At 70.2% G+C, this 57,540-nt stretch carries 48 protein-coding genes and 1 pseudogene (2 of these 49 cut by a window edge); 24 read left to right on the forward strand and 25 right to left on the reverse strand.

The features are described 5' to 3' along the window. Window positions 1-167, forward strand: partial view of a geranylgeranyl reductase family protein gene (locus J7E87_RS04545; protein ID WP_215090127.1) — the 3' end only. The gene continues 1,051 nt to the left of window position 1, outside the view; only the last 167 of its 1,218 coding nucleotides appear in the window; its start codon lies off the left edge, out of view; its stop codon occupies window positions 165-167. Window positions 168-639: 472 nt separating this feature from the next. Here J7E87_RS04545 and J7E87_RS04550 read toward each other — a convergent pair whose 3' ends face one another. Next, entirely contained in the window at window positions 640-1,089 is a 450-nt protein-coding gene (locus J7E87_RS04550) for a nitroreductase family deazaflavin-dependent oxidoreductase (RefSeq protein WP_215090128.1), read from the reverse strand. Window positions 1,090-1,257: 168 nt separating this feature from the next. Between J7E87_RS04550 and J7E87_RS04555 the strand changes: the two genes are divergently transcribed. Both J7E87_RS04555 and J7E87_RS04560 read left to right on the forward strand, forming a co-directional pair. Further along, window positions 1,258-2,487, forward strand: a complete 1,230-nt coding sequence (locus J7E87_RS04555) for a sensor histidine kinase (protein WP_215090130.1) — start codon at window positions 1,258-1,260, stop codon at window positions 2,485-2,487. Beyond that, window positions 2,484-3,149: a response regulator transcription factor gene (locus tag J7E87_RS04560; RefSeq protein WP_215090132.1), complete on the forward strand. Its 666-nt coding sequence runs from the start codon at window positions 2,484-2,486 to the stop codon at window positions 3,147-3,149. The genes J7E87_RS04555 and J7E87_RS04560 overlap by 4 nt, the downstream gene beginning before the upstream one ends. Here the strand turns inward: J7E87_RS04560 and J7E87_RS04565 are convergent. Together J7E87_RS04565 and J7E87_RS04570 are read right to left on the reverse strand one after the other, a co-directional pair. Beyond that, a complete protein-coding gene (locus J7E87_RS04565) occupies window positions 3,110-3,385 on the reverse strand; it encodes a DUF6332 family protein (RefSeq protein WP_215090134.1) in 276 nt (91 codons plus the stop codon). The two genes, J7E87_RS04560 and J7E87_RS04565, sit on opposite strands and share 40 nt — an antisense overlap. 78 nt (window positions 3,386-3,463) lie before the next feature. Continuing rightward, a complete protein-coding gene (locus tag J7E87_RS04570; RefSeq protein ID WP_215090136.1) occupies window positions 3,464-4,951 on the reverse strand; it encodes an MFS transporter in 1,488 nt (495 codons plus the stop codon). An 87-nt stretch (window positions 4,952-5,038) separates the two neighbouring features. Between J7E87_RS04570 and J7E87_RS04575 the strand changes: the two genes are divergently transcribed. Continuing rightward, complete coding sequence (locus J7E87_RS04575) at window positions 5,039-5,440, forward strand: MarR family winged helix-turn-helix transcriptional regulator (protein WP_215090138.1); 402 nt, start codon at window positions 5,039-5,041, stop codon at window positions 5,438-5,440. A gap of 14 nt (window positions 5,441-5,454) precedes the next feature. Here J7E87_RS04575 and J7E87_RS04580 read toward each other — a convergent pair whose 3' ends face one another. The 3 genes from J7E87_RS04580 to J7E87_RS04590 all read right to left on the reverse strand — a co-directional run bounded on the left by J7E87_RS04580 (window position 5,455) and on the right by J7E87_RS04590 (window position 7,865). Beyond that, entirely contained in the window at window positions 5,455-6,198 is a 744-nt protein-coding gene (locus tag J7E87_RS04580; protein ID WP_215090140.1) for a maleylpyruvate isomerase family mycothiol-dependent enzyme, read from the reverse strand. 22 nt (window positions 6,199-6,220) lie between these two features. Beyond that, window positions 6,221-6,568 carry an SCO4225 family membrane protein gene (locus tag J7E87_RS04585; protein WP_215090142.1) on the reverse strand — a complete coding sequence of 116 codons (348 nt, stop codon included), beginning with the start codon at window positions 6,566-6,568 and terminating at the stop codon, window positions 6,221-6,223. Between the two features lie 73 nt (window positions 6,569-6,641). After that, a complete protein-coding gene (locus J7E87_RS04590) occupies window positions 6,642-7,865 on the reverse strand; it encodes an MFS transporter (RefSeq protein ID WP_215090144.1) in 1,224 nt (407 codons plus the stop codon). A gap of 75 nt (window positions 7,866-7,940) precedes the next feature. On the opposite strand from J7E87_RS04590, the gene J7E87_RS04595 reads away from it, so the two are divergent. From J7E87_RS04595 to J7E87_RS04615, 5 genes are all read left to right on the forward strand, one after another. Beyond that, entirely contained in the window at window positions 7,941-9,152 is a 1,212-nt protein-coding gene (locus J7E87_RS04595) for an ROK family protein (RefSeq protein ID WP_215090146.1), read from the forward strand. 68 nt (window positions 9,153-9,220) lie between these two features. Next, entirely contained in the window at window positions 9,221-10,072 is an 852-nt protein-coding gene (locus J7E87_RS04600; protein WP_215090148.1) for a YhjD/YihY/BrkB family envelope integrity protein, read from the forward strand. A gap of 368 nt (window positions 10,073-10,440) precedes the next feature. Further along, window positions 10,441-10,746 carry an SHOCT domain-containing protein gene (locus tag J7E87_RS04605; protein ID WP_215090150.1) on the forward strand — a complete coding sequence of 102 codons (306 nt, stop codon included), beginning with the start codon at window positions 10,441-10,443 and terminating at the stop codon, window positions 10,744-10,746. Further along, complete coding sequence (locus tag J7E87_RS04610) at window positions 10,743-11,504, forward strand: ABC transporter ATP-binding protein (RefSeq protein ID WP_215090152.1); 762 nt, start codon at window positions 10,743-10,745, stop codon at window positions 11,502-11,504. The genes J7E87_RS04605 and J7E87_RS04610 overlap by 4 nt, the downstream gene beginning before the upstream one ends. Before the next feature lie 16 nt (window positions 11,505-11,520). Next, window positions 11,521-14,070, forward strand: coding sequence for an ABC transporter permease (locus J7E87_RS04615; RefSeq protein WP_215090460.1), 2,550 nt, complete (start codon window positions 11,521-11,523; stop codon window positions 14,068-14,070). A gap of 72 nt (window positions 14,071-14,142) precedes the next feature. Here the strand turns inward: J7E87_RS04615 and J7E87_RS04620 are convergent, their stop codons facing one another. Then, window positions 14,143-14,634 (reverse strand): ATP-binding protein, encoded by a 492-nt coding sequence (locus J7E87_RS04620; protein ID WP_215090154.1) that lies wholly within the window; start codon window positions 14,632-14,634, stop codon window positions 14,143-14,145. A gap of 181 nt (window positions 14,635-14,815) precedes the next feature. Further along, window positions 14,816-15,139, reverse strand: coding sequence for a hypothetical protein (locus J7E87_RS04625; protein WP_215090156.1), 324 nt, complete (start codon window positions 15,137-15,139; stop codon window positions 14,816-14,818). Between the two features lie 200 nt (window positions 15,140-15,339). Here J7E87_RS04625 and J7E87_RS04630 point away from each other — a divergent pair, with 200 nt between their 5' ends. After that, entirely contained in the window at window positions 15,340-16,473 is a 1,134-nt protein-coding gene (locus tag J7E87_RS04630) for a PLP-dependent cysteine synthase family protein (protein ID WP_215090158.1), read from the forward strand. Window positions 16,474-16,488: 15 nt separating this feature from the next. Here J7E87_RS04630 and J7E87_RS04635 read toward each other — a convergent pair whose 3' ends face one another. The 3 genes from J7E87_RS04635 to J7E87_RS04645 all read right to left on the reverse strand — a co-directional run bounded on the left by J7E87_RS04635 (window position 16,489) and on the right by J7E87_RS04645 (window position 18,439). Continuing rightward, window positions 16,489-16,971 (reverse strand): SRPBCC family protein, encoded by a 483-nt coding sequence (locus tag J7E87_RS04635; RefSeq protein WP_215090159.1) that lies wholly within the window; start codon window positions 16,969-16,971, stop codon window positions 16,489-16,491. Window positions 16,972-17,032: 61 nt separating this feature from the next. Next, complete coding sequence (locus J7E87_RS04640; protein WP_215090161.1) at window positions 17,033-17,587, reverse strand: SRPBCC family protein; 555 nt, start codon at window positions 17,585-17,587, stop codon at window positions 17,033-17,035. A gap of 6 nt (window positions 17,588-17,593) precedes the next feature. Beyond that, window positions 17,594-18,439 (reverse strand): DeoR/GlpR family DNA-binding transcription regulator, encoded by an 846-nt coding sequence (locus J7E87_RS04645; RefSeq protein ID WP_215090163.1) that lies wholly within the window; start codon window positions 18,437-18,439, stop codon window positions 17,594-17,596. A 223-nt stretch (window positions 18,440-18,662) separates the two neighbouring features. On the opposite strand from J7E87_RS04645, the gene J7E87_RS04650 reads away from it, so the two are divergent. Further along, window positions 18,663-21,203 carry a hypothetical protein gene (locus tag J7E87_RS04650; RefSeq protein ID WP_215090165.1) on the forward strand — a complete coding sequence of 847 codons (2,541 nt, stop codon included), beginning with the start codon at window positions 18,663-18,665 and terminating at the stop codon, window positions 21,201-21,203. On the opposite strand, the gene J7E87_RS04655 is transcribed toward J7E87_RS04650, so the two are convergent. The 4 genes from J7E87_RS04655 to J7E87_RS04670 all read right to left on the reverse strand — a co-directional run bounded on the left by J7E87_RS04655 (window position 21,173) and on the right by J7E87_RS04670 (window position 25,780). Then, window positions 21,173-23,563 (reverse strand): right-handed parallel beta-helix repeat-containing protein, encoded by a 2,391-nt coding sequence (locus tag J7E87_RS04655; protein ID WP_215090167.1) that lies wholly within the window; start codon window positions 23,561-23,563, stop codon window positions 21,173-21,175. The genes J7E87_RS04650 and J7E87_RS04655 overlap by 31 nt on opposite strands. 125 nt (window positions 23,564-23,688) lie before the next feature. Beyond that, the gene (locus tag J7E87_RS04660) at window positions 23,689-24,297 is read right to left on the reverse strand and encodes a hypothetical protein (protein WP_215090169.1); all 609 of its coding nucleotides are present in this window, start codon (window positions 24,295-24,297) and stop codon (window positions 23,689-23,691) included. 162 nt (window positions 24,298-24,459) lie between these two features. Then, on the reverse strand, window positions 24,460-25,284 hold the full coding sequence (locus tag J7E87_RS04665) for an MOSC domain-containing protein (RefSeq protein WP_215090171.1): 825 nt from the start codon (window positions 25,282-25,284) through the stop codon (window positions 24,460-24,462). A gap of 37 nt (window positions 25,285-25,321) precedes the next feature. Continuing rightward, window positions 25,322-25,780, reverse strand: coding sequence for a DUF6643 family protein (locus J7E87_RS04670; protein WP_215090173.1), 459 nt, complete (start codon window positions 25,778-25,780; stop codon window positions 25,322-25,324). Window positions 25,781-26,019: 239 nt separating this feature from the next. Between J7E87_RS04670 and J7E87_RS04675 the strand changes: the two genes are divergently transcribed. Beyond that, window positions 26,020-27,324, forward strand: a complete 1,305-nt coding sequence (locus J7E87_RS04675; protein ID WP_215090176.1) for a TerD family protein — start codon at window positions 26,020-26,022, stop codon at window positions 27,322-27,324. Between the two features lie 15 nt (window positions 27,325-27,339). Here J7E87_RS04675 and J7E87_RS04680 read toward each other — a convergent pair whose 3' ends face one another. Next, window positions 27,340-28,548, reverse strand: a complete 1,209-nt coding sequence (locus tag J7E87_RS04680; protein ID WP_215090178.1) for a glycosyltransferase — start codon at window positions 28,546-28,548, stop codon at window positions 27,340-27,342. Between the two features lie 58 nt (window positions 28,549-28,606). Here J7E87_RS04680 and J7E87_RS04685 point away from each other — a divergent pair, with 58 nt between their 5' ends. Together J7E87_RS04685 and J7E87_RS04690 are read left to right on the forward strand one after the other, a co-directional pair. Further along, on the forward strand, window positions 28,607-29,380 hold the full coding sequence (locus tag J7E87_RS04685; protein ID WP_215090179.1) for a glutamate racemase: 774 nt from the start codon (window positions 28,607-28,609) through the stop codon (window positions 29,378-29,380). A 116-nt stretch (window positions 29,381-29,496) separates the two neighbouring features. After that, window positions 29,497-30,057: a hypothetical protein gene (locus J7E87_RS04690; protein WP_215090181.1), complete on the forward strand. Its 561-nt coding sequence runs from the start codon at window positions 29,497-29,499 to the stop codon at window positions 30,055-30,057. A 15-nt stretch (window positions 30,058-30,072) separates the two neighbouring features. Here J7E87_RS04690 and J7E87_RS04695 read toward each other — a convergent pair whose 3' ends face one another. After that, window positions 30,073-31,152, reverse strand: coding sequence for an O-antigen ligase (locus J7E87_RS04695; RefSeq protein WP_215090183.1), 1,080 nt, complete (start codon window positions 31,150-31,152; stop codon window positions 30,073-30,075). A gap of 226 nt (window positions 31,153-31,378) precedes the next feature. On the opposite strand from J7E87_RS04695, the gene lnt reads away from it, so the two are divergent. From lnt to J7E87_RS04715, 4 genes are all read left to right on the forward strand, one after another. Beyond that, the gene (gene lnt / locus J7E87_RS04700) at window positions 31,379-32,992 is read left to right on the forward strand and encodes an apolipoprotein N-acyltransferase (RefSeq protein WP_215090185.1); all 1,614 of its coding nucleotides are present in this window, start codon (window positions 31,379-31,381) and stop codon (window positions 32,990-32,992) included. Window positions 32,993-33,069: 77 nt separating this feature from the next. After that, window positions 33,070-33,552, forward strand: a complete 483-nt coding sequence (locus J7E87_RS04705; RefSeq protein ID WP_215090188.1) for an NUDIX domain-containing protein — start codon at window positions 33,070-33,072, stop codon at window positions 33,550-33,552. 55 nt (window positions 33,553-33,607) lie between these two features. Continuing rightward, on the forward strand, window positions 33,608-34,432 hold the full coding sequence (locus tag J7E87_RS04710) for a 3-hydroxybutyrate dehydrogenase (RefSeq protein ID WP_215090190.1): 825 nt from the start codon (window positions 33,608-33,610) through the stop codon (window positions 34,430-34,432). Window positions 34,433-34,552: 120 nt separating this feature from the next. After that, window positions 34,553-36,493: a GAF domain-containing protein gene (locus J7E87_RS04715; RefSeq protein WP_215090192.1), complete on the forward strand. Its 1,941-nt coding sequence runs from the start codon at window positions 34,553-34,555 to the stop codon at window positions 36,491-36,493. An 84-nt stretch (window positions 36,494-36,577) separates the two neighbouring features. Here J7E87_RS04715 and J7E87_RS04720 read toward each other — a convergent pair whose 3' ends face one another. Then, window positions 36,578-37,960: an MFS transporter gene (locus tag J7E87_RS04720; protein WP_215090193.1), complete on the reverse strand. Its 1,383-nt coding sequence runs from the start codon at window positions 37,958-37,960 to the stop codon at window positions 36,578-36,580. Window positions 37,961-38,350: 390 nt separating this feature from the next. Beyond that, a complete protein-coding gene (locus tag J7E87_RS04725; protein ID WP_215090194.1) occupies window positions 38,351-38,767 on the reverse strand; it encodes an ATP-binding protein in 417 nt (138 codons plus the stop codon). A 173-nt stretch (window positions 38,768-38,940) separates the two neighbouring features. On the opposite strand from J7E87_RS04725, the gene J7E87_RS04730 reads away from it, so the two are divergent. Then, entirely contained in the window at window positions 38,941-39,708 is a 768-nt protein-coding gene (locus tag J7E87_RS04730; RefSeq protein WP_215090195.1) for an IclR family transcriptional regulator, read from the forward strand. Window positions 39,709-39,752: 44 nt separating this feature from the next. Beyond that, window positions 39,753-41,267: a glycerol kinase GlpK gene (gene glpK / locus J7E87_RS04735; RefSeq protein ID WP_215090196.1), complete on the forward strand. Its 1,515-nt coding sequence runs from the start codon at window positions 39,753-39,755 to the stop codon at window positions 41,265-41,267. Window positions 41,268-41,589: 322 nt separating this feature from the next. On the opposite strand, the gene J7E87_RS04740 is transcribed toward glpK, so the two are convergent. Together J7E87_RS04740 and J7E87_RS34800 are read right to left on the reverse strand one after the other, a co-directional pair. Further along, window positions 41,590-43,089, reverse strand: a complete 1,500-nt coding sequence (locus J7E87_RS04740) for an MFS transporter (protein ID WP_308312854.1) — start codon at window positions 43,087-43,089, stop codon at window positions 41,590-41,592. A gap of 164 nt (window positions 43,090-43,253) precedes the next feature. Further along, window positions 43,254-43,349, reverse strand: a pseudogene (locus J7E87_RS34800) (transcriptional regulator); the annotation flags it as partial. Window positions 43,350-43,887: 538 nt separating this feature from the next. Here J7E87_RS34800 and J7E87_RS04745 point away from each other — a divergent pair. Further along, on the forward strand, window positions 43,888-47,904 hold the full coding sequence (locus J7E87_RS04745; RefSeq protein WP_251016993.1) for a bifunctional nitrate reductase/sulfite reductase flavoprotein subunit alpha: 4,017 nt from the start codon (window positions 43,888-43,890) through the stop codon (window positions 47,902-47,904). Window positions 47,905-48,000: 96 nt separating this feature from the next. On the opposite strand, the gene tnpA is transcribed toward J7E87_RS04745, so the two are convergent. Beyond that, the gene (tnpA, locus tag J7E87_RS04750) at window positions 48,001-48,429 is read right to left on the reverse strand and encodes an IS200/IS605 family transposase (protein WP_215090198.1); all 429 of its coding nucleotides are present in this window, start codon (window positions 48,427-48,429) and stop codon (window positions 48,001-48,003) included. A gap of 23 nt (window positions 48,430-48,452) precedes the next feature. Here tnpA and J7E87_RS04755 point away from each other — a divergent pair, with 23 nt between their 5' ends. Then, entirely contained in the window at window positions 48,453-49,733 is a 1,281-nt protein-coding gene (locus tag J7E87_RS04755; RefSeq protein WP_215090199.1) for an RNA-guided endonuclease TnpB family protein, read from the forward strand. A 164-nt stretch (window positions 49,734-49,897) separates the two neighbouring features. Here J7E87_RS04755 and J7E87_RS04760 read toward each other — a convergent pair whose 3' ends face one another. The 3 genes from J7E87_RS04760 to J7E87_RS04770 all read right to left on the reverse strand — a co-directional run bounded on the left by J7E87_RS04760 (window position 49,898) and on the right by J7E87_RS04770 (window position 53,240). Further along, window positions 49,898-51,844 carry an ABC transporter permease gene (locus J7E87_RS04760; protein WP_215090200.1) on the reverse strand — a complete coding sequence of 649 codons (1,947 nt, stop codon included), beginning with the start codon at window positions 51,842-51,844 and terminating at the stop codon, window positions 49,898-49,900. A 91-nt stretch (window positions 51,845-51,935) separates the two neighbouring features. Continuing rightward, on the reverse strand, window positions 51,936-52,745 hold the full coding sequence (gene modA / locus J7E87_RS04765; protein ID WP_215090201.1) for a molybdate ABC transporter substrate-binding protein: 810 nt from the start codon (window positions 52,743-52,745) through the stop codon (window positions 51,936-51,938). 99 nt (window positions 52,746-52,844) lie between these two features. Further along, on the reverse strand, window positions 52,845-53,240 hold the full coding sequence (locus J7E87_RS04770) for a molybdopterin-binding protein (protein ID WP_215090202.1): 396 nt from the start codon (window positions 53,238-53,240) through the stop codon (window positions 52,845-52,847). A gap of 518 nt (window positions 53,241-53,758) precedes the next feature. On the opposite strand from J7E87_RS04770, the gene J7E87_RS04775 reads away from it, so the two are divergent. Together J7E87_RS04775 and J7E87_RS04780 are read left to right on the forward strand one after the other, a co-directional pair. Beyond that, entirely contained in the window at window positions 53,759-55,753 is a 1,995-nt protein-coding gene (locus J7E87_RS04775) for an amino acid transporter (RefSeq protein WP_215090203.1), read from the forward strand. 165 nt (window positions 55,754-55,918) lie between these two features. Further along, window positions 55,919-57,540, forward strand: partial view of a lamin tail domain-containing protein gene (locus tag J7E87_RS04780; protein ID WP_215090204.1) — the 5' portion only. It continues 784 nt past the right edge of the window; 1,622 of the gene's 2,406 nt are visible here — the first part of the coding sequence; its start codon is at window positions 55,919-55,921; its stop codon lies beyond the right edge, outside the window.

Raw genomic sequence — 57,540 nt, forward strand, 5'->3', positions numbered from 1 at the left:
CCCTCTTCGAGCGCCGCCCGGGGCTGCTGCATGCGGCGATCACCGGCTTCAGGCCCGCGTGGAAGGCGTTCGCGGACATCGCGCGCGGGTCGACGACGCTGGCGGGGATTGTGAGTACGCACGGGATGGCGCGGCGGGCGCTGGAAGCGATGGACCGGCGCGCCTAGCCGGGCGGCGCGCGTGGGGCGGGGCGTCCGGGGCTGGGCGCTTGGCTGAGCGGCGCGGTCGGGGAGCCTGGCTGGACGCTGTGCCCGGCCCAGCAGGCGTACCGGGCAGGCGCGCGCCCCAGTCAGGTACTTGTCAGCGGCGCGCTCAGCCGGGCGGCGTGCCTGGGGTCGGTGCCTGGCCGAGCGGGGCGCCTGGCCTTGCGGGCGCCTGGGGCTCTGTGCCTGGCCGGGCGGCCTCACCGAACGGCATGCCTCGGGTGGCGTGACTGGGTGGGGGCGCCTGGCCGAGCGGCGCGCCTGGCCGGGCGGGCGTCCCAGGTCGGCGCGCCCGGGTCGGGTGGCCTGTCTGAGCGGCGCGCTCAGCCGACCGGTGCGCCTGGGGCGGGGTGCCCAGGGCGATGCGCCTGGCCCTGCGGGGCGCTGGGTCCATGGCCACCGCCCCGCGCCACTCGGCGCGCTCGGTCCCCGCGGCTCACTTGGTCACGGTGATCCGGAAGACGGGGTGCTTGGGCGCCGCGGCGAGTAGCTCCTCGTCCGTGGACTTGGCGTTGATCTCCCCGAAGAACCGGCCGACCTCCCAGCCCCAGCGCTCGAGGTAGTTGCGCAGCAGGGCCGGCTTCTCCTCGTCAGGCAGCTCCACCGCGGTGAACTGCCGGGTCTTGCGCCCCACTTGAAGCTTCCCGCCGCCCGCCGCGCGCAGATTGCGCACCCACTGGGAGTGGCCGCGCGCCGAGATCAGGTAGGGGCCACCCTCGTAGGGCAGCGGGTTGACCGGGATGCGCCGCCATTCGCCGCTGGTCCGGCCGCGTACGGAGAGCTCCGCGGTGCCCATCAGGCTGACGCCGCGGCGGGCGAGCCAGCCAATGGCGCCGTTGACGATGTTGTCGAACCGGCCGGGCTTGATGTAGTGCGCCTGAGGCATGGCGATCTCCCTGCGTCAGCTGGTGCCGGCGAGCGGCGCTCGCGGTTGAGAGCAGTGTGCACCGGGTCGACGTCGACCTCGCCCTGATCTCCGTACTGCGCAGGGAGTACGTGTGATCGCCACGCCTGGCTGACGCCCGCGGGCCCGCGCCGGTCTAGCGTGGTCGTTATGGATGAGCAGCGCGCCGGAATGTGCGGTGGTCCCCCCTGGGCACGGGGCGGACCACCGCGGCTGCGTCAATGGGAGGCGCGGCGGAACGCCTCCAGACTGCCGTGGCCGTCGACCCTCGCCGTGGCCGTGTTCGTCATGGTGGGATCGGGGTTCGCGGCGCACGGCCAGCCGGACCGCGAGCCGATCGACGCCTTCGCGCGGGTGCTGCTGGTGGCGGGCCCCGCGATGCTTCTGCTGCGCAACCGATGGCCGGTCGTCTCCGTCTTCGGCGTCTCGGTGGTGGTGCTCATCTACTTCGGTGCGGGCTATCCCTACGGACCTGTCCTCTTCGTCCTCGCCGTGGCCGCTTTCGCGGCCGTTGTCTCCGGGCACCGGTGGGCCGCCTGGTGGGCCGTCGGCGGGTTCTGGGTGGGGCAGGTGCTGATCGGGCACTGGCTCTACCACTATCTGCCGCCCGATAAGGACGATGCCACGCCCTGGGGGCAGGACCTGTTCATCGCCGCCTGGGCGGTGGCGATCCTCGCGGCCTCGGAGCTCGTACGCGTACGACGTGAGGTCTGGGCCCGTGAGCGCGAGGAGCGGGCCGCCGCCGAGAAGCGCCGCGCCGACGAGGAGCGGCTGCGGATCGCGCGCGAACTGCACGACGTCCTCGCGCACTCCATCTCGGTCATCAATGTCCAGGCGGGCGTCGGCCTCGCGCTCCTCGACACGAACCCGGAGCAGGCCCGTACCGCGCTCACCACCATCAAGGCGGCGAGCAAGGAGGCGCTGGGCGAGGTGCGCCAGGTGCTCGACACGTTGCGTACGCCCGGAGACGCCCCGCGCGCCCCCGCTCCCGGTCTCGACCGGCTGCCCGAGCTCGTCGAACAGGCCGCGAGCGCCGGACTGAATGTCGAGGTCGTGACGGAGGGCGAGCCCTTGCCGCTGCCGCCCGGCACGGACCTGGCCGCGTTCCGGATCGTCCAGGAGGCCCTGACCAACGTCGTACGGCACTCCGGATCACGCACCGCGCGGGTGCGGATGGCGTACGCGCCCGGCCGGCTCGGGCTGCGGATCGACGATGAAGGCCCGGCCACCGCGGCAGACACGGGCGGCAGCGGCAACGGCCTCGTCGGAATGCGGGAGCGGGCCGCCGCCCTCGGTGGCACGATCGAGGCCGGTCCAAGGCCGGACGGCGGCTTCAGGGTGTGGGCCGATCTCCCTGTGCAGCCTAAGGAGACGATGTGATCCGGGTACTGCTCGCTGACGACCAACTGCTGGTCAGGGCAGGGTTCAGAGCGCTGCTCGATGCGCAGCCGGACATCGAGGTGGCGGGCGAGGCTGCCGATGGCGGGGAGGCGGTGCGGCTGGCGGGTGAACTGCGCCCCGATGTCGTGCTGATGGACATCCGGATGCCGCTGCTGGACGGCCTCGCCGCCACCCGCCGGATCACCGGGGACGAGCGGCTGGACGGTGTGAAGGTGGTCATGCTCACCACCTTCGAGCTCGATGAGTACGTCTTCGAGGCGATCCGCTCCGGCGCGTCGGGCTTCCTGGTGAAGGACACCGAACCGGAGGAACTGCTGCGTGCGGTACGGGCGGTGGTGGAGGGGGACGCGCTGCTGTCCCCAGGCGTGACGCGCCGGCTGATCGCGGAGTTCGCGGCCCGCTCCAAGGCGCCCGCGCGCGCCGAGCGCCTCGGCAAACTCACCGAACGGGAGCGTGAGGTGATGGCTCTGGTCGGCATCGGGCTGTCCAACGAGGAGATCGCCCGCAGACTGGTCGTCAGCCCGCTCACCGCCAAAACCCATGTGAGCCGCACCATGGTGAAGCTCGGTGCCCGGGACCGGGCCCAACTGGTCGTGCTGGCCTACGAGTCGGGGCTGGTGCGGCCGGGCTGGCTCGGCTGACCGGGCGCCCGGGAAAAGCGCCACAGCACGGTCACGACGCGCACGGCGAAGACGATCCCGGCCGCCGCCAAGCCCGCGAAGAGCAGCCCGCGTTCGGCTGCGTACGGCATGGTGAACATCAGCTTCGGTCCCGCGATCGCACCGAAGGTCAGTGCCGCGACCAGGGTCGCGCTGATGAGCGCGTAGCCGATCTCGACCGTGATGGCGTCCCGGTCCGCCTGTGTACGTCGCCCCATGCTCCGAAGTGTCACAGGGGCGGTGGCCGACGGGCAAGGAGTCCCGCCGACCGCCGCCCCTCCGGAGCGCGGCGTCGGTCAGTCGCCGACCGCCACCCGCTCGGGCTCGGAATCCGGTACGGACTTCGCGACCAGGACCGTCTTGTGGTGGCCGGCTCCGCGCCGGGTGCGCAGTCCCGTCAGTGTGATGAGCAGTCCTGCCGCCGCGATCACCGTCACCACCACCAGGCCGGGCCGGAAGCTGTCCAGCACCTCCTGCGGGGAGCCGCCCTCGCTGCCGCCCGCGGTGATCACCGCGGTGACCACCGCAAGGAAGATGGCCCCGCCGACCTGGATCGAGGTGTTCAACAGGCCGGAGACCATGCCCTGTTCATGGTCCTGGACACCATTGGTGGCCTGGATGTTGAGCGAGGGGAAGACCAGCGCGCAGGCCGCGCCGAGCAGCAGCATCGACGGCAGGATCACAGCGGCGTAGCTCGGCGTGAGGTCTATCCGGAGGAAGAGTCCGTACGCGACCACCATCAGCGAGAAGCCGACGGCGATCACACGGGGCGTGCCGAACCGGTCGACGACTGAGCCGATCTTCGTCGAGGAGAGCGCGACCAGCGCGCCCGCCGGGAGGAAGGCCAGCGCCGTCTGCAGTGCCGACCAGCCGAGCAGGGACTGCATGTATTGCGTGACGAGGAACTGGAAGCCGATGTAACTGCCGAAGAAGAAGGCCGCGCCGAGATTGGCCCGGATCTGGCTGCCCGCGCGCAGCACGCCCAGCCGGATCAGCGGGTGCGAGCTGCGCCGTTCGATGCTGACGAAGGCGGTGAGCAGTACGGCAATGGCCAGGAAGGACAGCAGGGTGCGGGCCGAGGCCCAGCCGGCCTCGGGGGCCTTTACGACGGTGAAGACGAGCAGCAGCATCGAGGCGGTGCCGGTGATGGCGCCCGGTATGTCGTAACCCTTGCCGGAGTCCTCACGGCTGCTCCGCGGGATCAGCTTGAGGCCGGCCACGAGTGCGATCAGGGCGATGGGCGCGGGCAGCAGCATCGTCAGTCGCCAGCTCACTTCGGTGAGCAGCCCGGACAGCACCAGGCCCATGGAGAAGCCGGTGGCGGCGCAGGTGGTGTAGATGGCCAGCGCGCGGTTGCGCTGCGGTCCCTCCTTGAAGGTGGTGGTGATGATGGAGAGCCCGGCGGGCGCGGTGAACGCGGCGCTCAGTCCCTTGATGAAGCGGCTGGCGATCAGCAGCGGTCCGGAGTCGACGAGTCCGCCGAACAGCGAGGCCAGAGCGAAGACGGCGAGTGCGATCAGGAACACCCGGCGCCGACCGAGGAGGTCGGCGGCCCGGCCGCCAAGGAGCAGAAGGCCGCCGTATCCAAGGATGTAACCGCTGACGATCCACTGCAGGGTCGAGGTGGACAGCTCGAGATCGGTGGCGATCGAGGGCAGGGCGACGCCGACCATCGAGACGTCGAGGGCGTCGAGGAACATCGCGGCGCAGAGCACGAGCAGTGTGCCCCACAGCCGTGGGCTCCAGCGCTCCTGCACTACCGGGTTGGTGAGCGGAGAGGTCATGGGGAGGACAGTACATGCACATGCATTCAATGCAAGTGCATTTAATTCCGATGCAACAAAGTGCGCATTCTCTGCTAACGTGCGTTCATGGCGGCGAAGAAGTCCGAGCGAGCGCTCGTGGATGAGTGGCGGGACGTCCTGGCGCTGCACGCCCGTACGATCTGCGAACTCGACCGTGAGCTGCATCAGCACGGGCTCGGCGCCAGCGACTTCGAGGTCCTCGATGTGCTCGCCGAAGAGCGGGCGGACGACGGCGGGTCTGCCTTCCGCGTCCAGGAGCTGGCGTCCCGGGTCCATCTCAGCCAGAGCGCCCTGTCGCGACTGGTCGCGCGGCTGGAGAAGGACGGTCTTGTCACGCGCGGGATGTGCAGCGAGGACCGGCGGGGTGTGCGGGTCGCGCTGACCGAAGCCGGCCGGGCACGCCATGCCGAGGTGCAGCCTCTCCAGCGCGCGGTGCTGTCCCGGATGCTGCCGGGCCCGTCCGCGTAAGTCCGTCCGATCGTCTAGGACCAGGTGACGGCGGACTGCTCGCGCCACAGCTCGGCGAGTTCCGCGTCGCCCGTGACGGACACCGCGGTCTGCGGCAGCCGGTTCCAGAGCGTCAGATAGAGCTGCTCGGCCGTGCCGCTCAACTCGCAGTCGGCGGGGCCCTCTTCGCTGGGCTCGGTGCGGGGCGCGTCCGTCGACACCCATACGGTCCACACGTCATCGGTGTCGACCGGCCGTATGCGCAGTGAGCGCGGCGCCTCGGAGCGCACCCGGCTCCGGGAACGGCCGTGGAAGCCGGTCAGCAGCTCTTCGATGCCGTCGACCGCGAACTCGACGGCGATCGGACCGGGTATACCGCCCAGCGCCGACTCGACGTCCGTGCGGTGGATCGTGGTCTCGTGCGCCTGCCGCCGGGCCCAGAACGCCAGCGGTGACGGTGCGGGCAGGAAGGTCCAGCACTCCACGTCCGCGGGCGCCTCGCTCAGCGCCGCAACCAGCAGACCGTGCCCGTCCCTGAACCACTCCACCAGCTCGTCACCGTCCAGCTCGGAGCCCTCATCGGCGGGGCGGAAGCGGAGGTGCCCCTCGGTGATGAAGGCCGTCGCCCAGCGGTGGACCATGCCCGTGTGCCTGAGCACGTCCCGCACCTGCCAGCCGGGGCATGTCGGCACTGTCGCGCCGGGGCCCGCTTCGACGGCTGCCGCGGCCAGCAACCGGCCCTCTCGGACGAGGGATTTGATCAGCTCGGCGGTCTCCATGCGGAAGATTGTGCCACTGGGCTCAAGCCCCCTGGGGGTGCGCGGAGCGCGGGCGTCCGCGCAGCAGTCGCACGAAGAAGCCGAGGGCCACCGACTGGATGAGCACCGACATCACCAGTGCGGTGTACATGAACCACGCGGCTGAGGAGACCGCGTCGCCGAACATCGAGCCGACGAAGAAGAAGCCGAACACAGTCGGAGCGGCCAGCAGGAACAGCCATATGCCGGCGAACGAGGCGTCCTCGTGATGGACGAAGACAGTGTCGATCGTGACGTAGACCGTCGCCGCGGCGACCAGCGCCAGATACGCCTGGGAGGCGCGATTGCCGAAGGCGAGCTGCGTCAGCGTGCCGAGCCGTTCAGAGTTCATGTCCTTCTCCCCGCGTGGACGTCATTGCTCCCATGGTGCGTCCGGGGCGGCGGACCTGCCTGAGTACGCCTACTCAGTTGCCCCGCGGCGCCGACGCATTGCGGGCCGTGTACCCGATGAGCGCCGCGCCACCCGCGAGGGCGGCCACCGTCGTCAGCGCCACCGGCAGCGAGAACCAGTCGGCGAGGAAGCCGATCGCGGGCGGCCCGAGCAGCATCCCGCCGTAGCCGAGCGTGGACGCGGCCGCGACCCCGCCGGGGCCGGCCAGCGCGCCCGCCCTGGCCACCGCCACCGGGAAGATGTTCGCGAGTCCCAGACCGGTGACGGCGAAGCCCAGAAGCGCGAGCCACACACTGGGCGCGAGCGCGCCGAGCAGCATGCCGGCCGCGGCCGTCGTCCCGCCCGCGACAAGGGTGCGGGTCTGGCCGAGTCGCTCCAGCAGGGCCGTGCCGGTGAGTCGTCCGCCCGTCATGGCCAGCGCGAAGAGGGAGTACCCGGCAGCGGCTACGCCGGGGTGTGCGTGCAGATCCTGTTCGAGGTGGAGCGCGCCCCAGTCGGCCATCGCGCCTTCTCCGTACGCCGTGCAGAGCGCGATCACGCCGAAGAGGACGACGAGTCGGCGCGTACGCCCCTTCAGCCGGCGCGGTGCCGGCGCATTTGCCGCGGGCCCGGCGGGCGGCGCCGGGTGGCGCAGCAGTACGGGTCCGGCGACGGCGGTGACCAGCAGGCCGACAGCGGTGAGGGTGAGCAGATGCGTGACGGGGGAGAGGCCGCCCGCCACCAGGCCGCCGAGTCCTGCGCCGATCATGCCGCCGAGGCTGAACGCCGCGTGGAAGGTCGGCATGACGGGCCGTCGCATGGTCGCGACGAGATCGACCGCCGCGCTGTTCATCGCGACATTGATGCCGCCATAGGCCGCACCGAAGACCAGCAGCACAAGACCGAGGGCGAGCGCCGAGTGCGTCAATGGGGGGAGCGCGATGCTCAGTGACAGCAGTAGGGCACTGGCCACGGTGACCGGATGGCTGCCGTACCGGCGGCACAGCCGGCCGGTCAGCGTCATTGTCACCACGGCGCCCGCCGAGACGCCGAGCAGTGCCAGGCCCAGATCGCTCGCCGACGAGCCGGTCTGCTGCTTGATGGCGGGGATTCGGACCACCCAGCCGGCGAAGAGGAAGCCGTCGAGGGCGAAGAACACGGTCAGCGCGGTACGGAGGCGGAACAGGGAGGTTGGGGCGGGTTCTCCGCCAGGTCCCCCCGGAGCGGCCGTCCGTAGTAGTTTGTTTAGGTGCGGCACAAACTCAGCATAGGGCCAGGCCCCGATCCCGACAAGACGGCTGCTCAGCGCCCGGATCATGGGAGACTCGCCACCATGAACGGCAAGGCGACGACCACCAAAGCAAGGCTGGAAAGGGGCCGCAGCGCGCTCGGCCCCGCGCTGGAACTGGTTCATACGGGCCGTGCGCACACCCGCGCCGTGCTCACCGCCGAACTCGGCGTCACCCGAGCCACCGCCGGAGCGGTGGCCGCGGAACTCGAAGCGCTCGGTCTCATCCGGGTCGACTCCCGGCCCGCCGCCGTCGGCTCCCAGGGGCGACCCTCGCACCGGCTCTCCGTCGACGACACGGGCCCCGTCGTCCTCGCCGCCCAAGTGCACGCCGACGGATTCCGCGCCGCGCTGGTCGGACTCGGCGGCCGCACCGTCGCCACCGCCCCCGGCTGCGTCACCGTCTCCGCCGACCCCGCGCAGGTGCTCGGCGAGGTCGTCGACGCGGGCGCCGCGCTGCTGCGCGAGAGCGGGCGACGGTGCGTGGGCGCGGGTCTCGCCGTGCCCTCCGCTGTCGCAGAGCCGGACGGCACCGCCCTCAACCCGCTGCACCTCGCCTGGCCCGCGGGCGCCCCCGTCCGGGACATCTTCGCCGGGCAAGTGCGGGCGGCGGGCATCCAGGGCCCCGCCTTCACCGGCAACGATGTCAACCTCGCGGCGCTCGCCGAGCACCGGCACGGCGCGGGCCGCGGCGCCCAGCATCTGCTCTGCGTCGCCACCGGGCACCGGGGCGTCGGCGGCGCACTCGTCCTCGACGGCCGTCTGCACACCGGCAGTTCGGGCCTCGCCCTCGAGGTCGGCCATCTCACCGTCAACCCCCAGGGCCGCCCCTGTCACTGCGGCAGCCGCGGCTGCCTCGACGTCGAGGCCGACCCGCTCGCCTTCCTCACCGCAGCGGGCCGCGACCCGGGTCCCGAGGTCTCGCTGCTGCAGCAGTCCCGGCAGTTGCTGCGTACGGAGTACGACGACCCGGCCGTACGCAACGCGGGCGAGGAACTCATCGACCGCCTCGGCCTCGGGCTCGCCGGCCTGGTCAACATCCTCAACCCCGACCGGATCATCCTCGGCGGACTGCACCGCGAACTCCTGGACGCCGACCCCGAGCGGCTGCGCGCCGTGGTCGCCGACCGCAGTCTGTGGGGCCGCAGTGGCGGAGTGCCGATCCTGCCCTGCACGCTGGAGCACAACAGCCTGGTGGGAGCGGCGGAGTTGGCATGGCAGCCGGTACTGGACGACCCGCTGGGCGCTCTCGGCTGACACGCGACGGCACCCGTCCGGGGGCACGATGGACGCTTCGTGGCGACATTTCGGGTAGGCGACGACCTATGACCCATAAGCCCTCCGGCGCGGAGCATCATGCGCACCGGCTCCAGAACCTGTACAGCAGGATTCTTGCGTCACCCCTCGGGCTCGCCTGGAACCGCGGCCGCGCGATGGAACTGATGCACCGCGCGATGGGTTTCGCCGCACTCGGCTTTCTGACGCTTGTACCGCTCCTGATCGTCGTCGCGTCGGCCGACCCGGCGAGCGGACAGGGCTTCGCCCGCTGGCTGGGCCAGGCGCTGGGGGTCTCGGAGCCGTCCCTGGACGAGGTCGAGCGGCTGTTCGGGGTGCCGGGGCAGGCGCTGCAGCGCACGACCGCGTTCGGTCTCGCCGCGCTCACCGTCTTCGGTCTGACCTTCGGCTCGGCGGTGCAGACCGGCTACGAGAAGGTCTGGGACCTGCCGACGGCCCGCTGGCACACCATGTGGCGCCATGTCGTCTGGCTGGCCCTGCTCGTCTTCTCGCTGGTGGTATTCGCCAGCACGCCCGTGCCCACCGACGCCCTCTGGGAGACGATCCTCGGCGCTCTGGCCGATCTGATCGGCACCTTCATCTTCTTCTGGCTGTCCCAGCGAGTGCTGCTCGGCGGCCGGGTCCGCTGGCGGGCCCTGGTGCCCGGATCGATGGCGACGGCCCTGGGCATGCTCGGCCTACGGGTCTTCTCGCAGCTCGTCTTCTCACCGCTGATCGCGTCGAGCGCGGTCACCTACGGCCCGTTCGGGACCGTGCTGGTCATTCAGTCCTGGCTCGTCGGCGTCGGCGTGGTCGTCTACGGCGGGGCGCTCGTGGGACGCCTCATCCACGAAGACCGGGTGCGTCGTCGGCTGCGACGCGAGCCGGAACACTCTCTCTAGGCTCAGCCGACGTCTCTGGGCACAGCCGACGGCGATGGCGCGGGCCCAACCTGCGCGCGGGCACGTTCCCGAGGACCGGGCGGGCATCGCGGAGGGTGCGTGCCCTGCGGGCATCGCGGACGGTGCGTGCCCTGCGGGCATCGCGGACGGTGCGGACGGCGCGTGCCCTGCGGAGTGCGGACACTACGGACGGATGCGGAGCGTGTGCTCGGGCGGCGCCCGGGAGCAGCCGCGGAAGCCCTGAATACTCCCGGGGTGGTATGCGCAGTGCCGCTGCCCGTACGACGACTTCGACCCCCTCCCGGCGGGAGCCTCAAAGGCGACAAGCAACCTACGCACCACCATCGCCACCGAGGAGCTGAGCCGATATGAACACCCTGGCGCACGCCGACGGGCCAGGCCCGTGGATTCTCTTCTTCCCGCTGATCTGGGCGGCCGTCGTCGTCGGCGTTGTCACCTTCCTGCGCCGCACCGGAGTGTGGCGCGGCCGCCGCGGCCCCTGGCAGGGACTCCGCCCGACCGGGGGGCCCGGCTCGACGCACGGCGAGAACTCGCCGATCGCGCTGCTCGGCCGCCGCTTCGCCGTCGGTGAGATCGACGAGGACGAATACTGGCGGCGGCTGTCCGTGCTGGACGAGCAGTTCGGCCATGCGGGCAAGGGCGGTGCGGCATGACCGCCACCGTCACCCGGACCCGCACCGCGGCCCGAGTCGTCGACGCCGTGAAGATCTACGGCAAGGGCGACACCGAAGTGAGGGCCCTGGACGGGGTGAGCGTCGACTTCCCCGTCGGCCGCTTCACCGCGATCATGGGGCCCTCGGGCTCCGGCAAATCGACGCTGATGCACTGCGCCGCCGGACTCGACACCCTCACCTCGGGCTCCGCCCTCATCGGCGACACCGATCTCAGCGCGCTCGACGACCGCAGGCTCACCCTGCTGCGGCGCGAGCGCATCGGCTTCGTCTTCCAGGCGTTCAACCTCATCCCCACCCTGACCGTCGCCGAGAACATCACGCTCCCCATGGACCTTGCCGGGGAGCGGGCCGACCGGGAGTGGCTCGACGCCCTCGTCGACACCGTCGGACTGCGCGACCGGCTGCACCACCGGCCCAGCGAACTCTCCGGCGGCCAGCAGCAGCGCGTCGCCGTGGCCCGCGCCTTCGGCGGCCGGCCCGACGTCGTCTTCGCCGACGAGCCGACCGGCAACCTCGACTCCCGCTCGGGCGAAGAGGTGCTGCGGCTCCTGGGCCGCGCGGTACGCCAGACGGACCGCACCGTCGTCATGGTCACCCACGACCCGGTCGCAGCCGCCCACGCCGACGAGGTCGTCTTCCTCGCCGACGGACGCCTCGTCGACCGGATGGAGGCCCCCACCGCCGATCGCGTCCTCGACCGGCTGAAGGCCTTCGACGCCAAGGGGGCGAGGACATGAGCGCAGTCGCGCATCCCTGCGCATCAGCCTCAACTCGCTGCGCGCCCACAAACGCCGCTTCGCCGGGACCTTCACCGCCGTCCTGCTGGGCGTCGGCTTCCTCGCGGGCACTCTCGTCATGGGCGACACGCTGCGCGGCAGCTTCGACACCATGTTTGCCGGCGCCAACAGCGGCACCGACGCAGTCGTCCGCAGTTCCAACGTCATGACCGTCTCCGGCGAGAGCCAGGGCACCCGGCAGCCCGTGCGCACGGATCTCGTCTCGAAGATCGAGAAGACGCCCGGTGTCGCGGCCACCGTGCCCAACATCCAAGGCGCCGGACAGCTGGTCGGCTCCAACGGCAAGCCCATCGGCGGGCAGGGTCCGCCAACCGTCGCCGGCAATTGGATCGACGACCCGGAACTCAACCCGTACCAGCTGGCCGAGGGACGTACCCCGGCCAGGAGCGGCGAGGTCGTCGTCAACCGTGGCGCCGCCGACAAGGGCGGGCTGAAGATCGGCGACCGTACCGTGCTGCGCACCCCCGACCCGGTGAAGGTCACCGTCGTCGGGCTGGCCACCTTCGGCGGCGAGGACGGCATGGCCCAGGTCACCTACACCGGAATGACCCAGGCCGACGCCGAGAAGTACCTCACCCCGAAGCCGGGCGAGGCGGCGTCCATCCAGGTGCGGGCCGGACCCGGCACCAGCCAGCAGGAACTCGTGGACGCGCTGACGCCCGTACTCCCCAAGGGAGTCGAGGCGATCACCGGACAGGAGTCCACGGAGGAGAACCAGGACATGATCTCCGGTCAGTTCCTGAATCTGTTCACCACTCTGCTGCTGGTCTTTTCCGGCATCGTGCTGCTTGTCGCGACCTTCTCCATCTACAACACCTTCGCGATCGTCATCGCCCAGCGCACCCGGGAGAACGCGCTGCTGCGCGCGCTCGGCGCATCCCGCCGTCAGATCGCCGGATCGACGCTCGCCGAGTCGGCTGTCGTCGCACTGGTCGCGTCCGCCGCGGGCCTGCTCGGCGGCATCGGCATCGCCGCCGGGCTGCAGGCGCTCTTCCCCCTCATCGGTTTCCCCTTCCCGGAAGGCAGCTTGGTGATCAGCGGCGTTTCGATGCTGCTGCCGCTCGCAGTCGGCCTGCTTGTCTGCATCGGCTCTGCCGTGATGCCCGCGGTACGTGCCGGGCGCACCGCCCCGCTGGCGGCGCTGCGTGAGACGGGCGTGGATCACTCGGCGGCCTCGCGGACACGTGCGTACGCCGGAACGGGCGTCGTGCTGGCCGGTATCGGCATCATCCTGGTCGGCGTCGTCGCCTCCCCGTCGATCTGGCTCGCCGCCGCGGGCGCGGTGCTGACCCTGGCCGCCTTCGTGGTGCTCGGTCCTGTCGCCTCCTCGCTCGCCGTACGCATCCTGGGCAGGCCGCTCGACCGGCTGCCCGGAGTCTCCGGCAGCCTGGCCAAACGCAACGCCCTGCGCAGCCCCAAGCGCACCGCCGCCACCGCCACCGCGCTGATGATCGGCGTCGCCGTCGTGTCCCTGTTCACTGTCTTCGGCGCCTCGCTGAAGGCGACCATGGACCAGACGGTCTCCCGGTCCTTCGCGGGCGATGTCGCGGTCAGTGCCCCGGCGTTCGGCGGGGGCGGCAGCGGACTGAGCCCGAAGCTCGCCCCGGCCATCGCCGCGCAGCCCGAGGTGCGGACCGCGGTCGGTCTCGGCAAGGGCATAGCGGAGGTCGACGGCGCGGGACGGCAGCTCACCGTCACCGACCCGGTCGCGCTCGGGAAGGCATTCGACCTCGGCACCGTGCGGGGCTCGCTCGACGGGCTCGGCACGGACGGCATGGCCGTGGCGGACACCGAGGCGGACAAGCGGGGCTGGCAGGCAGGCTCCACGGCCGAACTCGCCTTCGCCGACGGTCAGAAGCGGACGTTCACGGTCCGCGCGGTCTTCGAACAGTCGGAGCTTGCGGGGGACTATGTCATCACCCGCGACGCCTGGGCACCGCACCGGGGACAGGATTCCGACACCCTGATCGCCGTCAGCTTCAACGACGGGGTGTCCACCGCCGATGGCACGGCTGCGGTGGAGAGGACCGCGGCGGCGTACGGCAATCCCGAGGTGCAGACCCGCGACGAGTACGCCCAGGCAGCGGCCGGAGCCATCGACATGATGCTCACCCTGGTCTACGCCCTGCTCGCGCTCGCCGTGGTGATCGCGCTGCTCGGCATCGCGAACACCCTGACCCTCGCGATCCACGAACGCACCAGGGAACTCGGCCTGTTGCGTGCCGTCGGACAGACCAGAAGCCAACTGCGCTCCATGGTGCGCTACGAGTCGGTGCTGGTCGCCGCGTTTGGCACGGCGGGCGGCCTGGCACTCGGCGCACTGCTCGGCTGGGTGCTCGTGAAGGCGTCCGAGGGCGCAGGCGACACCGCCTTCGCGTTCGCCGTACCGCCGGTGCAGCTTCTGGTGGTCGCCCTGGTCGGGCTGGTGGCCGGAGCGGTCGCGGGCCGGCGGCCCGCGCGCCGCGCCGCACGCCTGGACGTGCTGCGCGCCATCGCCACCGAATAGTGCGGCTGTCCTGCCTACCGAGGTGGGGGCCCTCCATGCCCGAAGGGGCTGGGGGCCGGGGCGGAGCCCCGGTCAGCGCGTCAGTGTTGACCGCACGGTGGCGTGTTCGCGCAAGGGGCCGTCGGGCGTCGCCCCGTGCACCACCGGATACGGCGGAAGCGCCAAGGGCGAGGGGGCCGAGAGGGTGAACCAGACGATCTTCCCGGTGTCGCCCTGGGGCCGTACGCCCCAGCTCTCGCTCACCGCCGCGATCAGCGCGAGGCCGCGGCCGGAGGTGGCGTAGAGGTCGGTGTCCCCGACAGTCGGGATACGTGGATCGTGGTCATGAACCGAGACCGTGAGCCGGTCGAGCAGCAACTCGATCTCCACCGTGCACATCTTGTCCGGCTCGGCGTGCCGGTGGACGTTGGTCAGCAACTCGGTGACGCCGAGCGCCGCCTGGTCGATCAAGGGATCGAGATGCCAGTAGCGCAGTTGCGCCGAAATGATTCTGCGGACCTGACCGATCCGCGACGGCAGGGCATGGAGCTCCACCGTGCAGTGCCTGCTTGGCTGGCTGATCACGGCTGCGACTCCCCGAATGAGGTCCGGAAGAAGACGAAGGATCGGATCCAGCAGTTGGCTGGCTGCTGATTTGTCCGGCGGAACTAACCACATCGTGACCGCCGGTGCACCCTGAGTGATGTGAGACCAGCGTGAACCATTGACCACGGTCCCGCAACTCGCGGCATCCGGGCAGGGACTCTCAGCTCCTGGCGCCGCCGGCGCCGCGCACCGCATCGAGGAAGCGCCCGGCCAGCGCCCGTCCGTCAGGCCTGCGGCTGCGCTGCCCCATCGTGAGCCGGTACCTCTTGCCGTTGACCGTCGCCACCGTGCTCGCCTCATCGGCGAACCAGGGCTTGCCCGCCCTGACCCCGCGGACAGGAGCACTCTCGATCACCCGGCCGTAGCTGGTGAGCAGCGCCAGCCTGCCGTCCTTGATCAGCACTTGTCCGGCCTTCGTCAGCGAGCGCGGCCACCGCTCGATCCGGACGCCCGTAGCGCTGAATTCCGGCTCTGCCATCCCCATGGACACTCCGCCCCCTTCAAACCGTTTCCTGCTGGCAAGTCTGCACAACTCCGGCCGTACGCACCAGTGCGTGTGGAAGGACCCGGGCAAGTCCAGCCCTGCAAGTGACCCCTATGGATGCCCAAAGTGAAGGTTTTTGCAGGTGAGGGGCTTACTGTGGCGGGTGGGGGCTGGAGTCGGCAGGAGGAGGAACGGCGCGCATGAGCACCAGTGGGAAGCCTGTGACGGGCGAGGCGATGCCGACCGTCGATGTGGATCGCAGCGATCCGGAGTACCGGGCCTGGCTGAAGGAGGCGGTGCGCAAGGTGCAGGCCGACGCCAACCGCTCGGCCGACACCCACCTGCTGCGATTCCCGCTGCCCGAGGAGTGGGGCATAGACCTCTACCTCAAGGACGAGTCGACCCATCCGACGGGCAGCCTCAAGCACCGACTCGCGCGGTCGCTGTTCCTGTACGGCCTGTGCAATGGCTGGATCCGGCCGGGCAAGCCGGTCATCGAGGCGTCCAGCGGATCGACCGCGGTGTCCGAGGCGTACTTCGCCAAGCTGATCGGCGTCCCGTTCGTCGCGGTGATGCCGCGCACCACGAGCGCCGAGAAGATTCGGTTGATCGAATTCCACGGCGGCCAGTGCCACTTCGTCGACGACTCGCGGAAGATGTACGAGGAGTCGGCGGCGCTCGCGGACCGGACCGGCGGTCACTACATGGACCAGTTCACCTACGCGGAACGGGCCACCGACTGGCGCGGCAACAACAACATCGCCGAATCGATATACCAGCAGCTGAAGTTGGAGCGTTATCCCGAGCCCGCGTGGATCGTCGCGACGGCCGGCACCGGCGGCACCTCGGCGACCATCGCCCGCTACGTCCATTACATGCAGCACGACACCCGCATCTGCGTCCCAGACCCGGAGAACTCCTGTTTCTTCGACGGCTGGACGCTCCATGACCCGCACGCCGCCAGCGACTGCGGCTCCCGCATCGAGGGCATCGGACGGCCGCGCATGGAACCGAGCTTCGTGCCCGGGGCCATCGACCGGATGATGAGAGTGCCGGACGCGGCGAGCGTCGCCGCCGTACGGGCCCTGGACGCCGCCATCGGCCGCAAGGCGGGCGGCTCCACCGGTACCGGCCTGTGGAGCGCACTGAAGATCATCGGTGAGATGGTGGCCGACGGGCGCAAGGGGAGTGTGGTCACGCTGCTCTGCGATCCGGGCGACCGCTACCTCGACAAGTACTACTCCGACGCCTGGCTGGACGAACAGGGCCTGGACATCGCGCCGTACAGCGCGGCGATCGAGGAGTTCCTGGACAGCGGTGTCTGGCGCGGCTGACCGCGTCGGTTCAGGTCACTGCGCGGCGGACCGGGTGAGCCTGCGGTCGAGATTGCGCACCGCGCCGCGAAAGGACGTGGCCAGCCCCGCGCGGCTCAGCTTCAAAGCGGCCAGCATCGGCGCCGGGGCGTCCGCCGCGAAGGTCCACCGCACCCTGGCGTCGTTCGCGGCGGGGGTGATCCGCCACTCCTCCAACAGCGCACGAAGGCCCGGTGCGTTGGTCTCGTCGACGCGGTAGGCGTACCGCTCGCCAGGGTCCGTGGCCAGGATCGTCTCGCGGAAGAGGACGCCGCCCCTGAGTCTTATCTCGCGGCCCGCGCCCCCATGGGTGGGCCTGGCCGAGCTGACAGCGCTGAACCACGAGGTCCAGCCCGCGACATCCTCGGCGAGTGCTGCGTACACGGCCTGGGGCGAGGCCGACACTTCGGCAGAGAAGACCAGGCGCAGCGGGGCTGACTCGACGAAGTCGAGTTCCACGGGACGGAGTCGGCGTGCCATGGACTGTACCTCCGGCTGGAGAGGGGTGGGGCGGGGCCCGCACACCATAGCTGGCAGACCGTCAGTTGTCCGCAGCACCGGCAGCATCGGCAGCATCGGCAGCATCCGTGGCCGTCGGCCCCGGTCGGTTGAGGAGTCCGTCCAGCGCGCGGCCGAACACCAGCCGCGCCACCCGGGCGACCAGCGGGTCCAACAGCCGTGGAACCAGCCGGATATGGAGTTCCTCCACCCATACCACCACGGCGCCGGGCCCTTCCGGGAGCACCTCGATCTCCGCCCAGCCCGTGATCACACGGCCGCGCTTCTCCAGTCGGCACAACCCCGGAGCGCCGCCATCGGGAGGCCGCCAGTGGACGACCTCCATCGGATCGTCGAAGCCGAAGCGGCCGAGCTCGGGGCGGCCGAGCCGGGAACGGCCAATTCTGGAACGGCCACTTCCGGAGCGGCCAATTCCAGAACGCGCCACGAACACCGTGCCGACCCGGGTGGGCGACGGCGTCACCGAGGACACGATTGTCAACGGCACCTGAGCGGCGTGCCCCCGCCAGTCGGTGACCCGCAGCCATGCCTCGTCGGCGGGCAGTGTGACGGCCCGTGAGATCCGGAAGACGGCCACCGGCCCTCAGCCGCCCTGCCCGTCGGCGACCTCGGGACCGCCCGCCACCACCAGGCCGGGCAGATACTCCGCGATCTCCTCACGCGCCTCGGCAGAAAGCCCCGCATCCGTCACCAGCGTGTCGACCTCCGCGAGCCGGGCGAACGAACTCAGGCCCACCGTTCCCCACTTGGTATGGTCGGCGACCACCACGACCCGGCGCGCGGCCTGGACGAAGCGACGGTTCGTCTCGGCCTCCGCCAGATTCGGCGTGGACAGCCCGGCCTCCACCGAGATGCCGTGCACCCCGAGAAACAGCACATCGAAGTGGAGCGAGCGGATCGCCTGGTCGGCGACCGGGCCGACCAGCGAGTCGGAGGGCGTACGCACACCGCCCGTGAGGACCACCGTCGCGGCGCCGGAACGCTGGCCGCCCGCCGCACCCGCCCGCTGCGCCGCGTGGAATACATCCGCCACCCGCACCGAGTTGGTGACCACCGTCAGGTCCGGCACCTCCAGCAGATGGTGCGCCAGCGCATAGGTCGTGGTGCCACCGGACAGCGCGATCGCGCTGCCGGGCACCGCCATCTGCGCCGCCGCCCGCGCGATGTCCTCCTTGGCACTCAGCTCCAGCGCGGACTTGGCCTCGAACCCCGGTTCGTGTGTGCTCGCCTCCACCACCGGCACCGCGCCGCCGTGGACCTTCTCGATGACGCCCTGCCGGGCCAGGGCGTCCAGATCCCTGCGCACCGTCATGTCGGAAACATTGAGCTTGCGGGTGAGCTCATTGACCCGCACCCCGCCGCGCCTGCGCACCTCGTCCAGGATCAGGGCACGCCGCTGCTCCGCGAGCAGATTCTGGTTGTCGGTCACTGCCGGGGCCGGTCCTTCCGTCTCGTCGTACACCGCGCGTACACCGCTTGTCCTGCACCGCCTGTGACGAAGGTGGCTCATCCTCGCACGGGCTACGCGGCACGGGCTCGGGGAGATTCCGTGAGAGCCGTGCGGTGAGCTGCCATGATCCGGGATTCTGGTCATGAACTGCCGCGCGGCCGCGCACTGATCGATCCTCCCATCGAGAGAGCGAGTCACAGAAGTGTCCCCTGCCACTCCGGTCCCGCAGAGCGGAGGGCCCGCGCTGGAACTGCTGGTCCACGGCGTCGGCGGCGCCACCCCGCAGGACATGCTCGGCGACCCACGTACCGTCCGGATCTCCGGCGACGAGAAGGCCGCCGTGTTCCGCCGCACCGACGACGAGGAGGCGGAGCGCCACCCCGAGCGATATACGGACCGGCCCATTCCCGAGGCGTACTGCTGGTCCAACCTCACCTCGGGCAACGGCGCGCGGGCCCTGTGGCTGCTGCTGCTCCCCTTCATGGTGGTCAATCTCGCGCACTGGATGCGGCCCCGCGCCAAGGGCCGCGCCAGGACGACCCGGTTATACGGAGTGCTGGTGCGGCTCGTCGCGCTCAGCCTCACTGTGCTGCTGACCGCCGCCGCCTGCGAGGTCGCGCTGGACCTGCTGGCGTGGCAGTGCGCGGGCTCGCCCGACTGCACCCGGGAGAGTTCCTGGCTCGGCTTCCTGTCGAGCGCTCAGGGCGGCTGGTGGTCGCAACCGGGCCGCCGTCTCGCGCTCGCCGCGGTGGTTCCCGCCGCGCTGGTGGGGCTGCTGTGGTACCTCTCCAGCCGCACCTGGAGCGCGTACGAATCCCAGCGACCGCCGACCGGCGATGACGTGGGGGAGGGCGAGGCAGGCCCGGGGGAGGACACGGACGAGGACGCCGACGCGGGCGAGGGCACGGACAAAGGCGCGGGCAAGGGCAGGGACAAAGGCGAAGGCGAGAGCTCGGACAAAGGCAAGGGCAAGGGCACGGACAAGGGAGAGGGCGAGGGCGCGAGCGAGGCCAAGGGCGGCAAGGAGCCGGTCGTGCGGCCCGCGCTCGGCAGGCCCGGATTCTGGTACGGCCGCAGACTGGTCGCCCGGCTGCGCGCCGCGCACACCGCCGCCGGATTCCTGACCGTCTCCGCCGCGGTCGCCGGAGCGGCCGCCCGCCACGACCGCCGAGCTGCCGGCACGGCGCTGGAAGTCTGCGGCCTCCTGCTGGAGGCAGCTCTCGTCGTGGGGCTGCTCGCCGTGCTGTGGGTCGTCATCCGCAGGGGCCGCAGCGAGCGGCGGATCGACGCCCGCATCGACCGCGCGGCCGTCCGCCTTCTGCCCGGCGGTGCCCTCGTACTGCTCGCGCTGTCCCTGCTGTACGCCTCCTGGTCCCGCCCCGGCTGGGTCTCCACCGCCACGCTCCCCGGCGATGTCACCTTCCGCGTCATCGCCCTCGTCCAGGGCGCCCTGGTCGTTTCACTCGCCGTGGCCGCATGGCTCCTGCACCGCCGCGCGCGCCACCCGCGTACCGCCATGACGGGCCTCGGCGGGCCCGCCGTCGCGATGCTGGCCTGCGCCCTCGGCGGGGTGATGACCGGTGGAGTCGCCCAGCGTGTGGCCGACTGGCTCGACGGGTCCGGCACGCCGGGCATGGACGGCGAGGGTTCGATTCCCGGGCCTCCGGTGCTGCTCAGCTGGCAGGCCTCGGTCATCCCCGTGCTGCTGATCGTCCTGTTCGTCCCCGCCGTCGTCCTTGCCGTGCGGACCTGGCTGAAGGCCCGCCGTCTCGCGGGCCCGGTGGAGGCGGACTACGACGAGGCTCGCCCGGACACCGTCCGCACCCGGCGGATCGCGGGCACCCGCGCCCGGGCCGCCCTCACCGACGCCGCCCCCTGGATCGTCGGCATCGTCTCCGGCGCAACCCTGCTCCTCGGCGCGGGCGCGGTCGCCGGCGCCTGGGCGAGCGGCGAAGTGCCCGGCAAGGCCTTCGGCAACAGCGCCGGATTCGTCGAGTCCGCAGCCGAGGCCGCGCAGTCCGTCGGCTCCTGGCTGATCGGCTTCGGTTTCATACTCTTCGTCACCTGGGGCCGACGCGCCTACCGTGACGCCTCGGCCAGGCGCACCATCGGCATCCTCTGGGACGTCGGTACCTTCTGGCCGCGCGCGGCACACCCCTTCGCACCCCCCTGCTACGCGGAGCGCGCCGTCCCCGACCTCACCTGGCGGATGTGCACCTGGATCGGGCTCACCGGCGGACGGCTCGTCATCTCCGGCCATTCACAGGGCAGTGTGCTGGCCGCGGCGGCTGTCTGGCAGCTGCCTCCCGCCACCCGCCGCCGGGTGGCGCTGCTGACGTACGGATCACCCCTGGAGCGGCTCTACGGCCGCTGGTTCCCCGCGTACTTCGGACCCGTCGCCCTGCGCGAACTACGCAGCGAAGTGAACTGCTGGCGCAATCTGTGGCGGCGCACCGACCCCATCGGCGGGCCGGTGCTGGTCCCCGCGGAGGGCGGCCACCTCGCGGTGGACCGGGACGCACTCAAAGACCCGGTGGTGTACGGGCGTTCGGAACGGCACCCGCTGCCCGAACCGATCCTCGGCCATTCGGAATACCAGGCCGACAAAGCCTTCGACAAGGAACGCCGGGAGCTCCTCGACCGGCTGACGCCGGCCGTCCCCCGACAGGTCCAGGCGCAGGTCCAGGCGCAGACCCAGACGCAGACCCAAGATCAGGGCAGTTCGGGCAGATCGTCCGGGTAGAGCAGGGTCAGGTCGTCGGTGTTCGCCTCGGCGAGCTCGGCGACCCGGCCCGCGTGCCGTTCCACCATCGACTCGAAGGTCTGACGGGCGGTGCGTCCGTTGCCGAAGGCGGGACCCTTGGGCAGCGCGGTGAAGTACTTCAGCAGCGCCTCGCCGGTGCCTGTGCCCAGCCGGTACTCATGCTCCTCGGCCTGCTGCTCCACAATCCGCAGCAGTTCCTCGGGCACATAGTCGCTGAACGTGATGGTCCGTGAGAAACGGGATGCCACACCGGGGTTGACGGACAGGAACCGCTCCATCTCCGCGGTGTACCCGGCGACGATCACCACGACGGCTTCCCGGTGGTCCTCCATCAGCTTCACCAGCGTGTCGATGGCCTCCTTGCCGAAGTCCCGCCCGGAGTCCTCGGGAGACAGGGCGTACGCCTCGTCGATGAAGAGGACCCCGCCGCGGGCCTTGTCGAACGCCTCCTGGGTGCGGATCGCCGTGGAGCCGATGTGCTCGCCGACCAGGTCCACCCGGGAGACCTCGACGAGATGGCCGCGCTCCAGTACCCCGAGCGAGGCCAGGATCTCGCCGTACAGCCGTGCCACGGTCGTCTTGCCGGTGCCGGGGGAGCCGGTGAAAACCAGGTGCCGGCGGGCGGAGGCGGCCTTCAGTCCCGCCTCCTGGCGGCGCCTGCCGACATCGATCATGTTGGTGAGCGTGCGGACCTCGCGCTTGACGCTGTCCAGGCCCACCAGCGCGTCCAGTTCGCCGAGGACCGCGTCCGAGGTGCGTACAGGCTCGTCCGGCGCGGCCTCGGGAGCGCGCTGGTCGGGGATCGCGCCGAGCAGTCCCGGCGACTGGGTTGCGGTCAGCACAGCCGTCGTCTGCTCGGCCCCGGGCCGTACACCGCTCTCGTCGCTGGTGCAGTCCTCCACGACCGACCCGTCCTGCGCCAACTCGTAACCGCCGCGCGCACAGCGCTCGGTGCGGCAGCGGCTCAGCGTCGTGCGGCAGCCCTCCATCACATGGAAGCCGTAGCCTCCGCTGCCCGTGACCTGGCAGCCGCGGAAAGTGCCGCGGCCCTGTGCCGACACATAGAAGCCGGCCTCGGCGGGCGAGATGACCGTGCAGCGCTCGATCAGCGGATCGGCGCCCTTGGTGACGATCACGCCGGTCTGCGCGGCGTCGATGGTGCAGCCGTTCAGCGTGCCGCCGCTGCCGTGGTCGCGGAACCAGGCGCCGGTGGAGGCTTCCCTGATCCGGCAGTCGTCGAGCTGCGCCGTCGCGCCGTCGCTCACCGACACCGCGGTGTTGCGGACCTGGGAGAGATCGCTGTCGACGACATCGGCGCGCGAACCGCGGTCGAGTACGAAGATCGCGTCGGGGACGTCGTGCACACGGCACGAGTCGAGCACGACGGTCGCGCCGTCGCTGACCCAGACGGCTGGATAGTCGCCCGTACTGTCATGGATCTCGCACTGGTTGGCGTCCACCCGCGTGCCCGGGTCCCAGACGGACAGGCCATTTCGCCCGAAGCGGCGCACCGTCGACCGCGTGAGCGTGAGCACGGACCGGGAGCGCAGATCGATCGCGTTCTCCGGGATGTCGTGGATGTCGCAGTCGGCGAGCGTGAGCACGGCGTCCGTGTCGAGCGTGATGCCGTCGGCCGAAGTGCGGTGCACGGTCGAGTCGGTGAGATGGGCGCTCGCACGGGAGGCGATCTGGACGCCAGTGCCCTTGATCTCGTACACCTCGCAGCCGATCGCGTCGAGGCCACTGCCCTCGCCCGTGACGCTGAGGCCCGCGCCCGAGGTGTGATGCACCCGGCAGCGCTCCAGCCTCGGATGCGCGCCGCCGCGGACGGAGACGCCGGACTGACCGGCCGAGACCACCTCGCACTCCTCGAACACCCCGCCGGCGCCGTCCAGTACGCCGATACCGACCCCCGCCGGATTATCGACGGTGCAGCGGCGGACGGTGGGGCGGGCCCCGCCGCGCACTTCGAGACCGGCAGCGGAACGGGTCACGATCCGCAGATCGATCAACTCGGGAGTGCCGTCCTCGACCAGCAGCGCGGGCGCAGCCGCGTCCTGCCCCTCCACATGGAGGTCCTGGACGATGGCGGAAGCGCGCACGGTGAGCGGCACTCCGTCGGCGGGCGCGATGCGCACCGAGCCGACCGCGCCCTCGGAGCCGCGCAGCGTGACCGCCCTCTGGACGACGAGATTCTCGCGGTACGTCCCCGGCGCGATGGTGAGGACGTCACCGTCCCCTGCGGCCTCCAGGGCTGCGGCGAGTGAGGGGTACTCGCCCGTGCGGCGCCGCCACCGCGATGTGCCGGTGTGCGTCACCTGGACCGTGCCCTGTGCCATGGTGCTGCTCTGCCCCCACCTCGTGATCTGCTCCGCCGCGTCTCTGAGGGGGACGCCCCCTGACCCCCGAGGGGATTGCCCAACCGTAGCGCGCGCGACGAGCGGGGATTGACGAGACGTGACGGTCAGCTGCCGGCGCCCGTACGACCCCAGTCGGGGCCCGCCGCGGCCCAGCCCCGGTCGAGGCGCGCGTATCTGCGTCGAACGAGTCGCCAGACGACCAGCCGTCTGGCGCATTCGACGAGCCCCGCGGCGGCGAACGCGGCACCGATCCCCGCCAGGACGGCGTGCACACCGGCGGTCGCCGCGTCCATCGGGCGATTGACGATCCGGCCCGCCGGGTCGGTCCAGATGGTGAACGTGTCGCCGGGCCGGACGGTCCGCAGCACGGTGGAGACGGTGCCGGTGTGCCGACTGCCGTCCGCCGCCGTCCACTTCGCGACGACCGGCCGGCGCTGCTCGCCGGCCGCGGAGGACTCGGGGTCGTACGGGGCGGGCTTGTGCGGCGGGGCCGGTCTCAGCACCGTCGCGGTGACCGCATGACGCTGCTGGCGCTGCATGCGCACCGACTGGCGCAGCGATTCGTCGGTCAGGTTCGCGGTGATCCAGCCGACGGCCGGGGCCGCGGTGACGAGAAGTACGGCGGCGACCAGCGCCACGCACGCCTCGAAGAGATCGGTCGCACGGCGCAGGGGATTGTGGCGCCAGCGCCAGACGCCTGTGGCTGTTCGCACTGTCCTGCACCCCCTTCCGCGTCCGTCATAGCCCTGTACGGCGGGGCATAAGCACGGGTGTCGCGAAGAGAGAGGAAAGTCACCCCCCACTCATCCCGCCACCAGTCCAACGCGTAGGTCACCGCGGGGTGTTCCCGCTTCCGGCAGGTTCTGGTCGGGGGCCTAGGCGAGGACGGTGACTGCGTCGCCGACTCGGATGACGCCGGTCCGCTCCGGCACCAGGCACTGCCCGAAGACCAGCTTTTCCCCGACGCGGCGGTGCCTGGCGAGGGTGCGCAGCGGCTCCTTGCCGCGCTCGGCGGTGCGCTGGTCGGTGGTGGTGATGACGCAGCGGCCGCAGGGCTTGGCCACCCGGAAGGTGACCTCGCCCATCGCGATCCGCCGCCAGTCGTCCTCGGCCCAGGGCGCTGTGCCGTCGACGACGACATTCGGCCGGAACCGGGTCATGGGCAGCGGACCCTCGTCGGCGTGATCACCCTGTGCGATGAGGGAGTTGAGCGCGTCGAGTGAGGCGAGGGTGGTGACCAGCAGCGGATACGCGTCGCCGAGATGGACGGTCTCGCCGGGGAGCGCGTACTCCGGGTCAATGGGGCGCCGATTGGCCGGGTCGTCGAGGTGGACGAGCCGCACTTCGGCATCGAGATAGTCGCTGAACCAGTCGTCCGCGGGCCCCCCGACAGGCACCGTCTCGACCTTGTCCCCGAAAATCTCGACCGCGACAGTCCCGACCGGCTCGGGAACGGCGACGGTCAGAGACTCGTGCCCGGGCGCCGTCAGCCGGATCCCGCCGTCCGGCATCGTCTCGGCACGGGCCAACGCCAGCCGTGGCTGCTGGCGTTGGGTGACCACCTTGGCCGAGGGGTCGATCAGCGTCCACCGACGGTCCCCCGCGAGTCCCCACGGCTCTACGGCCGTCTCGCCGAGTGCGTACCCCGCCACCGATTTGACCGGGTGGACATGGATGGAGCGGATGGTTGGGTTGGTCATACAGCCATAGTGCCAGCCACCACTGACACCCGGCCGGTCAGTACCCCCGGCCTTGGTACGGACGGTTGTACGGGTCGTCGTATGGGGCGGGCGCCGGCGCGGGGCGCGCCGCTGCGGGGCGCATCGCCTCGTATCCGGTGGGCACCGGACGCTGCTGCTGCTGGGGCTGGGGCCCGGGGTACCCGCGCGGCACCGATGCCTGCTGAGGGATGTACGGCGCGGGCGCGTGCTGCAGCGGCATCGGCTGCTGCATCTGCTGCTGCGGGTAGCCGTACGAGCCGTAGGAGGGAGCGGACGAGGGGCCTGCCGGGAGGGCGGGCATGGCCGAGGGGAGCGCCGGCAGATAGCTGTTGCCGGTGTCGTACGCGGCAGGCACTCGGATCGGGGCGATCTGAGGCGTGCCCCGCTCCGCGACCAGGGAGTCGTAGATCGGGGTGTCGGGGAACGACGGCGCGGAGTAGTAACCGCCGCCGTAGGTGGCGCGGGGGGAGGTCATGGCACATAAGTTAAGCCCACGATGTGCTGGTTGGGGAGCCCGATAAGAGGGTTGTTTCGGTAGATGCGAGTGACGCCAGATCCCCAATGCGAGCGAATCCGGGGAAAACGGTCGCCGGGAAGCGCATAGATCGTGTAAAGGGCAAGCTGAGAGCGGGTTACCCACGGATCGGTCCGGGCGCCGCAGGCGCCCTGGGGATTAGGTTGGCGGTAGATGAATTCTTGTCAGACCCACTCGCGATGGGGGCGAGCATGTCCATGCTAAAAGGGGCCAATACTCCGGTGCCGACGCAGCACGTCCGCGTCGAATTGGGATGGCGTTCAGGCCCGGGTGCGCCGGATGTGGACGCTTCGGCGCTCCTCCTCGCATCGGGAAAGGTCCGCTCCGACGCGGACTTCGTCTTCTACAACCAGCCGGCGCACGCCTCGGGAGCCGTACGCCACGAGGGGAAGCAGAACGCGCCGGACAGCGTGACGGATCTGCTGTCGGTCGACCTCGCGCGCGTGGAGCCCGCGATCGAGAAGATCGTGCTGGCCGCTTCGGCCGACAGTGGCAGCTTCGGGCAGGTGCCCGGCCTCTACATCAAGGTCCTTGACGCGAAGTCCGGCGCCGAGATCGCGAGATACGACAGCCAGGACGCGACGGTCGAGACGGCCTTTGTGCTCGGCGAGCTGTACCGGCGGCAAGGCGCGTGGAAGTTCCGTGCGGTGGGCCAGGGCTACAGCACCGGACTCGAGGGCCTGGCGACGGACTTCGGCATCTCGGTCGACGAGCCTGCGCAGGCTGCCGCGGCTGCCGGTCCGGCGGCTCCTGCCACGCGCCCGGCCCCTGCCGCTCCCGCCACGTCCGCGGCGCCGGTCACCCCCGTGAAGCCCGCGTCTCCGCCGCCGTCGCCTCCTTCCGCTCCCGTACGTCTGAGCAAGGTGACGCTGACGAAGGAGACCCCGTCCGTCTCCCTGACCAAGCAGGGCGGCACCTCCGGCGCGATGCGCGTCAACCTCAGCTGGCAGGTGCGCAAACAGTTCCAGAGCTGGGGCGCGAAACTCGGCCGGGCCGTCGCCATGCACGCCGACCTCGACCTCGACCTGTGCGCGCTCTACGAACTGACCGACGGCCGCAAGGGCGTCATCCAGGCCCTCGGCAACGCCTTCGGCTCGCTCCAGCAGCCCCCGTACATCCATCTCGACGGTGACGACCGCACCGGCGGGACGTCCGGCGAGAACCTCACCATCAACCTGGACCACAAGGACCGGCTCCGCCGCGTCGTCATCTTCGTGACCATCTACCAGGGCGCGCGAAGCTTCGCCGACCTGGACGCGACGGTCACCCTCCAGCCACAGAACGGCGCCGCCATCGACTTCTCGCTCGGCGAGTGCACCGTGCCGTCGACCGTCTGCGCGCTCGCATTGATCACCAACACCGGCTCGGATCTCGTCGTCCAGCGCGAAGCCCGCTTCCTGGTACCGGAGCGTGGTGTGAGCCCCCAGCGGACGATCGACCACGCGTACGGCTGGGGCATGAACTGGACGCCCGGCAGGAAGTGACGCCCGTCGGGCAGGTCACCGGTCCGGCGCGGCCTCGGGACGGGCGTACGTACGCCCCTTCCAGGCCGCGCCGCGCCCGCGGTAGTGCTGCACCGCCGAATCGACGGTCATCAGCAGATAGAGCAGCGCGGTGAAGGGCAACAGGGGCGCGAGCAGCAGCGGCTGCCGGTAGTAGCGCAGCATCGGCAGATACGTCCCCGTCATCACGGCCCACGCGAGCCCCCCGGCCCAGCCGGCCGCCGCATCGTGCCCCCACACGCCGGCGCACAGCGTGACGGGCGGCGCGAGATACACCAGCGCGAGCCCCGCCACGGTCCCGGTCAGGAGCAGAGGACTGTGCAGCAGTTGGGCGTACGCGCTGCGCGACACCATCCGCCACAGGTTCGCCAGCCGCGGGTACGGCCGCACGCTGTCCACCCGGTCGGCCAGTCCCAGCCAGATCCGGCCGCCCGTGCGCTGCACGGCCCGCGCCAGCGACACATCGTCGATCACCGCCTGCCGGATCGACTCCGGAACGCCCGCCCGCTCGGCCGCTTCCGCGCGCAGCAGGACGCAGCCGCCCGCCGCGGCCGCCGTCCGCGCCCCCGTGCGGTTCACCCACCGGAAGGGGTAGAGCTGCGAGAAGAAGTAGACGAAGGCAGGCACGATCAGCCGCTCCCACCCGCTCGCGACGCGCAGCCGCGCCATCTGGGAGACGAGATCCAGCCCGTTCGTGCGGGCGGCGGCCACCAACTCGCGCAGACTGTCCGGCTCATGCGCGATATCGGCATCGGTGAGGAGCAGATACTCGGAACCGTCCGCCCGGGCCGACGCGATGCCGTGCCGGAGCGCCCAGAGCTTCCCGGTCCAGCCGGGCTCCGGCTCGCCGGGGGAGACCACGCGCAGCGGGAGGCCCCCATGACGCTCGGAGAGGGAACGGGCCAGTTCCCCCGTGCCGTCGGTACTGCCGTCGTCGACCAGCACGATCTCCGCGCGGCCGGGATAGACCTGCGCCAGCAGCGAGGGCAGGCTGACGGGCAGCACCTCGGCCTCGTCCCGCGCGGGGACGACAACGGCGACATCCGGCCAGTGATCGGGAGCCTCTCCAACGGCGACATCCGGCCACTGGTCCGGTGCCTCGCGCCGGGGCAGCCGCTGGTCCGTACGCCAGAAGAAGCCCTGCCCGAGCAGCAGCCACCCCCATGCGGCCAGCGATCCGACGGCGATCCAGGCAACGGCGCTCATTCGCCGCAGTCTGCCCCACCGCGCCAGTACCGCAAGGGCAGTCGACTATGGTGACCGGGTGAAGATCGCGCTCATGGACTCCGGAATCGGCCTGCTCCCGGCCGCCGCCACGATACGCCGGCTGCGGCCCGACGCGGATCTCGTCCTCTCCTGCGACCCCGACAGCATGCCTTGGGGCCCGCGTACGCCCGACGATATCGCCGCGCGAGCACTCGCCGTGGCCAGGGCGGCGGCCCTGCACAGCCCCGACGCCCTGATCGTCGCCTGCAACACCGCGTCGGTGCACGCCCTGCGCGCTCTGCGCGCCGAGCTGGAGCCCGGGATCCCGGTCATCGGCACGGTCCCCGCGATCAAGCCGGCCTCGGCCGGCGGCGGCCCCGTCGCGATCTGGGCCACTCCCGCCACCACGGGCAGCCCGTACCAGCGTGATCTCATCCGGGACTTCGCCGACTCGGTCGCCGTCACCGAGGTGCCCTGCCCCGGGCTCGCGGACGCCGTGCAGCTGGCTGACGAGAGCGCCATCGACGCGGCCGTGGCTGCCGCGGCCGCTCTCACCCCCAGTGATGTAAGGGCCGTTGTCCTGGGCTGCACCCATTACGAGCTGGTCGTCGACCGGATCCGTGCCGCTGTCGGAGACGCGGTGGTTCTGCACGAGTCGGCCGGGGCGGTCGCGGCGCAGGCACTGCGCCGTATAGGCGAGAAGCCGGCTCCCGACGCCGCGCCGAGCGGCCGGCTCACTGTGCTGCTCAACGGCCGCGAGTCCCCCCTGCCCGAGCAGGCGCTCAGCTATCTGGAAGGCATCCTGCTGCAGGCAGTGAGCCCCGCGCACTGATCGTGACAGTGCCAGCTCAGAGCGCATCCGGAAGCCCGCAAAAGGACTGCTCGTCAGCCCTGATCCACATGGCCGAGACCATGCCCTGCCGCGGGAATCTGAGTACTCTGCTTGCCATGAGGGACCACATCCGCGACTTGGGGCACCCCCCAGACCCCCCGCCCGCGATCTGGACCGGCCGCGCGACCAACCGCATTCAGTGGCTGCTCGCAGCAGTGGGTGCCGCCTGTATGGCGCTCGGCATCGAGCTGGCCGTCGACTACGCATGGACCTCGGACATCGTCCCCCTGCTGATGTCCGTCATCGGCTGCGTCGCGGCCGGCCTGATGATCCTCTACGGGACTCTCGCGTTCGTCCATGTGGCGGTCAAGGTCGACAGCGACGCCGTCGAGGTGCGCTGCGGCCACATCGGCCTGCCGCGTCGGCGGATCCCGCTCTCCCATGTGGTTCACGCGGAGTTCGTATCGAAGGTCACTCCATGTCAGTGGGGCGGCTGGGGTTACCGCTGGCGCCCGGAGAAGGGCACGGCCGTGGTCGTACGTCGCGGGGAGGGCCTCGTCGTCACGCTGGGCGACGGCAGGATCTTCACGGTGACCGTGGACGACGCGGAAGCGGCGGTGCGGGCGATCCGCGAACGCCTCCACCTGGCGGGAACGGCCAGGCACGCGGAGGCGTAGTGCCGCGCTGTACCGCTAAGTCGCGCGACTGTCCGCCGCCGTCCGGCGCGCCGCCTGCGTACCCGCCCCCACCTCGTCCTCGGCCGCTGCGCGTGCCGTCGCCAGGCCCGCGAGCAGCCCCGCGCCCGCCGTCACCGGGGCGAAGCTCAACGCATTGCCGACGCTCGCCAGCAGCGCCAGCGCCGTGAGCGCGGCGCCCGCGCTCACAACCACCGGCGTGGAGCGGGGTGAGCGCAACAGGCCGTACAGCATCCAGCCGAACGCCGCCCCCAGCAGCGCCACCCCCACCACACCCTGCTCGGCCGCCTGCTGCAGCCAGGCGGAGTGCGGCTTGCCGTCGGAACCGATCGACTGCTGCGCCGTGCTGCTCAGCTTGCCGAAGCGGTCGGGGCCCACACCCCGTATCGGATCCTCCTGGACGAGAGCGATGGCGTCCTGCCACAACGCCACCCGGTTCTGGGTCAGCTGGCCCTCCAGCGAGACGGTCAGCCCGTCCGGCAGGGCGTCTTCGGCCACGCCCCAGGACGTGGCGACGACCAGGCCCGCGACGAGGGCCAGCCCTCCGAGCGCCACCGTCCGCCGGCGCATCCGGACGGCCGCGAGCGAGCAGAGCAGCACGCCGAGCGCGGCAGCGAACCCGACCACGGATCCCAGTGCCGGCGCGGCGCAGGCGACGGCGAGCGCCAGCATCCGCAGCCCAAGGCGCAGCACGGGCGGACGGGCGGCAGCGGCGGCGCAGCAGGCAGCGCCCGCGGCGAGGACCAGCAAGGCGGCGGCCGCGCCCGTATGCCCGGCCTGGGTGGCCGCGCCGACGTTCGCGCCGGGGACTCCCTGCCGCGAGGCGATTGCCAGGCCGAGGGCCGCGAGCGCCGCGGCCGACGCAGCGGCAACGGGCAGGAGCGTGCCGCAGATACGGCCGCAGGCATACCCGGCGGCTACTGCGAACACCGCGAGCAGCGCACCCTCGGGCCGGGCCTCTCGCCCCGCCGCACTGATCAGCGACCAGACGGCGCACCCGCTCAGGACGACGACGCCTACGACATCGGTCGCGCCACCGCGCTCCCGCGCCGCGGACCGGCTGTCCGGTGCAGCCATCCCGTCGACCCCCCGACCTGTGACGGGCCCTGCCGCAGCAGCCGAACCGGGTCGGGTGGCAGGGACTGGCGCACACGGTAACGGCAGAGACGGGGGTTTGTGGATGGATCGCGCAGGAACGTTGCGGCAGCTGAGGTCCCTCAGTCCGGCTCCCGCCTCGGTCCGCACTGCCGACAGCGCGGACCGGACTGCCGGGAGCACCGCCGGCCGCCGTAGACTCCGCCAGGTGAGCGCCACCATCACCATCGTCGACACCCCTCAGCCCGCCACCGCCGGAGGCCGACCGTTGCTGCGCCGGTTCGTACGGCCGGGTGCCGCCGCGCTGTCCGGGGTGCTGCTCTTCCTGAGCTTCCCGCCGCGGCCCCTGTGGTGGCTGGCGCTGCCCGCCTTCGCCCTGCTCGGCTGGACGCTGTACGGACGACGGCCGCTGCCCGCCCTCGGTCTCGGCTACCTCACCGGCCTCGGCTTTCTGCTGCCGCTCCTCATCTGGACGGGCGAGGAGGTCGGCCCGGTGCCGTGGGTGGCACTGGCCGCAGTGGAAGCGATCTTCGTGGCGCTCGCCTGCCTGGGCATCGCCGCGGTCTCCCGGCTGCCGGTATGGCCGCTGTGGGCGGCCGCCGTGTGGATCGTGGGCGAGGCGGCCCGCGGCCGGGTGCCGTTCGGCGGCTTCCCCTGGGGCAAGATCGCCTTTGGTCAGGCGGACGGCGTCTTCCTGCCGCTCGCGGCGCTCGGCGGCACGCCGCTGCTCGGATTCGCCGTCGTACTGTGCGGATTCGGGCTGTACGAGACCGCCCGCCGGGTCCTCGCCCACCGGCGCACCGGCGAGCTGCCGCGCAGCGCCGCGGCCGCCGCGCTCCTCAGCGTGCTCGTCCCCGTCACCGCGGCACTTGCCGCCCTGCCGCTCGTCGACGACTCCGCCGAGGACGGCACCGCGACGGTCGCCGCAATCCAGGGCAATGTGCCGCGCCTGGGGCTCGACTTCAACTCCCAGCGCCGTGCGGTCCTGGACAACCACGCAGACCGTACCGAGCAGCTCGCCGCCGATGTGAAGGCGGGCAAGGTGGCCGAGCCGGACTTCGTGCTGTGGCCGGAGAACTCCTCGGACCTCGACCCGTACCGCAACCGAGACGCCTGGGTGGTCATCGACGACGCGGTGAGGGCGATCGGCGTGCCGACCGTCGTCGGAGCCGTGGTGACACCCGACACCGGCAAGCTCCGTAACACCCTGATCGAATGGGACCCCACGCGCGGCCCGGTCGACACCTACGACAAGCGCCATGTGCAGCCGTTCGGCGAGTACATCCCGATGCGTTCCTTGGTGCGGCTCATCAACTCGGATGTAGACCGGGTCCGCCGGGACTTCGGCCCCGGCCACAAGGTGGGCGTTTTCGATCTGGGAGGCACCAAGGTCGGCATGGTCACCTGCTTCGAGGCGGCGTTCGACGACGCGGCGAGGGACACCGTCACGCATGGTGCCCAGCTGATCTCCGTACCCAGCAACAACGCCACGTTCGGACGTAGCGAGATGACGTATCAGCAGCTGGCGATGTCGAGGGTGCGGGCCGTCGAACACGGGCGCTCGGTCGTCGTCCCCGTCACCAGCGGTGTCAGCGCGGTGATCATGCCGGACGGGAAGATCGTTCAGAAGACGAAGATGTTCACCCCGGACGCGCTGGTCGCCGAGGTGCCGCTGCGCTCGTCGCTGACTCCGGCGACGCGGCTCGGGACCTGGCCGGAGCGCTTCCTGGTGCTGGTCGGGGCGGGCGGTCTGGGCTGGGTGGTCGTTCGGGGCATGCGCGCTCGGCGGGAACTGCGGGTGGAGCGGTCGGAGGGGTCGTAGTAGCGGGTGCACCCGGTCGGCGTAGCGGGTGGAGCGGTCGGAGCCGGGCCCGGTCTGCGCCGGTTAGGGTCGACGGCATGGCAACCCCTGACTTCATCCGCGAGATCCGGGCCACCGCCGGGCATCAGCTTCTCCTCCTGCCTGGCGTCAGCGCGGTCGTTTTCGACGACGAGGGGCGGGTGCTGCTTGGCAGACGTGCCGACACCGGCACGTGGTCGATCATCGGCGGAATTCCGGAGCCCGGGGAGGAGCCGGCCGTAACGGCTGTCCGGGAGGTGTACGAGGAGACCGCGGTGCAGTGTGTCGCGGAGCGGGTCGTGCTTGTCCAGGCGCTGCGGAAGCCGGTCACCTACCCCAATGGCGACCAGTGCCAGTTCATGGACATCTGCATCCGTTGCCGGGCGGTGGGCGGACAGGCTCGCGTCAATGATGACGAGTCGCTCGAGGTGGGGTGGTTCTCCGCGGACGCGCTGCCGGAGCTGAAGGAATTCGCGCTCTTCCGGATCAAGCAGGCGCAGACCGAGGGACCGGCATGGTTTCAACCCACCATCGAGCAGTGAAGTGTGGGTGGTGACCACATCGGTGGGGGGTTGATCACTGCCTAGGGTGCGAAGCATGACCGCGCCCACCACACCAGGTCCCGCACCTCACTCCCGTCCTCATCATCCTCGTACGGTCGACCTCGACCTCGGCGGCCGTACGGCACTCGTCACCGGCGCGGCGGGCGGCATCGGCCGAGCCTGCGCGCTGCGGCTGGCGGCAGCCGGTGCGGTGGTCAGGGCCGTCGACCGGGACGCCGAAGGGCTTGAAGCTCTTGCCGCGGACTCCCCGGGGCTGGCCGGCGCCGTGGAGCCGCAGGTCCTGGACCTCACCGACCTTGATGCGGCGGAGGCGGCGGCTGCCGGGGCGGACATCCTGGTCAACAATGCGGGGCTGCAATTGGTCCGGCCCATCGAGGAGTTCCCGCCGGACGTCTTCCACACCGTGCTCACCGTGATGCTGGAAGCACCGTTCCGGCTGATCAGGGGCGCGCTGCCGCACATGTACGCCCAGGAGTGGGGCCGAATCGTCAATATCTCCTCGGTGCATGGGCTGCGAGCCTCTGCCTTCAAGTCCGCCTATGTGGCCGCCAAACACGGTCTGGAGGGGCTTTCGAAGACGGCGGCCCTGGAGGGCGCTCCACATGGGGTGACGTCCGTATGCGTCAATCCCGGCTATGTCCGCACACCACTGGTCGAGCGACAGATCGTCGATCAGGCCGCGGCCCATTCCGTGGCCGAGGAGCGCGTCCTCGCCGACGTACTGCTCAAGGACTCCGCGATCAAGCGGCTGGTCGAGCCGGAAGAGGTCGCCGAAGCCGTGCTGTACCTGTGCAGTCCGCAGGCATCCTTCATCACCGGCACCTCACTCGCGATCGACGGCGGCTGGACCGCCCACTAGGCATCCGGGGCCTCCCCGGACATCCCGCGGCCGCCGGCGAGGGGTGACGCGGTTATCCACAACGGCTTCGTCGTCCACAGGGCTGGTGCGACCACCCGTACGGCAGGTAATCCTGTGTCCATGTCCCACGATCAAGCCTCCTACCTGGAGCTCCTCGCACGCGGTGCCGCCGCCGAGGCGTACGACCGTCCCGTGCTGCTCGCCCGTGCCAGCGGCACGGCACCGGACGAGCTCGCCGCCATCGAGCACGCCAAGCAGCTCGCGCTGCGGGTGCGCGCCGAGCTGGAGGGGCGGCGACGGCGCGAGGCCGAGCTTTCCGCGCTCTTCGAGACCGCGCACGACCTGGCGGGTCTGCGCGACCTCGACGCCGTGCTGCGGGCGATCGTGCAGCGCGCACGATCGCTGCTCGGCACCGAGGTCGCGTATCTGAGTCTCAACGACCCGTCGGCGGGCGACACCTATATGCGGGTCACGGAAGGCTCGGTGTCGGCGCGCTTCCAGCAGTTGCGGCTCGGCATGGGGGAGGGGCTCGGCGGGCTCGTCGCCCAGACTGCCCGGCCGTATGTCACCGACAGCTATTTCGACGACGCCCGCTTCGAGCACACGCGAACAATAGACACGGCCGTCAGCGACGAGGGCCTGGTCGCGATCCTCGGGGTGCCGCTGATGCTTGGCAGTCAGGTGATCGGCGTGCTCTTCGCCGCCGACCGCCGCGAGAGAGTCTTCGAACGCGAACAGGTCGCGCTGCTGGGCTCGTTCGCCGCGCACGCGGCTGTCGCCATCGACACCGCGAACCTGCTGGCGGAGACCCGTTCTGCGCTCGCCGAGCTGGAGCGGGCCAATGAAATCATCCGGGACCACAGCGGCGTCATCGAGCGTGCCTCGGAGGTCCACGACCGGCTGACCGAGGTGGTGCTGCGCGGCGGAGGCGTTCACGATGTGGCCGCCGCCCTGTCCGAAGTCCTGGACGGCGCGGTGGAGTTCACCGACGACGACCTCGATGCGACCGGCGCCGACGGCCGTGCGATACGGCACGGAGACGACTGGGTGGCAGCGGTCTCGGCGGGCGGCGAGATGCTGGGCGCCCTGGTGCTCCGGGGCCGACGGGACCTCGATCCCGTCGACCGGCGCACGTTGGAGCGCGCCGCCATGGTCACCTCGCTGCTGCTGCTCGCCCGGCGCTCCGCCCACGACGCCGAACAGCGAGTACGGGGCGAGCTGCTCGACGACCTCCTGGATGCCGCCGACCGCGACCCCCGGCTGCTGCGTGAGCGGGCCGCGCGGCTTCGGGCCGACCTGGACGCCCCGCATGTGGTGCTCGCCGCCCGCATCGACGGCCCCGGCACGGACGCCGCGGACCGGGAGGCGGCACGCTGGGACACGACCGGCCGGGACACTGCGGGCCGGGACTCCGCTGCCGTCGAGCGGGAGACCGCGGACCGTCAGCGTCTGTGGTCCGCCGCCTCGCACCTGGCGGCGACCCGCTCGGGCCTGGCGGCTGCTCGCGACGGCGGCACCGTATTGCTGCTGCCGCTCGGCCCCGAGGACACCGCGTCCGACCTCGCCCGTCAGACCGCCAGACAACTGGGCGACACACTCAGGGAGTTGGTCACCGTTGGCGCGTCCGCGCCGGTTGCCGCGCCGGCCGGCGATCCGCGCCCGATAGCCGGCGCGTACGCACAGGCGCGTCGCTGCCTCGACGCTCTGCACCTGCTCGGCCGCTCCGGACAGGGCGCAGCCGCACAGGACTTGGGGTTCCTCGGCCTGCTGCTCGCCGACCCCGGCGACATCGACGGCTTCGTACAGCGCACGATGGGCGAGGTCGTCGAGTACGACCGACGGCGCGGCACCGACCTGGTGCGTACGCTCGACGCGTACTTCGCGAGCGGCATGAGCCCGGCCCGTACGAAGGACGACCTGCACGTCCATGTGAACACAGTGGCCCAGCGCCTGGAACGAATAAGCCGGCTGCTCGGCCCCGACTGGCAGTCACCGGCGAGGGCGCTGGAGATCCAGCTGGCACTGCGACTGCATGCGATGTCTGCGGCGGTCGCGCACTGAACGCGCCGCTGCGCGGACCCCGTTGGGACCCGCGCAGCGCCGTAAGCCCTGAGCCTGTCTGTTGCCTCTCTGCCTCTCTGTCTGTCAGGCGGTTCGCGCATCGGCCGGCTGAGCCGCGGCCGCGCCGTCCACCGGCTCGGCCTCGATCGCGGTCAGGTCCCGCTGTCGCGTCTCGCGCGCACAGCCGATGGCCACGACGGTGACCAGCGCGGCCGCGATGACGTACAGAGCGATCGGCGTCGACGAGTTGTAATCGGCGAGAAGCGCGGTGGCGATCAGCGGCGCCGGGGCGCCGGCCGCGACCGATGAGAACTGTGCACCGATGGAGGCCCCGGAGTAGCGCACACGCGTGGCGAACATCTCGGAGAAGAACGCCGCCTGGGGTGCGTACATCGCCCCGTGCAGCACGAGGCCCACAGTGACGGCGAGCAGCAGACTGCCGAAGTTGCCCCTGTCGATCAGCGCGAAGAACGGGAACATCCAGGCACCGACACCGATCGCGCCGATGAGATACACAGGCCTGCGCCCGATCCGGTCCGACAGCGCGCCCCATGCCGGGATGACCGCGAAGTGCACGGCCGAGGCAATGAGCACGGCATTGAGCGCGGTCTGCTTACTGAGCTCCACCGCGGTCGTCGCGTAGACGAGGATGAAAGCGGTGATGACGTAGTAACTGATGTTCTCCGCCATCCGCGCGCCCATCGCCACCAGCACATCGCGCCAGTGGTGCCGCAGCACGGCGACGAGCGGCATCTTCTCGACCTGCCCGGAGGCCGCCTTGCGCTCCTCGGCCTGTGCCAGGGCGGCCTTGAAGACCGGAGATTCGTCGACAGAGAGACGTATCCACAAGCCGACGATCACGAGCACACCCGAGAGGAGGAAGGGTATGCGCCAGCCCCATGAGATGAAGGCAGCGTCCGATAGCAACGCGGTGAGAGCGGAGAGCACGCCGGTGGCGAGCAGCTGTCCGGCGGGCGCCCCGGTCTGCGGCCAAGAGGCCCAGAACCCTCGCCGCTTGGCGTCCCCGTGCTCCGACACGAGCAACACGGCCCCGCCCCACTCACCGCCGAGCGCGAACCCCTGCACCAGCCGCAGCATGGTGAGCAGCACGGGCGCGGCGCTTCCGATGGTGGCGTGCGTCGGCAGCAGCCCGATGGCGAAGGTCGCCCCACCCATCAGCAGCAGACTCAGCACCAGCAGCTTCTTGCGGCCGAGCCGGTCGCCGTAGTGCCCGAAGACCAGTGCCCCGATAGGGCGGGCGGCGAAGCCGACGGCGTAGGTGAGGAAGGAGAGCAGAGTTCCGACGAGCGGGTCGGAGCCGGGGAAGAACAGCTTGTTGAAGACCAGCGCGGCGGCTGAGCCGTAGAGGAAGAAGTCGTACCACTCGATGGTGGTCCCGATGAGGCTCGCGGCGACAATGCGCTTGAGTGAACTGGGAGCTGGTGGAGCGGTGGCAGAGGCGGCCATGGGTACCACTTCCGGGCGGGGGACGAGGACGGTTCGTGTCGCCACACCGTAGGAAGATGCAGGTCAGGGGCACATGTGGTGGGACACCACAGTTCTTGCTGCGGGAGTGCGCGCGACCACCATGAGAGCGATGTCGGACCCGGTGGGGAGGCATGCTGGGCGACCCGACGCCCCGGAGCGCCACATCACTGACGAACGAACATTGACTGTTCGCTTCGCTGCTCAGGTAGGGCGGCCATTGGCGTCGACCGCAAGAGTCTTGTCCTCGGCACCTGCCCGGAGAACACCGTCGACTGCCACACAGACAGCGAAGACACGGTCGTGGCCGGGGTCGTTCCCAGCGGCCGGTTTCCGGGAGTCCGGGCTGCCCGGGCTGTCGGGGCTGTCTTCCTACGCTGCGAAGAGATCAGCCCAGTGGGTGATTCCACCGGTGTGGACGTGTATGCCGCAGCGGGCCGACAGGGCGGTGATTATGGCGATTCCCCGGCCGTGCTCGTCCGGGTCAGCCGACTGCCTGGCTGGGAGGGCGCGGCCCGTGTCGGTGACTTCGACGCGCAGGGCTCTGCGTTCGTCGACGCGGACCCACGACAACCGCAGCGTCGCCGGTGGCAGGGCGTGGACGAGCGCATTGGTCAGCAGCTCCGAGGCCACCAAGACCGCATCCATGGTGACGTCCGGGGGAAGGCCCCACTCGGCGAGCACCGCGCGGACACGTCCGCGTACGACCGAGACGGCCCGCGGGGAATGCGGCACGGGAGAGACATGATCGACTGCCTCGTGGGCCACGGTGTTGAGCTGAGCTGCCATCTGCCCTCCTCGGCGAGCGCTGCCGGCGGGATGCCGACCTCAATGCACGTTAGGGAGCGATATGAGGCCGGTCAATAAACAGCGGTCGGCATTACCGAACGGGAGACCTGGATCCGGAAAAATCATCGTATTAGACGCACCAAGACCGGTAAGGACGGACCTAGAATCGCCTTATGGCCGGCCCAGTCCAGTCCATCGAACGGGCGGCGGCAATCCTGCGCCTGCTCGCCGGCGGCCCTCGTCGGCTCGGACTGGGTGAGGTGGCCGCGTCGCTCGGGCTCGCGAAGGGCACCGCCCACGGCATTCTGCGCACCCTGCAGCACGTGGATTTCGTGGAGCAGGACGCGGCGACGGGAAAGTATCAGCTCGGGGCGGCGCTGCTCCACCTCGGCACCAGTTACCTCGACGTCAACGAGCTGCGGTCGCGCTCCATCAACTGGGCCGACGCCCTGGCCGGCCGCAGCGGGGAGGCGGTCCGTCTGGGCACGCCCCTGGAGGGCAGGGTGCTCATCATCCACCATGTCTTCCGGCCCGACGACACACTCCAGACCCTGGACGTGGGCTCTCTGCTGCCGCTGCATGCCTCCTCGCTCGGCAAGGTCTTGCTGGCCTTCGGGACCGCGACGGTGGAGTCGGCGCTCGAGGTCGGGCTGGAGGCGTACACCCGGCACACCCTGGTAGTCCGGGAGGATCTCAACCCGGCGCTCGCCGAGATCCGGGAGCAGGGGTGGGCCGCCGAGGTCCAGGAAATGAGTATGGGTGACGCCGGCATCGCGGCGCCCATCCGGGGCCACGGAGGCCTCGTGGTGGGCGCCATCGGCGTGTCCGGCCCGGTCGAGCGGATCTGTGATTCCAAGGGACGGCCTCAGCCGGCCCTGATCACCCTGCTCCGTGAGGCCGCACGGGCGATCTCCAGAAACCTGGGGGCGGCCCGCTGGTAGGTCGCGCCACCGCATCCTCGACGCATCGGAAGGCGGCCCGGATCATGGTTGAACGGTATGTGATGTCCATCGACCAGGGCACCACCTCCACACGATGCATTCTGTTCGACCACCGTGGGCGGTTGGCCGCGGTCGCCCAGCGCGAGCACCAGCAGCATTTCCCCAGACCGGGCTGGGTCGAGCACGATGCCGTCGAGATCTGGCGCAACCTGGGGCGGGTCGTGCCCGAGGCCCTCGCCGGCGTCGGCGTCGGCCGCGACGAGATCACCGCCATGGGGATCGCCAACCAGCGCGAGACGGCAGTGCTCTGGGACCGGCGAACGGGTATGCCGCTCGGCAAGGCGATCGTCTGGCAGGACACCCGCACCGCTGCGCTCGTCGACGACCTCAGAAACCACCCCGGCGACGACTTCTTCCTCGAACGCTGCTGCCTGCCCCCCTCGACGTATTTCTCCGCGCCACGGATCCGCTGGTTGTTCGACCATGTCGAAGGGCTGGAACGGCGTGCCCGGGACGGTGAGGTGCTGTTCGGCACGATAGAGACCTGGCTGATCTGGAATCTCACCGGCGGCACGGCCGGCGGCCTGCACATCACCGACGTCACCAACGCCAGTCGCACCATGCTGATGAACATCCGCACGCTCGACTGGGACGAGGCGCTGCTGGAGTTCTTCGGGGTTCCCCGCGTCATGCTGCCCGAGATCCGGCCCTCGTCGCAGCGCTACGGCGAGGCCCGCTCGGTCCTCCCGGGCGTCCCCATCACGGCCGCCCTCGGCGACCAGCAGGCAGCGCTCTTCGGACAGACCTGCTTCGCCCCGGGCGAGGCGAAGTGCACGTACGGGACCGGCAGCTTCCTGCTGCAGAACACTGGCACTGACGTCGTACGGTCCAGGAACGGGCTCCTGACCACCGTCGCGTACAAGATCGCCGACCAACCGGCGGCCTACGCGCTGGAAGGCCCGATCGCCGTCACGGGCTCGCTGGTCCAGTGGTTCCGTGACCGTCTGGGACTGATCAGCAGCGCCCCGGAGATCGAGACCCTCGCGCGCACCGTCGAGGACAACGGCGGCTGCTACATCGTTCCTGCGTTCTCCGGTCTGTTCGCGCCTCACTGGCGCAGCGACGCCCGCGGGGTCATCGTCGGCCTCACCTCGTACATCACCAAGGGGCACCTGGCCCGAGCCGTGCTGGAAGCCACCGGCTGGCAGACGCGGGAGGTCGTCGACGCCATGAATGCTGACTCCTCGCTCGCCCTGAAGGAGCTCAAGGTCGACGGCGGCATGACATCCGACAACCTGCTCATGCAGTTCCTGGCCGATGTCCTCGACGTGCCCGTGGTACGCCCCCTGGTCGCCGAGACCGTCTCGCTGGGCGCCGCCTACGCCGCAGGGCTGGCCGCCGGCTACTGGCCGGATCTGGAAGTCCTGCGCCGCAACTGGCACCGGGCGGCCCAATGGCTGCCGGACATGGACCCCGCGCAGCGCGAATCGGAATACGACAACTGGCAGCGGGCCGTCGAGCGATCGCTGGGGTGGATCAAACCGCCGAACCGCCCATGATGCGCAAACCATTACGCATTGTGACCGAGGTTCTGTCGTGCAGCGACCCCGTTCCCATGGCTCGCGCGGAGCACTGCCGGTGCCGGTGCCGACGTGGAACCGGTGCTGGTTCAGTGCTGGCCCACTTACCACGATGGCGTAGAAAGCGCAGGCCAACTCTCCAAACGGATGAGTTGTCGTACCACTCGATGGTGGTCCCGATGAGGGTCGCGGCGACAATGCGCTTGAGAGCTGGGGTTGGGGAGCCTCACCCATTTCAAGATCCCACAGCCGTGAACCCCGTCACGAACCTCAGGGGACAGAACATCTGGTCCGACCAGTCTCAGCTTTGGGTGGCGTGGCAGTGACTGTGGTCGACTTCGGGTGGGCGCGGGGCCGGTGTTGCGCCGCGGTCGGTACGCCACTCGATCAGTGCGATGCCCAACGCCGTGCAGATGGCGGCGATGCCGACGCCGACGGACGCTGCCACGGCCTGCCGGTAGTCGTCCCCGCTTGAGGCCAGTACCAGGTAGTACGTGCCGGGCAGTGCGGCCGTCCCCACCGCCCCGCCCAGGCGCTGTCCGGTCTGCAGCGCGCCGCCTGCGGCGCCCGCCATCCGTACTGGAACCTCCCGCAGCGTCATCGTCACATTCGGGGAGATGACGAAGCCACTGCCGATACCGCCCAGGAGGAGGGCGGGGGCGGCGGCCCAGACGGCGACTGATGACGGGGCGAACCAAAGCAGCAGGGCCGCTGCGGCGAGGCCGACAACGACGCCGACCAGGCCGAGCACGGTCAGCAGCCTGCCCATCCGCTCCACAAGCCGTCCGGCTACGAAGGCCGCTCCCGCGGAGCCCACCGCGAACGGTGTCACAGCCAGTCCGGACTGCAGCGGTGAATAGCCCAGGCCGTTTTGGAAGAACAGTGCGAACACGATCCACACACCGCTGAATCCCATGAAGTAGAGCGTTGCCAGGCCGGCACCGGTGGCGTAGCCGCGGGTTTCAGTGAGCAACCTTGGTTGCAGCAGCGGTTCGCCGCCGTGGGCTGCGACTCGGCGCTCCCACCACCCGAAGCCGGCCAGCAGCAGTGCCCCTACGGGGAAGAGCCACCACAGACGGCGCACGCCGTCGGAGTCGGCCAGGACCAACGGCAGCATGACCGCCAGGACACCGCAGCCAAGCAGGGCAACGCCCGACAGATCGAGGTGTCCCTTCTTGCCCGGGGCGACGCGAGGCAGCAGTCGATAGCCGAGCACGAGTGCCACGGCACCAATGGGAACATTGACGAAGAAGATCCAGCGCCAGCCCTGGGGACCGGTGGTCAAGGCGAGGATGAGGCCTCCGGTGATCGGACCGACCGCACTGGAGATGCCGACGATGGCGCCGAACAAGCCGAAGGCACGAGCACGCTCGGCTCCGGCGAACATCTGCTGGATCAGCGCGGAATTCTGAGGAGCAAGGCAGCCGGCGGCGATTCCTTGCGCCATGCGGGCGATGACGAGCAGGGTGATCGTCGGTGCCGCCCCCGCGGCGATGCTGCACAAGACAAAGGCCGCGAGTGCTCCGAGGAAGATCCGACGGCGGCCGATCGCGTCGCCAAGGCGTCCGGCCAGCACCAGCGCAAGGGCGAACGTCAGCGCATACCCGGATACCACCCATTGCACTGAGGCCGGGGAGGCGCCGAGAGCCCTTTGCATCGAGGGCAGCGCGACCGCGACGATCGTCACATCGAGCAGGATCATGAAGCCCGCCACCAGGGTGACCCACAATGCACGCCAGCGGCTCGGATCCGGCCGGCCTGCTGACGTCGCCGTGCCTGGTTGTCGCCTACTCGGTTCCACAGGGGGCTCCTTTCGACGGAGGCACGGCCCAGTGTCCGAGCACACGACAGGCCGGACATCGCGTGAATACGTACTTCGAAGCTCTGCGGTGCGACGAATTCGACTCGAGTCGAGTCGCCATTTTATGCGACATAAGCCCAGCCGCCGGGCTGCGCTGCGGGAAGCTAGCGAGGTGCCGCGAGGACGTCCCGGAGTACGTCCTCCAGCGTGACGCGGGCGAGTTCGCGTCCCAGGGTCTCCTCGATGCCCTCGTAGATGCCCTGCCGGGCGCGCTTGCTGCCTCCTCAGGGAATGCCGTCATGAAGGCGTCGACGGCGGCGCTGTCGGCCTCCAGGTGGAATTGCAGGCCCCATGCGCTGCCGCTCACCCGTACCTGGACGGGTGAGCGGTCGCACGAGGCGAGCAGCGCCGCCCGGTCCGGGAGGTCCACGGTGTCGCCGTGCCAGTGCAGCACCAGAGCTGTTCGGGCAGGTCTGCGAACAAGGGGTCCGCGTCCGCCGACGGGGAGAGGCGGATCAGATGCATCCCACATGGCGTGAATGCCCCCACATGCGAAAGAGGTCAGTGTTTCGCCTGGACCATGCGTGATTCTGCTCGATCTCACGGTGCTGGTCCAGCGCGTGTGTGACGGGCGTTACCGTCCATGATCGGCCGGGGTCACATCGACGTAATGGGCGTTTCGTACTGTCGGGGGCACGATCCGATCCACAGAGAGGCCTCCCGGTGACCACACAGGAGTCGCGGACCGGTAGCGCCGAGGTTCGGACGGTCTGCTCGTACTGCGGTGTGGGCTGCGGGATGGTCCTCGACATCGCGTCCGGCCCCGACGGCCGCCGCAAGGTCCTCAAGGCATCGGGCGACAAGGCACACCCGGCCAACTTCGGCCGGCTGTGCACCAAGGGCGCGACAACGGCCGACATGCTCGCTGCCCCCGGCCGGCTGACCTCCGCACTCGTGCGCACCGAGCGCGGGGCCGAGCCCGTACCCGTTGATGTAGACGAGGCGATCACCAGCACGGCGCAGAGGCTGCGGACCATCATCGACGAGCATGGGCCCGACGCCTTCGCGTTCTACGTGTCCGGGCAGATGAGCCTGGAGGCCCAATACTTGGCGAACAAGCTGGCCAAGGGCTTCGTCCGCACCAACCAGATCGAGTCCAACTCCCGGCTGTGCATGGCGAGCGCGGGCAGCGGCTACAAGCTCTCCCTCGGCGCCGACGGCCCGCCCGGTTCCTATCAGGACTTCGAACATGCGGATGTCTTCTTCGTCATCGGCTCCAACATGGCGGACTGCCACCCGATCCTCTTCCTACGGCTGATGGAGCGGGTGAAGGCGGGGGCCAAGCTGATCGTCGTCGACCCGCGGCGCAGCGCCACCGCCGACAAGGCGGATCTCTTCCTGCAGATCAAGCCGGGGACCGACCTGGCTCTGCTCAACGGCCTGCTGCACCTCCTGTACGAGAACGGTCACACGGACGCCGACTTCATAACGGAGCGCACCGTCGGCTGGGAGGCGATGCCGGAGTTCCTGGCCGACTACCCGCCTGCGACCGTCGCCGAGATCACCGGAATCCCGGAGGCTGACATACGCCGGGCGGCGGAGTGGATCGGCGAAGCCGGGGAGTGGATGAGCTGCTGGACCATGGGGCTCAACCAGTCCACCCATGGCACCTGGAATTCCAACGCCCTGATCAATCTGCACCTGGCGACCGGCGCGATATGCCGCCCGGGCAGCGGCCCGTTCTCGCTCACCGGCCAGCCCAACGCCATGGGCGGCCGCGAGATGGGCTACATGGGCCCCGGACTGCCCGGACAGCGGTCGGTGCTGGTTGACGAGGACCGCGCCTTCGTCGAGGAGCTGTGGGACATCGAGCCCGGCACCGTACGCAAGGACGGATCCGGCAAGGGCACCGTCGAGATGTTCCAGCGCATGGCCGAGGGCGAGATCAAGGCATGCTGGATCATCTGCACCAACCCCGTCGCCTCGGTCGCCAACCGCAAGACCGTCATCGAAGCGCTGGAGACGGCCGAACTCGTCATCACCCAGGATGTGTTCGCCGACACCGAGACCAACGCCTACGCCGACGTCGTACTCCCCGGTGCCCTGTGGACCGAGACCGAGGGCGTACTGATCAACAGCGAGCGCAATCTCACCCTCGCTCAGCCGGCCGTGGACCCGCCGGTACAGGCGCTCGCGGACTGGCGGATCATCGCGCGTATCGCCTGCGAGATGGGATACGAGCACGCCTTCTCCTACGACAGCGCCGAGGAGATCTTCGAGGAGATCAAGCGCGCCGCGAACCCGAAGACCGGCTACGACCTGCGCGGTGTGACGTACGAGCGGCTGCGCGCCACGCCCGTGCAGTGGCCCGCCGCGTCGCTCGACGGCCCGGACCGCAACCCGATCCGCTATCTGGCCGAGGACGGCGGTCCGGTATTCCCGACGGCGAGCGGACGGGCCGTCTTCTTCGCCCGTCCGCACATTCCGGCTGCCGAAATGCCTGACGACGACTACCCGTTCGTCCTCAACACCGGGCGGCTCCAGCATCAATGGCACACCCTCACCAAGACCGGAAAGGTCGCCAAACTCAACAAGCTCAACCCGACGCCGTTCGTGGAGCTCCACCCCGAGGATGCCGAACGGCTGGGGATCGTGGAGGACGACTCCGTAGAGATCGCGTCCCGGCGCGGCCGGGCAGTGCTGCCGGCCGTGGTGACGGACCGGGTACGGCCAGGGTGCTGCTTCGCGCCGTTCCACTGGAACGACCTGTTCGGGGAGTACCTGAGTGTCAATGCGGTGACCAGCGACGCCGTCGACCCGATCTCCTTCCAGCCCGAGTTCAAGGTGTGCGCCGTGATGCTGGCGAAGGTCGCCGCACCGGCAGCCCTGACTTCGGCGCCCCCTGACATCCCTGCCGCGGAGCCGACGGTGATCGTGCCGAGGGCCGTCCAGCCCGGCGCGGCCTCGGTCTTCGGGTTGAAGAGCACGCCACCCCCCGTGCTCGCCGAGCACGAACGTCAGTACCTGGTCGGCTTCCTGGCCGGACTGGAATCAGGCGCGCCCGGCGTTCCCGTGCTGCCGGCCGGTGCGCCGTTCAGCAAGGAGCACGCGCGGTGGGTGAACGGTGTGCTCGCCGGCATGTACTCGCGTGCCCCGCAGACCGAAGAGGAATCGACGAAGACGCAAGCCACTTCTCAGGGCCGGGAGGTGGTCGTGCTGTGGGCCTCGCAGACGGGCAATGCCGAGGAGTTCGCGGCGGCCACCGCCGACCGACTCACCGCAACTGGACACCGTGCTGCGCTCATCGGCATGGACGACGTGGACCCCCGATCCCTCCCTCCCGCCGCCGACCTGCTGTTGATCACCAGCACCTTCGGCGACGGCGACGCACCTGACAATGGATCCGGGTTCTGGGACGCCCTGACCGCTGCCGACACACCGCGCATGGACGGCAGGCGGTACGCGGTCCTGGCCTTCGGGGACTCCTCGTACGACGACTTCTGCGGCCATGGACGTCGCCTGGACCAGCGTCTGGACGAGCTGGGGGCCGTACGCCTGGCCCCGCGCACCGACTGCGAGCCCGACTACGAGCCCTCTGCCCACGCATGGCTCGACCACGTCCTCAGCAACTTCACCGCACAACCGAGGCCTGCCCCGGCCCCTGCCCCGGCTGCCGCTCCTGTCCGCAGCGCCAAGCCGGCCCCCGCCGCCGCCCGGCTCACCGGCAACCGGCTCCTCAGCCTCCCCGGCGCGGGCAAGGAGGTCCGCCGGTTCACCTTCGACACCCGAGAAAGCGAAACCCCGCTCGCCTACGAGGCCGGTGACGCTCTCGGCGTGCACCCCGTCAACTGCCCCGATCTCGTGACCGAATGGCTGGCCGCCACCGGTCTTGACCCCGCCGCCGCTGTCGACGTCGCCGGCATCGGCGAGATCCCCCTGACCGACGCCTTGCGTCGGCACCTGGACATCACCAAGCTCACCCCCGCCCTGCTGGGCTTCATCACCGAGCGCACCGGCGACCGCGAGGTGAAGAAGCTGCTGCGCTCCGACAACAAGGGCGAGCTCGCCCGGTGGTCCTGGGGCCGTCAGGCCGTCGACGTCGTCGCCGAGCACCCCGTGCGCGCCACACCGCAGGAGTGGGCCGGTGTCCTCAAGCGCCTGCAGCCCCGCCTGTACTCGATATCGTCCAGCCCGCTCACCGACCCCCACCAGGTGTCACTGACGGTCTCCGTCGTCCGGTACGAGAACCTGAACGGCCGCCCCCGCAAGGGTGTGTGCTCGCCGTTCCTCGCCGATGCCGCGGCTGACACGCCGGTGTCGGTCTTCGTCCAGCGCTCCCCGCACTTCCGGCCGCCGGCGGACGCCGACACCCCGATGGTGATGGTCGGCCCCGGGACCGGAGTGGCTCCCTTCATCGGCTTCCTCGGGGAACGCCGAGCCCGTGGCCACCGAGCCCCCAGCTGGCTCTTCTTCGGCGAACAGCACCGCGCCACGGATTTCTACTACGAGGACGAGCTGACCGCCTTCCTCGCCGACGGCACCCTCACCCGCCTCGACACCGCTTTCTCCCGCGACCAGCGCGCCAAGATCTACGTCCAGGACCGGATGCGCGAACACGGTCCCCAGCTCTGGTCCTGGCTCCAGGACGGCGCACACTTCTACGTCTGCGGCGATGCCGCGCGGATGGCCAAGGACGTCGACCAGGCGCTGCGCGACATCGCCGTCACCCACGGCGGTCTCGACCAGGACGCGGCGGCTCTGTACGTCAAGCAACTCGCCGCCGACAAGCGGTATGTCCGCGACGTCTACCTCTGATCTTGGCCAGTGCTCCGCCCTTCAGGGCGGGGGTGGAGGCCATCCTTGGCCCGGAGGCGCGGAGCGCCGGAGTGCTCTTCGTCTCCGGGGTGACGGTCAGACGGGACGCTGCTGGTTTTCGATGTACTGCTTGACGACGGTCAGGGGTGCCCCGCCGCATGATCCTGCGAAGTAGGAGCCGGACCAGAAGTGTCCGCCCCACAGGTACCGGCGGACATGCGTGGTGTACTCCTGGCGGAGCCTGCGGGAGCTGACACTCTTGAGGGAATTGACCAGCTTGGAGAGCTGGACCTTGGGAGGGTAGTGCACGAACAGGTGGACGTGGTCCTGTTCCCCGTTGAACTGTTTCAGCTCGGCCTCGAAGTCGGCGCAGACCTCCCGCATGATCTCCTCGGTGCGGGTCAGCATGGCGTCGGTGAACGCCTTCCGTCGGTACTTCGTAACAAAAACCAAGTGAACATGCAGGTTGTAGACAACGTGACGTCCGGTGCGGACATCGGGATGAGGGTTCCAGCGTGGTGACATAAACCAACGTTAGGGTCTCGATTGTGAGTCAAAGCACCCTGATCAAGCGGCAGTTCGGGCATCGTGCCCGGCTTTCACTCTCGCCTGCCGAGGTGTTGAAGGCTGATGGCCAGGCGCACGCGGCCCGCACCATGTGGAACCTGCTGCACGCCTGGTGGCAGATGATGCCGAGGGAAAGGCGGACTCTCGCGAACGCGGACGCCGCGATCCGGCAGGCCCGCGAGGACATCGACTTCCTGGCCGTCCTCCCCGCCCAGGCCGCGCAAGCGGTACTCAAGACGTACTTCCGGGCGTGGAAGAACTGCTGGGAGGGCCGCGCCGACGCCCCGAACTTCAAGGGCCGGTTCCGCTCGGTGATGTCCGTGGACGTCCCGCAGGGCCGCGACCTGAACATCACCCGCGTGCACCGACGCTGGGGCGTGGCCAACATTCCCAAGGTGGGCCGGGTCCGCTTCCGGTGGACCAAGGACCTTCCGGTCGGCAAGCGTGCCAACGCTGAGAACCGGATCACCGGGGCACGACTGATCAAGGACGCGCTCGGCTGGCACATCGCCTTCCGTGTTCAGGCCTTGGAGGTCAAGCCCGATCCCCATCAGGGGCCGGACGTCGGCATCGACGTGGGCGTCACCCTGCCGATCGCCCTCTCGGACGGCGAAACGTACGAGCACGGCGAATGGCTGACGGAGAAGGAGAAGGCCAGGCTTCTGCGCCTGGAGCAGCGTGCCGCGCAGCGTAAGCAGCACCGCAAGCCCGGCGAGCGCACCAGCCGCAGGCTGCACCGCACCTACGACCAGATCGCAGGACTCCGCGCGAAAGCCAAGCGGCGGGCCCTGGACTGGCAGCACCGCACGACCACCGTCATCGCCCGCACATACGGCACCGTCGTGGTCGAAGCACTCACCATCACGAACATGGTCAAATCGGCCAGGGGGACCATCGAGGAGCCGGGGAGGAACGTCGCCCAGAAGTCTGGGCTGAACCGCTCCATCAGCGGGGAGGCATGGGGCCGGACGGTCACCATGCTGACGTACAAGACCGCCCAGCTCGGCGGCACCCTGCACAAGGTCCCCGCCCCCGGCACCTCCAGGCGCTGCTCAGCATGCGGCTTCACCACGCCCGGCAGCCGGGAGAGCCAGGCCGTGTTCGTGTGCAAGAACCCGGACTGCGGCTGGTCGGGCAACGCCGACCACAACGCAGCCCGGAACGTCTTGCACCTGTACCGGATGGGCCTCGCGCTCATCCCGGCTGCCGGGAGGGCAGTCGTCAGGCGCGCGAAGCGCGTCAAGCCCGCTGCCGCAAGGTAAGCAGGAATCTCCCGGCCTCAGCCGGGAGAGCACTTCAATGATCCGCGTTGGTCGAGTAGGAGTGGGCTGGATACTCCAGCTTACGCAGCAATACGGTTCGATCCCCCTGCCCTTCGAAGGCTCGCTGTTCATCGTCCGCCCGGTTCGCGTGCGGCGGGATCGGCTCAGAGGGCCACTACAGTTGCTTCGGTCGCTTTGACGCTGGTCCAGACGGGAGTTCCGTCGGCGAGGCCGAGCTCGGCGGCGGCCTGCGGGGTGATCTCGGCGACGAGGTCCGGAGCCTGCTCGGACGTGATCAGGACACGTAGCCGGCTCCCGCTGGTGGTGATCTCCCGTACGGTGCCGGGCCATACGTTGCGGGGACTGCCGCTGGGCTTGTCACGGTGCACGGCGACGGCTTCCGGAGCGATGATCGCGAGGGCGCCAATGCCGATTGGGAGCGGGTCCGCGACGATGAGCGTGCCGCCGCTGGTGAGTTGGATGCCTTCGGCGGTGGCGGTGCCGGGCCAGGCGTTGCGGCCGAGCATGCGGGCGACCCAGGGGGAGCGGGGGTGGCGGGTGACCTCGGTGGGCGGGGCGTCCTGCAGGGCACGTCCGTCGTCGAGGACGAGGACCCGGTCGGCGAGTGCGACGGCTTCGACGGGGTCGTGAGTGACGATCAGGCATACACCGCCGAAGCCGTCGAGGTGGCGGCGGAGGGTGTGCCGGACCTGGGCACGGGTGGTCTGGTCGAGGGCGGCGAGCGGTTCGTCGAGGAGGAGGAGCCGGGGGCGGGCGGCCAGCGCCCGGGCGAGCGCAACACGCTGGGCCTGACCTCCGGAGACCTGAGCCGGTTTGCGATGGGCGAGGTGGCCGACGCCGAGCCGGTCCAGCCAATCCTGGGCGCTGCGACGGGCCTCGGCGCGCGGGACGCCGTGCGCGCGAAGCCCGTACGCGGTGTTGGCCAGTGCGCTCATGTGCGGGAAGAGGGCACCGTCCTGCGGGACCCAGGCCACGCCCCTGCGGTGCGGGGGGAGGGCGGTGACATCGTGGTCGCCGAGCCGGAGTTCGGCGTGGGCGCGTGGGGTCAGACCGAGGAGTGCGCGCAGCAGCGTGGTCTTGCCGGCGCCGTTGGGGCCGACGACGGCGATGGTGGTGCCGGGTTCGGCGTCCAGGGTGAGCCGGTTGAAGCCGGTGACGTCGGCGTGCAGGGGCCAGAGCTCCTGCGGAGTCTCGCGCTGTGTGTCGGCGGGCTCGGGAACGGGGGCCGGGGTCACACCCGGTTCGGCCTCGTCCACCGGGGGCCCGGGTTGGTGAGAGCGGGCGGCGGGCGTACCGGTCCAGCGGCCGCGCAGCGCGATAAGCACCAGCATCGCGATGGCGAGCAGCAGCAGAGAGACCGATGTTGCTGCCTCCGGCTCGTCCTGGAGCAGCAGGTACACCTGCAGCGGCAGCGTCTGGGTGGTGCCGGGGAGGTTGCCGGCGAAGGTGATGGTGGCGCCGAACTCGCCCAGCGCCCGGGCCCAGGTGAGGGCGGCGCCCGCGATGAGGCCCGGGGCGACCATGGGCATCGTGACCGTGAAGAACACCCGCACCGGAGAGGCCCCGAGGGACGCGGCCGTCTCCTCGTAACTCGGACGCAGCCCGCCCAGTGCCCCTTCGAGGCTGATGACGAGGAACGGCATCGCCACGAACGTCGCCGCGACAACCGCGCCGGAGGTGTGGAAGGGCAGGGTGATGCCGAACGTGTTCTCCAGCCAGGGTCCGAGCAGCCCACGGCGGCCGAAGGCGAGAAGCAGGGCGACACCGCCGACGGTGGGCGGGAGCACCATCGGCAGCAGGACGAGGGACCGGACGAGCGACTTCCCGGGGAACGGCACACGTGCCAGCAGCCACGCCAGCGGCACGCCGAGGACCACAGACAGGCCGAGTGCCCAGAACGAGACGAGCAGCGACAGCCGCAGCGCCTCGGTGGTACCCGGAGTGGTGAGATGGTCCGCGAGTCGGCCCCACTCGGTGCGGACAAGGATCCCGATGAGCGGCAGCATGAGGAACGCGACGGCGAGCAGCGCGGGGATCGCCAGGGTGATCGGCGTGCGGGGGCCCGGTGCGCGACTGCGGATTCGTTTCATCGGAGATCCCTGGGGACTTGGGGTTTTGGATGAGTGAAGGGGGCTGTCCATTCCCCCGGAACGGACAGCCCCCTCACGGCAGTCGCCGGAACTACGGCTTCTGGAAGCCCGCGTCCTGGAGGATCTTCTGTGCCTCGGGCGTGGACAGCCACGCGACGAACGCGGCGGCGGCCTCGGCGTTCTTGGAGTGCTTCAGCGCGGCGGCCGGGTATTCGGCGATGGCGTTCTGCGCGTCGGGGATCTCGATCGCGTCGACCTTGTCGAGGGCCGTTTCGGCGTCCGTCTTGTAGACGAGACCCGCGTCGGCCTCGCCGAGCTCGACCTTGCTCAGCACGGCCCGGACGTTCGGCTCCTGCGAGACGGGCTTAACCGTGATCTTCTGGGCGTCGAGGATCTTCTTGCTGTACTTGCCGGCCGGCACCTCGGGGGCGGCGAGGACGACCTTCAGCTTCGTGTCCGCGAGGTCCTTGAGTTCATCGACCTTGTGCGGGTTGCCCTCGACCGTCGCGATGACGAGGCGGTTCTTCGCGATGACGGTCGGGGTGCTCGTGTCCGCCTTCACGCCGTCCATGCTCTTGGTGTCGGCGGTGACCAGGGCGTCGGCCGGGGCGCCCTGCTTGACCTGGGCGACCAGTTCCGGGGAGCCCGCGAAGGAGAACGTGATCTTCGTGCCCGGGTTCTTCTTCTCGTACGCCGCGCCGGCGGTCTTGAACACGTCGGTCAGCGAAGCGGCTGCCAGCACCGTCAAGTTGGCCTTGGGAGAACCGGTGGCGGACTCGGTGGCCTTCGCGCTGCCGGTGTCGTTCTTGGAGTCGTCGTTGCCGCACGCCGTGAGCGGAACGAGGAGTCCAGCAGCCAGTACAGCAGCGGCGGCGCGGCGTCTGGTGAAGGTGAGGGACATGAGGGTGCAACTCTCTGGCGACGTGGTCGGCTGGTGGCGTCCGAGCGGATGGTGATGAGCCGCGCCGGTGACGGGCGACGCCGCTTGGTTGCGCAGGGGTCAGGTGCGGTCGATGTGCACGCTGGTCGACTTCACGCGGGCGGTGGCCTGCATGCCGACCTCCAGGCCCAGTTCCTCCACGGCCTCCCGGGTCAGGAGTGAGACGAGCCGGTGCGGACCTGCCTGGATCTCGACCTGCGCGGCGACGTCGCCGAGCTTTACGGCGGTGACGATGCCGGGAAAGGCGTTGCGGGCCGAGGTGTAGGAGACGTCGTCCTCGCTGTTGCCGCTCTGGGCGACCTCGATGGAGAAGGCGGCCAGATCACGGCCGTCGATGAGACGGCGGCCGCTGTCGTCGCGATGGGTCGCGACCCGGCCGGCATCCGCCCAGCGGCGCGCGGTGTCGGGACTGACGCCGAGCAGACGTGCCGCCTGTCCGATGGTGTAGGACTGCATGTGCGACACCGTATGGCGTTTCTCCTCTCATTTGCAATTGATTAGTCGATTCTCCATGGCAGGTGCTATGTCGATTGGAGGAACGAGCAATTGCGCCGCGCAGGGCATCCTGTTTTGTGATCGGGGGCAATCAGGTCTCCTCCGGTTTGTCAGCCGGACGCCGAGACGCCCTGGTGCTTGCGATGCGTGGCTGAACGGCTGCGACGGCCTTGCCGCTTCACGCTTGGGGACGTATTCGTGTCGCCACACGTAGGAACGCGCAGGTGTGCACATGAGACCGAAGCTGCCGGCGATGAGGGTGGAGGAGGGCGGGCGGGCATCCGGCGAGAGTGGCGACGGGATGGGGGTGGGGAGCGGGGGGCGGGGCACAAGCCACGGGCGCGCACCGCCGGCCGCGGGTCGACCCCGGATGGGTCGGCACCACCCGGAGGCCGGATACTCGGTGGTCGTCGCGGTGCCGTGAGTGCGGTGACTGCCGAACTCGGTGCGCCGGGAAGTAGGAGAGGTTGTTGGGGGACATGACGGACGCGAACGAACTGGCCGTGCCGGAACTGGCCGTGCCGGAAGTGGTGGACAGCCCCGCTCGGCGAGCACAGCCGACCGGCAGCATGGCGCGCTGGCTGCTGCGCCACCGGGTGCAGCCGGTCGGGCCGGCGGCCGGTGGGCAGCACACCGAGCAGCACGCCTGGTGGAAGGTGATGTGCCTGACCGGGGTGGACTACTTCTCCAGCCTGGCCTACGTGCCGGCCATCGCCGCGCTCGCGGCCGGGGCGGTGTCGCCCCTGGCGACCTTGCTGATCGTGGCATTGACCCTCGTGGGCATGCTGCCGATGTATCGGCGGGTGACCCGGGAGAGCCCCGACGGAGCCGGGTCGGTGGCGATGCTGGAGGATCTGCTGCCGTTCTGGCGGGGCAAGTTGTTCGTGTTGGTCCTGCTCGGTTTCGTGGCCACGTCGTGGATCATCACGATCACCCTGTCCGCGGCGGACGCCTCCGTGCACATGGTGGAGAACCCCTACCTGCCCCATGCCTTGCACGGTCACGAGGTCGCCATCACCGTGGCCTTGCTGCTGATGCTCGGAGGGGTGTTCCTCCTCGGGTTCAGCGAAGCGGTCAGGGTGGCCATTCCGCTGGTCGCGGTCTTCCTGGCGCTCAACGCGGTGACCATCGCTGTCGGCTTGGTGGATGTCTTCACCACTCCGGGGGCCTGGTCGGCGTGGACGCACGCGCTCGTCGAGGGCGGAGGCATCGGTGATCTGGCGGGCCCGGCGCTGCTGGCGTTCCCGCTGCTGGTGCTGGGCTTGTCCGGATTCGAGACCGGGGTGAGCATGATGCCCCTCGTGTCCGCCGAGGGCGCCGACCCCGCGCAACGGCTGCGGGCGCGGATCCGCAACACCCGCAGGCTGCTGACCACCGCCGCGGTCATCATGAGCGTCTACCTGCTGGCTGCGAGCTTCGTCACCACCGTGCTCATTCCTCAGAAGGAGTTCGAGCCCGGCGGCGCGGCCAATGGCCGCGCCCTGGCCTGGCTGGCCCATGAAAGCGTCGGGGAGGCGTACGGCACCGTCTATGACATCAGCACCATCCTGATCCTGTGGTTCGCGGGCGCGTCGGCGATGGCGGGGCTGATCAATATCGTGCCCCGCTACCTGCCCGATTACGGCATGGCTCCGGAGTGGGGACGCGCGGTACGCCCCGTCGTGCTTGTCTACACCGCTCTCTGCGTCTTCATCACCATCGCGTTCGACGCCGACGTCAACGCCCAGGCCGGCGCCTACGCCACCGGCATCCTGGCCATGATGGTCTCCGGCGCCTTCGCCGTCACGGTCTCGGCCGTACGCCGCCGCCAGCGAGCGGCGGCCACAGGCTTCGCGCTGCTCACCGCGGTGCTGATGTACGCCCTGGTGGCCAACATCGTCGACAAACCCGACGGCATCACCATCTCCGGCCTGTTCATCGCCGGCATCATCGCCGTGTCGCTGATCTCCCGGGTGTCGCGCACCACCGAACTGCGCGCCGACCGCATCGTTTTCGACCGGGCCGCCCGCCAGTTCATCACCGACACCCTCGCCTACGACGACGCAATCAACATCATCGCCAACCGCCGTCAGGCCGGCGACGGCATCGAATACAGCGCCAAGGAACGCGAGCAGCGCGGCACCAATCCCGTGCCCGGACCCGCCGACATCCTTTTCCTGGAAATTGACGTGGTCGACCCGTCCGACTTCAGCGAAACCCTCACCGTACGCGGCGTCGAGGTCGACGGATTCCGCATCCTGCGCGCCGAGGCCCCGGCCGCCCCGAACGCCATCGCCGCGATCCTGCTCGCCCTGCGCAACACCACCGGTGTTCTGCCGCACTGCTACTTCGCCTGGGCCGAGGGCAGCCCTCTGCGGCACATGTTCCGCTACTTCCTCCTCGGCCGGGGCGACACCGCTCCGGTCACCCGCGAGATCATCCGCAAACACGAACCCCAACCCGACCGTCGCCCCGGCATCCACGTCGGAGGCTGAGGCGGCTGGACCGCGTACGGGCACAACCGCCCGGCCACAAGCAGAAGTTCATTCATGAGTCGCCCGGCCGTCGACCTCGGCCCATAGTCAACGCCGCAATTCGCAAGGTATCCATGACGGGCTCAACCCACCCCCCACGACGCATCGTTGGTCAGGAGCCCGATCATGGATCATCATCGCCGCCGGTCGCGTCGTCGCTCAGCCGTCCGCGCCGTGGCCCTCTCCCTTCTCCCCACCGCCCTGGTGGGCGCGGTCTCCGGGGCATTCGCGCCCCCCGCGTTCTCCGTCTCGCCGGATGTGGTGATCAGCGAGGTGTACGGGGGTGGTGGAAACAGCGGCGCCCCCTACCGCAACGACTACATCGAGCTGTACAACCGGGGCCCGAGCGCGGTCAGCCTCTCCGGCTGGTCCACGCAGTACGCCTCTGCTTCCGGCACCACCTACGCCGTCACCGCGCTGACCGGCACGATGCAGCCCGGGGCCAGATACCTGGTGCAGCTCGGCTCCGGCGGCAGTCTGGGCGCCGTGCTGCCCGCCCCGGACGCGACCGGCAGCACCAATATGTCGGCCACTTCGGGCAAGGCCGCCCTGGTCACCTCTACCACCGCCCTGACATGCGGCGGCAACTGCGACACCGCTCCGGGTGTGAAGGACTTCCTCGGCTACGGCAGCGCGAACGACTACGAGACATCCCCCGCACCGACGCTGTCCAACACCACCTCGGCCACCCGAACGAACCCGGCCACCGACACCGACAGCAACGCGAACGACTTCGCCAAGGTCGCCCCCACTCCGCAGAATTCGCAAGGCGGTGGGGGCGGCGACTGCTCGGGCTACACCACTCGGATACGTGATATCCAAGGCAGTGCCCACATATCTCCGCGGAACGGCCAGTCGGTCTCCGGCGTACGCGGCGTGGTCACCGCGGTGAAGAGCAACGGCTTCTGGTTCCAGGACCCCTGCCCGGACAGCGATGTCGCCAGCTCCGAGGGCCTGTTCGTGTTCACCTCCAGCGCACCTTCGGCCGGCGTCGGCCAGGAAGTCTCGGTCGGCGGCAGCGTCACCGAGTTCCGGTCCGGCGGAGCGTCCACCACCAACCTGACCACGACCGAGATCACCTCCCCGTCGGTCTCCGTCCTGGGCACCAAGCCGGTGCCGGCGGCCGGCGTGATCGGCACCGGCGGCCGGGTGCCACCCGGAACAGTGATCGACAACGATGCCGCCGGCAGTGTCGAGACCTCCGGCACCTTCGACGCCACCACCGATGGCATCGACTTCTACGAGTCGCTCGAGGGCATGCGGGTCCAGCTCAACAACCCCGTGGCCGTGGACGCGGGAAACTCCTTCAACGAGATTCCGGTGCTCGCCGACGACGGTGCGAACGCCGCGGTACGCACCGCACGTGGCGGCATCCTGCTGCGCCAGACCGATGCCAACCCGGAGCGGGTGCACCTCGATGACGCCGCCCTGGCCGGATCCGTGCCCACCGGTGTGAACGTCGGGGATCACTTCTCCGGCCCGGCAGTAGGCGTACTCGACTACTCCTTCGGCAACTTCAAGCTCCTGCTCACCGGCGCGATCAACCGCGTGAACAGCGGGCTCGTCCCTGAGGCCGTGGGCGGGCCGGGCGCGGGCCAGATCTCGGTGGCCACCTTCAACGTGGAGAACCTGGACCCGAGCGACCCGCAGACCAAGTTCGACGGGCTGGCCGAGCAGGTCGTGACCAATCTGTCCGCGCCGGGAATTCTCGCCGTCGAGGAGATCCAGGACAACGACGGCGCGACGAA

Origin of the sequence: Streptomyces sp. ISL-1 (assembly GCF_018614585.1) — a bacterium.
Classification (GTDB): domain Bacteria; phylum Actinomycetota; class Actinomycetes; order Streptomycetales; family Streptomycetaceae; genus Streptomyces; species Streptomyces maoxianensis.

Coding starts and splice junctions, on each gene's coding strand:
- J7E87_RS04550 (WP_215090128.1), bottom strand. CDS start 1,089: ATGCCTCAGGCGCACTACATCAAGCCCGGCCGGTTCGACAACATCGTC.
- J7E87_RS04555 (WP_215090130.1), top strand. CDS start 1,258: ATGGATGAGCAGCGCGCCGGAATGTGCGGTGGTCCCCCCTGGGCACGG.
- J7E87_RS04565 (WP_215090134.1), bottom strand. CDS start 3,385: ATGGGGCGACGTACACAGGCGGACCGGGACGCCATCACGGTCGAGATC.
- J7E87_RS04570 (WP_215090136.1), bottom strand. CDS start 4,951: ATGACCTCTCCGCTCACCAACCCGGTAGTGCAGGAGCGCTGGAGCCCA.
- J7E87_RS04575 (WP_215090138.1), top strand. CDS start 5,039: ATGGCGGCGAAGAAGTCCGAGCGAGCGCTCGTGGATGAGTGGCGGGAC.
- J7E87_RS04580 (WP_215090140.1), bottom strand. CDS start 6,198: ATGGAGACCGCCGAGCTGATCAAATCCCTCGTCCGAGAGGGCCGGTTG.
- J7E87_RS04585 (WP_215090142.1), bottom strand. CDS start 6,568: ATGAACTCTGAACGGCTCGGCACGCTGACGCAGCTCGCCTTCGGCAAT.
- J7E87_RS04595 (WP_215090146.1), top strand. CDS start 7,941: ATGAACGGCAAGGCGACGACCACCAAAGCAAGGCTGGAAAGGGGCCGC.
- J7E87_RS04600 (WP_215090148.1), top strand. CDS start 9,221: ATGACCCATAAGCCCTCCGGCGCGGAGCATCATGCGCACCGGCTCCAG.
- J7E87_RS04605 (WP_215090150.1), top strand. CDS start 10,441: ATGAACACCCTGGCGCACGCCGACGGGCCAGGCCCGTGGATTCTCTTC.
- J7E87_RS04610 (WP_215090152.1), top strand. CDS start 10,743: ATGACCGCCACCGTCACCCGGACCCGCACCGCGGCCCGAGTCGTCGAC.
- J7E87_RS04625 (WP_215090156.1), bottom strand. CDS start 15,139: ATGGGGATGGCAGAGCCGGAATTCAGCGCTACGGGCGTCCGGATCGAG.
- J7E87_RS04630 (WP_215090158.1), top strand. CDS start 15,340: ATGAGCACCAGTGGGAAGCCTGTGACGGGCGAGGCGATGCCGACCGTC.
- J7E87_RS04635 (WP_215090159.1), bottom strand. CDS start 16,971: ATGGCACGCCGACTCCGTCCCGTGGAACTCGACTTCGTCGAGTCAGCC.
- J7E87_RS04655 (WP_215090167.1), bottom strand. CDS start 23,563: ATGGCACAGGGCACGGTCCAGGTGACGCACACCGGCACATCGCGGTGG.
- J7E87_RS04665 (WP_215090171.1), bottom strand. CDS start 25,284: ATGACCAACCCAACCATCCGCTCCATCCATGTCCACCCGGTCAAATCG.
- J7E87_RS04670 (WP_215090173.1), bottom strand. CDS start 25,780: ATGACCTCCCCCCGCGCCACCTACGGCGGCGGTTACTACTCCGCGCCG.
- J7E87_RS04675 (WP_215090176.1), top strand. CDS start 26,020: ATGGGGGCGAGCATGTCCATGCTAAAAGGGGCCAATACTCCGGTGCCG.
- J7E87_RS04680 (WP_215090178.1), bottom strand. CDS start 28,548: ATGAGCGCCGTTGCCTGGATCGCCGTCGGATCGCTGGCCGCATGGGGG.
- J7E87_RS04690 (WP_215090181.1), top strand. CDS start 29,497: ATGAGGGACCACATCCGCGACTTGGGGCACCCCCCAGACCCCCCGCCC.
- J7E87_RS04695 (WP_215090183.1), bottom strand. CDS start 31,152: ATGGCTGCACCGGACAGCCGGTCCGCGGCGCGGGAGCGCGGTGGCGCG.
- J7E87_RS04705 (WP_215090188.1), top strand. CDS start 33,070: ATGGCAACCCCTGACTTCATCCGCGAGATCCGGGCCACCGCCGGGCAT.
- J7E87_RS04710 (WP_215090190.1), top strand. CDS start 33,608: ATGACCGCGCCCACCACACCAGGTCCCGCACCTCACTCCCGTCCTCAT.
- J7E87_RS04715 (WP_215090192.1), top strand. CDS start 34,553: ATGTCCCACGATCAAGCCTCCTACCTGGAGCTCCTCGCACGCGGTGCC.
- J7E87_RS04720 (WP_215090193.1), bottom strand. CDS start 37,960: ATGGCCGCCTCTGCCACCGCTCCACCAGCTCCCAGTTCACTCAAGCGC.
- J7E87_RS04725 (WP_215090194.1), bottom strand. CDS start 38,767: ATGGCAGCTCAGCTCAACACCGTGGCCCACGAGGCAGTCGATCATGTC.
- J7E87_RS04730 (WP_215090195.1), top strand. CDS start 38,941: ATGGCCGGCCCAGTCCAGTCCATCGAACGGGCGGCGGCAATCCTGCGC.
- glpK (WP_215090196.1), top strand. CDS start 39,753: ATGGTTGAACGGTATGTGATGTCCATCGACCAGGGCACCACCTCCACA.
- J7E87_RS04745 (WP_251016993.1), top strand. CDS start 43,888: ATGGTCCTCGACATCGCGTCCGGCCCCGACGGCCGCCGCAAGGTCCTC.
- tnpA (WP_215090198.1), bottom strand. CDS start 48,429: ATGTCACCACGCTGGAACCCTCATCCCGATGTCCGCACCGGACGTCAC.
- J7E87_RS04760 (WP_215090200.1), bottom strand. CDS start 51,844: ATGAAACGAATCCGCAGTCGCGCACCGGGCCCCCGCACGCCGATCACC.
- modA (WP_215090201.1), bottom strand. CDS start 52,745: ATGTCCCTCACCTTCACCAGACGCCGCGCCGCCGCTGCTGTACTGGCT.
- J7E87_RS04770 (WP_215090202.1), bottom strand. CDS start 53,240: ATGCAGTCCTACACCATCGGACAGGCGGCACGTCTGCTCGGCGTCAGT.
- J7E87_RS04775 (WP_215090203.1), top strand. CDS start 53,759: ATGACGGACGCGAACGAACTGGCCGTGCCGGAACTGGCCGTGCCGGAA.